Annotated in this window: 50 protein-coding genes and 2 tRNA genes (1 of these 52 running past the window's edge); 19 read left to right on the forward strand and 33 right to left on the reverse strand. The window is 64.8% G+C overall.

Features of this window, described 5'->3' with window-relative positions:
• The 6 genes from BBIA_RS06310 to BBIA_RS06340 form a co-directional block, all read right to left on the reverse strand.
• On the reverse strand, positions 1-859 hold an 859-nt coding region (locus tag BBIA_RS06310), incomplete at its 3' end, for a helix-turn-helix domain-containing protein (protein ID WP_162179165.1).
• 123 nt (positions 860-982) lie between these two features.
• Positions 983-1,315 (reverse strand): hypothetical protein, encoded by a 333-nt coding sequence (locus BBIA_RS06315; RefSeq protein WP_033496433.1) that lies wholly within the window; start codon positions 1,313-1,315, stop codon positions 983-985.
• The gene (locus BBIA_RS06320) at positions 1,312-1,488 is read right to left on the reverse strand and encodes a hypothetical protein (protein WP_156103679.1); all 177 of its coding nucleotides are present in this window, start codon (positions 1,486-1,488) and stop codon (positions 1,312-1,314) included. The genes BBIA_RS06315 and BBIA_RS06320 overlap by 4 nt, the downstream gene beginning before the upstream one ends.
• Before the next feature lie 32 nt (positions 1,489-1,520).
• Positions 1,521-1,898 (reverse strand): hypothetical protein, encoded by a 378-nt coding sequence (locus BBIA_RS13810; protein WP_052119656.1) that lies wholly within the window; start codon positions 1,896-1,898, stop codon positions 1,521-1,523.
• Between the two features lie 6 nt (positions 1,899-1,904).
• The gene (locus tag BBIA_RS06330) at positions 1,905-2,153 is read right to left on the reverse strand and encodes a hypothetical protein (RefSeq protein ID WP_033496430.1); all 249 of its coding nucleotides are present in this window, start codon (positions 2,151-2,153) and stop codon (positions 1,905-1,907) included.
• Between the two features lie 1,063 nt (positions 2,154-3,216).
• Complete coding sequence (locus BBIA_RS06340; RefSeq protein ID WP_033496426.1) at positions 3,217-3,459, reverse strand: hypothetical protein; 243 nt, start codon at positions 3,457-3,459, stop codon at positions 3,217-3,219.
• Positions 3,460-3,618: 159 nt separating this feature from the next.
• On the opposite strand from BBIA_RS06340, the gene BBIA_RS15225 reads away from it, so the two are divergent.
• A complete protein-coding gene (locus BBIA_RS15225) occupies positions 3,619-4,134 on the forward strand; it encodes a helix-turn-helix domain-containing protein (RefSeq protein ID WP_420796689.1) in 516 nt (171 codons plus the stop codon).
• On the opposite strand, the gene BBIA_RS06345 is transcribed toward BBIA_RS15225, so the two are convergent.
• Positions 4,094-4,167 (reverse strand) — tRNA-Leu (locus tag BBIA_RS06345). The genes BBIA_RS15225 and BBIA_RS06345 overlap by 41 nt on opposite strands.
• 213 nt (positions 4,168-4,380) lie before the next feature.
• Here BBIA_RS06345 and BBIA_RS06350 point away from each other — a divergent pair.
• A complete protein-coding gene (locus BBIA_RS06350) occupies positions 4,381-4,980 on the forward strand; it encodes an NUDIX domain-containing protein (protein ID WP_033494749.1) in 600 nt (199 codons plus the stop codon).
• Between the two features lie 210 nt (positions 4,981-5,190).
• Here BBIA_RS06350 and pyk read toward each other — a convergent pair whose 3' ends face one another.
• The 6 genes from pyk to BBIA_RS06380 form a co-directional block, all read right to left on the reverse strand.
• Complete coding sequence (gene pyk / locus BBIA_RS06355) at positions 5,191-6,630, reverse strand: pyruvate kinase (RefSeq protein WP_033494751.1); 1,440 nt, start codon at positions 6,628-6,630, stop codon at positions 5,191-5,193.
• A gap of 159 nt (positions 6,631-6,789) precedes the next feature.
• On the reverse strand, positions 6,790-7,794 hold the full coding sequence (locus tag BBIA_RS06360; RefSeq protein WP_033494757.1) for a TerC family protein: 1,005 nt from the start codon (positions 7,792-7,794) through the stop codon (positions 6,790-6,792).
• Positions 7,795-8,156: 362 nt separating this feature from the next.
• Entirely contained in the window at positions 8,157-10,268 is a 2,112-nt protein-coding gene (uvrB, locus tag BBIA_RS06365; RefSeq protein WP_033494753.1) for an excinuclease ABC subunit UvrB, read from the reverse strand.
• Between the two features lie 18 nt (positions 10,269-10,286).
• The gene (gene coaE, locus BBIA_RS06370; protein ID WP_033494755.1) at positions 10,287-10,919 is read right to left on the reverse strand and encodes a dephospho-CoA kinase; all 633 of its coding nucleotides are present in this window, start codon (positions 10,917-10,919) and stop codon (positions 10,287-10,289) included.
• 88 nt (positions 10,920-11,007) lie between these two features.
• A complete protein-coding gene (locus BBIA_RS06375; RefSeq protein WP_156103680.1) occupies positions 11,008-12,306 on the reverse strand; it encodes a sensor histidine kinase in 1,299 nt (432 codons plus the stop codon).
• Positions 12,282-12,956 (reverse strand): response regulator transcription factor, encoded by a 675-nt coding sequence (locus tag BBIA_RS06380; protein ID WP_033494763.1) that lies wholly within the window; start codon positions 12,954-12,956, stop codon positions 12,282-12,284. The genes BBIA_RS06375 and BBIA_RS06380 overlap by 25 nt, the downstream gene beginning before the upstream one ends.
• A 143-nt stretch (positions 12,957-13,099) precedes the next feature.
• Between BBIA_RS06380 and BBIA_RS06385 the strand changes: the two genes are divergently transcribed.
• Positions 13,100-14,740, forward strand: coding sequence for an ATP-binding cassette domain-containing protein (locus BBIA_RS06385; RefSeq protein WP_033494765.1), 1,641 nt, complete (start codon positions 13,100-13,102; stop codon positions 14,738-14,740).
• A 144-nt stretch (positions 14,741-14,884) separates the two neighbouring features.
• On the opposite strand, the gene rpsA is transcribed toward BBIA_RS06385, so the two are convergent.
• Entirely contained in the window at positions 14,885-16,366 is a 1,482-nt protein-coding gene (gene rpsA / locus BBIA_RS06390) for a 30S ribosomal protein S1 (protein WP_033494767.1), read from the reverse strand.
• 349 nt (positions 16,367-16,715) lie between these two features.
• Complete coding sequence (locus BBIA_RS06395) at positions 16,716-17,594, reverse strand: bifunctional methylenetetrahydrofolate dehydrogenase/methenyltetrahydrofolate cyclohydrolase (RefSeq protein WP_033494769.1); 879 nt, start codon at positions 17,592-17,594, stop codon at positions 16,716-16,718.
• Positions 17,595-17,700: 106 nt separating this feature from the next.
• Here BBIA_RS06395 and BBIA_RS06400 point away from each other — a divergent pair, with 106 nt between their 5' ends.
• The 3 genes from BBIA_RS06400 to BBIA_RS06410 all read left to right on the forward strand — a co-directional run bounded on the left by BBIA_RS06400 (position 17,701) and on the right by BBIA_RS06410 (position 20,769).
• A complete protein-coding gene (locus BBIA_RS06400; RefSeq protein ID WP_033494771.1) occupies positions 17,701-18,849 on the forward strand; it encodes a metal ABC transporter solute-binding protein, Zn/Mn family in 1,149 nt (382 codons plus the stop codon).
• Between the two features lie 199 nt (positions 18,850-19,048).
• Positions 19,049-19,942 (forward strand): ABC transporter ATP-binding protein, encoded by an 894-nt coding sequence (locus BBIA_RS06405; RefSeq protein ID WP_033494773.1) that lies wholly within the window; start codon positions 19,049-19,051, stop codon positions 19,940-19,942.
• Positions 19,939-20,769, forward strand: a complete 831-nt coding sequence (locus BBIA_RS06410) for a metal ABC transporter permease (protein ID WP_033494775.1) — start codon at positions 19,939-19,941, stop codon at positions 20,767-20,769. Before BBIA_RS06405 ends, BBIA_RS06410 begins: the two co-directional genes overlap by 4 nt.
• Here the strand turns inward: BBIA_RS06410 and ispF are convergent.
• On the reverse strand, positions 20,753-21,238 hold the full coding sequence (gene ispF / locus BBIA_RS06415; RefSeq protein ID WP_033494888.1) for a 2-C-methyl-D-erythritol 2,4-cyclodiphosphate synthase: 486 nt from the start codon (positions 21,236-21,238) through the stop codon (positions 20,753-20,755). The genes BBIA_RS06410 and ispF overlap by 17 nt on opposite strands.
• A gap of 129 nt (positions 21,239-21,367) precedes the next feature.
• Positions 21,368-21,964 (reverse strand): CarD family transcriptional regulator, encoded by a 597-nt coding sequence (locus BBIA_RS06420; RefSeq protein ID WP_033494777.1) that lies wholly within the window; start codon positions 21,962-21,964, stop codon positions 21,368-21,370.
• Positions 21,965-22,101: 137 nt separating this feature from the next.
• On the opposite strand from BBIA_RS06420, the gene glgB reads away from it, so the two are divergent.
• The 3 genes from glgB to BBIA_RS06435 are packed head-to-tail and all read left to right on the forward strand — an operon-like array spanning position 22,102 to position 26,185.
• Complete coding sequence (gene glgB, locus BBIA_RS06425; protein WP_033494779.1) at positions 22,102-24,357, forward strand: 1,4-alpha-glucan branching protein GlgB; 2,256 nt, start codon at positions 22,102-22,104, stop codon at positions 24,355-24,357.
• 14 nt (positions 24,358-24,371) lie between these two features.
• On the forward strand, positions 24,372-25,091 hold the full coding sequence (locus tag BBIA_RS06430; protein WP_033494781.1) for a response regulator transcription factor: 720 nt from the start codon (positions 24,372-24,374) through the stop codon (positions 25,089-25,091).
• 17 nt (positions 25,092-25,108) lie between these two features.
• Complete coding sequence (locus tag BBIA_RS06435) at positions 25,109-26,185, forward strand: sensor histidine kinase (RefSeq protein WP_051923856.1); 1,077 nt, start codon at positions 25,109-25,111, stop codon at positions 26,183-26,185.
• 39 nt (positions 26,186-26,224) lie between these two features.
• On the opposite strand, the gene BBIA_RS06440 is transcribed toward BBIA_RS06435, so the two are convergent.
• Complete coding sequence (locus tag BBIA_RS06440; protein ID WP_051923857.1) at positions 26,225-26,956, reverse strand: ComF family protein; 732 nt, start codon at positions 26,954-26,956, stop codon at positions 26,225-26,227.
• Between the two features lie 71 nt (positions 26,957-27,027).
• Positions 27,028-27,852, reverse strand: coding sequence for an HAD-IIB family hydrolase (locus BBIA_RS06445; RefSeq protein ID WP_033494893.1), 825 nt, complete (start codon positions 27,850-27,852; stop codon positions 27,028-27,030).
• Positions 27,853-27,982: 130 nt separating this feature from the next.
• Between BBIA_RS06445 and BBIA_RS06450 the strand changes: the two genes are divergently transcribed.
• A complete protein-coding gene (locus tag BBIA_RS06450) occupies positions 27,983-28,411 on the forward strand; it encodes a metallopeptidase family protein (protein ID WP_033494783.1) in 429 nt (142 codons plus the stop codon).
• Between the two features lie 48 nt (positions 28,412-28,459).
• Here the strand turns inward: BBIA_RS06450 and BBIA_RS06455 are convergent, their stop codons facing one another.
• From BBIA_RS06455 to BBIA_RS06465, 3 genes are read right to left on the reverse strand one after another with little or no spacing between them, the layout of a single operon-like run.
• Positions 28,460-29,986, reverse strand: coding sequence for a DUF5719 family protein (locus tag BBIA_RS06455; RefSeq protein ID WP_051923858.1), 1,527 nt, complete (start codon positions 29,984-29,986; stop codon positions 28,460-28,462).
• Positions 29,983-33,105: a glycosyltransferase family 2 protein gene (locus BBIA_RS06460; RefSeq protein WP_033494785.1), complete on the reverse strand. Its 3,123-nt coding sequence runs from the start codon at positions 33,103-33,105 to the stop codon at positions 29,983-29,985. Before BBIA_RS06460 ends, BBIA_RS06455 begins: the two co-directional genes overlap by 4 nt.
• 34 nt (positions 33,106-33,139) lie before the next feature.
• Positions 33,140-33,439, reverse strand: coding sequence for a WhiB family transcriptional regulator (locus BBIA_RS06465; RefSeq protein WP_033494787.1), 300 nt, complete (start codon positions 33,437-33,439; stop codon positions 33,140-33,142).
• 288 nt (positions 33,440-33,727) lie between these two features.
• Here BBIA_RS06465 and BBIA_RS06470 point away from each other — a divergent pair, with 288 nt between their 5' ends.
• The 3 genes from BBIA_RS06470 to BBIA_RS06480 all read left to right on the forward strand — a co-directional run bounded on the left by BBIA_RS06470 (position 33,728) and on the right by BBIA_RS06480 (position 37,510).
• Positions 33,728-35,179, forward strand: a complete 1,452-nt coding sequence (locus tag BBIA_RS06470) for an LCP family protein (RefSeq protein ID WP_033494790.1) — start codon at positions 33,728-33,730, stop codon at positions 35,177-35,179.
• Between the two features lie 101 nt (positions 35,180-35,280).
• Positions 35,281-37,146, forward strand: coding sequence for an FtsK/SpoIIIE domain-containing protein (locus BBIA_RS06475; RefSeq protein ID WP_238548456.1), 1,866 nt, complete (start codon positions 35,281-35,283; stop codon positions 37,144-37,146).
• An 88-nt stretch (positions 37,147-37,234) separates the two neighbouring features.
• Positions 37,235-37,510 carry a WhiB family transcriptional regulator gene (locus tag BBIA_RS06480; RefSeq protein WP_033494792.1) on the forward strand — a complete coding sequence of 92 codons (276 nt, stop codon included), beginning with the start codon at positions 37,235-37,237 and terminating at the stop codon, positions 37,508-37,510.
• A 139-nt stretch (positions 37,511-37,649) separates the two neighbouring features.
• On the opposite strand, the gene BBIA_RS06485 is transcribed toward BBIA_RS06480, so the two are convergent.
• Positions 37,650-39,137, reverse strand: coding sequence for a sensor histidine kinase (locus BBIA_RS06485; protein WP_033494899.1), 1,488 nt, complete (start codon positions 39,135-39,137; stop codon positions 37,650-37,652).
• 157 nt (positions 39,138-39,294) lie between these two features.
• On the opposite strand from BBIA_RS06485, the gene trhA reads away from it, so the two are divergent.
• Positions 39,295-40,200, forward strand: a complete 906-nt coding sequence (gene trhA / locus BBIA_RS06490; RefSeq protein ID WP_033494793.1) for a PAQR family membrane homeostasis protein TrhA — start codon at positions 39,295-39,297, stop codon at positions 40,198-40,200.
• Between the two features lie 157 nt (positions 40,201-40,357).
• On the opposite strand, the gene BBIA_RS06495 is transcribed toward trhA, so the two are convergent.
• From BBIA_RS06495 to BBIA_RS06515, 5 genes are all read right to left on the reverse strand, one after another.
• Positions 40,358-40,837 (reverse strand): GreA/GreB family elongation factor, encoded by a 480-nt coding sequence (locus tag BBIA_RS06495; protein ID WP_033494795.1) that lies wholly within the window; start codon positions 40,835-40,837, stop codon positions 40,358-40,360.
• A 96-nt stretch (positions 40,838-40,933) separates the two neighbouring features.
• Positions 40,934-41,338 (reverse strand): FKBP-type peptidyl-prolyl cis-trans isomerase, encoded by a 405-nt coding sequence (locus BBIA_RS06500; RefSeq protein ID WP_033494901.1) that lies wholly within the window; start codon positions 41,336-41,338, stop codon positions 40,934-40,936.
• A gap of 131 nt (positions 41,339-41,469) precedes the next feature.
• Positions 41,470-42,036 (reverse strand): hypothetical protein, encoded by a 567-nt coding sequence (locus BBIA_RS06505; RefSeq protein ID WP_033494797.1) that lies wholly within the window; start codon positions 42,034-42,036, stop codon positions 41,470-41,472.
• Between the two features lie 285 nt (positions 42,037-42,321).
• Positions 42,322-42,400, reverse strand: a tRNA-Leu gene (locus BBIA_RS06510).
• 96 nt (positions 42,401-42,496) lie between these two features.
• Positions 42,497-45,454, reverse strand: a complete 2,958-nt coding sequence (locus BBIA_RS06515) for a DNA translocase FtsK (RefSeq protein ID WP_033494799.1) — start codon at positions 45,452-45,454, stop codon at positions 42,497-42,499.
• Between the two features lie 83 nt (positions 45,455-45,537).
• On the opposite strand from BBIA_RS06515, the gene BBIA_RS06520 reads away from it, so the two are divergent.
• A complete protein-coding gene (locus BBIA_RS06520) occupies positions 45,538-46,326 on the forward strand; it encodes a Fic/DOC family protein (protein ID WP_081892128.1) in 789 nt (262 codons plus the stop codon).
• A gap of 62 nt (positions 46,327-46,388) precedes the next feature.
• Here BBIA_RS06520 and miaA read toward each other — a convergent pair whose 3' ends face one another.
• Complete coding sequence (miaA, locus tag BBIA_RS06525; protein WP_051923859.1) at positions 46,389-47,432, reverse strand: tRNA (adenosine(37)-N6)-dimethylallyltransferase MiaA; 1,044 nt, start codon at positions 47,430-47,432, stop codon at positions 46,389-46,391.
• Entirely contained in the window at positions 47,419-48,879 is a 1,461-nt protein-coding gene (gene miaB / locus BBIA_RS06530; RefSeq protein ID WP_033494803.1) for a tRNA (N6-isopentenyl adenosine(37)-C2)-methylthiotransferase MiaB, read from the reverse strand. Before miaB ends, miaA begins: the two co-directional genes overlap by 14 nt.
• A 122-nt stretch (positions 48,880-49,001) precedes the next feature.
• Between miaB and BBIA_RS06535 the strand changes: the two genes are divergently transcribed.
• Entirely contained in the window at positions 49,002-49,730 is a 729-nt protein-coding gene (locus BBIA_RS06535; protein ID WP_033494805.1) for a GTP pyrophosphokinase, read from the forward strand.
• A gap of 113 nt (positions 49,731-49,843) precedes the next feature.
• Here BBIA_RS06535 and BBIA_RS06540 read toward each other — a convergent pair whose 3' ends face one another.
• From BBIA_RS06540 to BBIA_RS06550, 3 genes are all read right to left on the reverse strand, one after another.
• Positions 49,844-50,806, reverse strand: a complete 963-nt coding sequence (locus BBIA_RS06540) for a DMT family transporter (protein WP_033494906.1) — start codon at positions 50,804-50,806, stop codon at positions 49,844-49,846.
• 155 nt (positions 50,807-50,961) lie between these two features.
• A complete protein-coding gene (locus BBIA_RS06545; protein WP_033494807.1) occupies positions 50,962-51,792 on the reverse strand; it encodes a Bax inhibitor-1/YccA family protein in 831 nt (276 codons plus the stop codon).
• A 94-nt stretch (positions 51,793-51,886) separates the two neighbouring features.
• Positions 51,887-52,642, reverse strand: a complete 756-nt coding sequence (locus tag BBIA_RS06550) for a DUF5067 domain-containing protein (protein ID WP_033494809.1) — start codon at positions 52,640-52,642, stop codon at positions 51,887-51,889.
• 279 nt (positions 52,643-52,921) lie between these two features.
• Here BBIA_RS06550 and BBIA_RS06555 point away from each other — a divergent pair, with 279 nt between their 5' ends.
• The 3 genes from BBIA_RS06555 to BBIA_RS06565 all read left to right on the forward strand — a co-directional run.
• Positions 52,922-54,310: a sensor histidine kinase gene (locus BBIA_RS06555; protein WP_152600599.1), complete on the forward strand. Its 1,389-nt coding sequence runs from the start codon at positions 52,922-52,924 to the stop codon at positions 54,308-54,310.
• A 110-nt stretch (positions 54,311-54,420) separates the two neighbouring features.
• Entirely contained in the window at positions 54,421-55,074 is a 654-nt protein-coding gene (locus tag BBIA_RS06560) for a response regulator transcription factor (RefSeq protein WP_033494909.1), read from the forward strand.
• Positions 55,075-55,237: 163 nt separating this feature from the next.
• Positions 55,238-57,233, forward strand: partial view of a GmrSD restriction endonuclease domain-containing protein gene (locus BBIA_RS06565; RefSeq protein WP_033494811.1) — the 5' portion only. It continues 119 nt past the right edge of the window; only the first 1,996 of its 2,115 coding nucleotides appear in the window; the start codon lies at positions 55,238-55,240; the stop codon falls past the right edge of the window.

Below are 57,233 nucleotides of genomic sequence, written 5' to 3' on the forward strand. Positions count from 1 at the left end.
CGACGGCGCGCGGCACCGGCATGCTCGGCGTCTTGGCCCAGCCCGCCTCCAGCGCGTCGAGCACGAAGCCGGCGCCACGAATGTCGGCGTCAAGGTCGTCGCCGGGCTCCGGGCCAGCATTCGGGTCGATCCACAGGCGGGCGTCGAGGAACGTCGACCCGTCCCCGTTCGGCAGCAAGACGTCAGGGACGGCGTCGCCGTGGTCCGGAACGTGGGCTTCGACCGGTTTCGTGTTTTCGTCCTCCGGGGGAGTCTCTCCGCTTGCGGGGAGATGCCCCGTAGGGGCAGAGGGGTTATTTGTTTCTTTATTTGTTTCTTTTATAGGGGTGTCACTGGTGCTACCTCTGGAGGTGTCACTGGTGCTACCTCTCCCCTCTTGGGAGACGGTCAGGGGTGTCATTTTGACACCGCTGGAAATCGGCGTGTTTTCAACGTTTTCGAGAGGTGTCATTTTGACACCGCTGTTTTCCCGGACATCAGGATCATCCGTTCCGAGACGCTGTTCACGTTCGGCGCGGGCCTGTCTGCCGGGCTTCTCGACGATGTGCTCCAACGTCACGTTCATGCAGCATTCCCACACGACCGGACGGTACGGTTCCGGCACCCACTGGCCATGCTCATCCCATTGGGCGAGTGACTGGTTGCCGCGACGGATCGCACCGCACTCCTCCAACGCCTTCAACGCCCGCTTCACGCTGGAAGGGCTGGTATGAGCCTCGGCGGCAAGGGTGTCCACGGTGGGCCATGCGCTGCGACCGTCGGGCTGGCAGCGGTCCGCGAGAGCGATCAGCACGAGACGTGCGGTCGACGTGGGGGCAGGAGCCTCCCTGAGAGCCCACGACGTGCATTGCCAGCTCATGATGCGCCTCCATTCACGTTCCGGTCGTCCGCCGTCGTTACAGCGGCGGACCGTGCTGATTCCATAAGACGGTCCAACGCCTCCGTGGTGGAGATGCGCCGTCCGAAACCGTTCCTGTCGTCGTCACTTGGCAGTCGCATGGGACGCCTCCTTCGTACGGTTCCGCACGGCCTGCGGGTTTCGCGCGGCCCATGACAGCCATTTCTTGTCCGGGGAACCATACAGGCTTGCGGCAGCCACAGTGGGTCGATACCCATGCCTGCACAGTTCCAGATACCGTTTGTCACTGTCCGTGCTCTTCATGCACGCCCGATACCCGTCGACCATGTAGAACCACGCGTTCGAGGCTCGAAAACCGGCCGACAAGGGCGGCGGGCACTGGCCAGCATGCAAGGTGCCAGACACGGCAGCCTCGTACTCCTCCATCGCATACAGCACGTTAGGCTCGACCCTCATTGCACTCCTCCCCTCGCCGCATGCGCGGCCACGAGAGAACCGTGTTCAGCCTCCAGACGACGCCCATATTCCACGCCGATCACAAACGAACGCGTCAGCACGTCGTTCGGCGCGTCCAAGCGGCTCAGCAGGCCCAACAGCTCCTGAGTGTCCAGCAAGTCGATTTCGTCCATAGGGTCCGAAGTCATCTTCGCGTGAGCGGCCATCATCCCACCATGCCCTTCGTCGTCAACGTGTCCTCCAACGAGGCCACACGAGCCTCCAACGAGTCCACACGCTGCGCCAACAGATCAAACGGAGACTGCTTCGCAAACGCGTTCTCAACGAACCGACCGCCCCGTAAATCCCAGTCGTGCCTCCAATGAGACACGGCACGCTCCACACGCTTCTCGCCGATAATCCTTGGATCCAAACCGGCAGTGCGAAACATTTCCGAGGGCCGGTAGCCAAGCGCAAGACCGGCAACTACATGCCGCTTAAACGCGTCGGCATAGGAAATCCTGCCCCGAGCGCAATCGACATCATCGACCGCCGGTAATGACTGCAAGTACGCGGCCATATCCGGGCTAAAACTCTTGCTCACGGCAAATCACCTCCCGCCGGCCGGATGCGCCGACGCATCCACCTCGCGCACCGCACGTACGAACGACCACGGGCCGCCATTACCAATAAACGGCATGAACCCTGCGTCGAACGCGAACGGGCATACGGGCTGTCCGGTCAAGTCGACGACGCGACCGGAGAAATATGCCGAGTCCGACAACTGCAGCCACACCACGTCACCGACCCGTACGTTGGACGGATCCCGGACGATCAAACTCAACTCCCTGCACTTCATTTCGTTGTTCCTTCCAAAAAATCAGAAGAATTTCATCGATCACGCCCGGAACTCCAAATAACCGGCCGTAGCATCGATAGACATAGGGAGCAGTCATCGCCACCTCGCGGTATCGTCTCATCTCGTCGATCCGTTGATCAACCGACATGTAGCCGGTATGATTACGAGGTGTGCGGTGACACTCCTGTAACTCAGGGAAACGTCAGAACCAAGATTCCAGACCCGATTCGACGTAACCCATAGCCATCGCACCACTCCCGGCGTCCGCTCCAACGAACGCCGGGCTTTTTTATTCCTGTCACCAATACGACACGACACTCCCCCACACCTAATCCGGGCCGTTCGAACCCAGACACGTTCCGGCAAGTTCCCCCCGCCGCGCAGGCGAATTCCCGGAGAGACTGTCCGACAATGATCGAACGGGAACACCGTCCACACGGACGGAGGGAAGCACGCTGCCGCGATCCACCCACTTCGTATCGGCACCAGTGCCGACACGCCGGTAGTTGTATCGCAGATTCGCTCGGATCGACGCGCATGTCAACCCGGTAGCCGCAGCCACATCTTCCATGGCACGGCCTTCGTTCAACAACACCACCGCCAACGGCATCACGCCGAACGAGTGATGGCACGATGGACACGTGAACATGCCCGCATACACGTCTTGGCCACGTTCGAGAAAACCGCGCGCACAATTCGGGCACGCGATCCTTGCCGCCGGAATGTCAGTCTCCGGAGTCCGCAGCGTCGCAACCGGAAGCACTGTGCGAGACATTGACTCGATCCGACTGAACGCCAAGCTCAGTCCCTCGCAGATTCCGCAATCCACGTAATCATGCGACAAGTCGCGTCGCTCGAAGCGATCCAAGTCCTTAGCTGCCTTTCGATCACCGACATACACGTACGCGGTCCACTCGCCAGCCAGTCCACCATCGGGATTCAAACGGTACGCTAAGCCCAAGTACGAGCCACCATCCCAGACTTCCTGCACGCGATCGATACGCATACCATCACCACCAATCCCCGCAGCAATACGGATCAAAGCACACAACAGCAGACGACGTCATGCCAGTACTCCTTCATGCTCCGCGGCCTGATGATCGAAGTACTCGTCATAGTCAATGAAGTCGTTCACGAAATCAGAGGAAAGACCGTACTTCTCGCGCAGCTGCACAAGATCCGCGTACTGCCAAGGCACGTATCCGTTCACCTTGTTGTTGATGCTGACGTCCGACAGATGAAGCGCGTTACCGAGACGCTTATAGGAGATTCCCCGCTCCCTGAGCCACCTCTTCATGTTAGACATCGCGCATCCTTTCCTTAGACTGCTTTTGTTTTCTAAGTAGAAGATATCACTAATAATGAATTAGCGCAAATCATTGCTATAATGGTTACTGCTGCCGTAGATGCAAGGCATCTCACAAATGGTGGCATGATCTACAAGGTAGGTATCGTTAACATGACAATGGTGGATCCGGTGCGTGTCGCAGCACCCGCAGAATCAGAAGAGGATCGCGCGGAGGAAGTCCTCCGTTACAACATCAGGAAATACCTGAGCGCCCTCGGAATCTCTCAGAATACTATGGCGAAAGCTCTCGGATGGACATCCGGGGGCTTCTCCCAGACCATGACCGGTCGCACTCAATTCAAATACAAACAAGTGATTGCGATCGCCAAGTATCTAGGGGTTACCTTGGATGACTTGGCCGACGATACCTACTATCGGCAAGATGAAGAGCTAATCAAGCGTATTCGCGAAAGCGACGCTGCCTTCGTCGCAATGATTAAAGAAAGGGGTCTAAACAAAGACGGTGCAACCTCCTCCGAAGAGGTGGTTTCTTCCAATGATGCGGACAACAAAAAAGGAACCGGGGCCGCTTCGCGACCGCGATTCCTGATTATGCCCGAAATGGTGCCCTCGGTGGGACACGGACTTTCAGTGCCCCTAGTGGGACTCGAACCCACACTACGCAGATTTTGAGGCTGCTTCCTCTACCAATTGGGATACAGGGGCGTTCTCAGCACTCATGGAAGAATACCATACTTTTCGGACGGAGACTGCATTGTCGGATTTCTGCGCGTCGCGGGCGCGCGCCCCGCCTTTCCTGGCGGGCCGGACCGGCCCATTTCCATGGCGACACGCACCCCTTATGCCAGGGGGCCAAACCCCGACCCCTCGATGTTAACGATATACAATGGAAACGATCATGCCACCAAGGAGGCAGTCATGAGCAACGAAACCTACCGCAGGTTCGATCCGTGGCGCACCTCTCCGCTCAAGGAGGAGTCGCGCAAGCAAATCGTCAAGAGCCACTACTTCAACGTCGATCAAGTGTCCCTTTCCTCGCCGCAGGCCGGCACATTCGAACGTTACGTGCTGCAGGGCAACAACGGCGACGCCGTCGGCGTGCTGGCCATGACCGATGATGGGCTTATCCCGCTCGTCGAGCAGTACCGCATCCCCACCCATCGCTGGACGCTGGAAATCCCCGGCGGACACGCAGCCGAACAAGGCGAAAAGCCGCTGGACATCGCCGTACGCAAGCTGCGCGAGGAAGCAGGCTATACGGCCGACCATCTCGTCCAGTTCGCCCGGTTCATCGATACGCCGAGTTTTTCCGCGCAGCACACGGCGCTGTTCTTCGCCACCGGACTGCACCCTGCGGACCGCAGCGATTTCGGCCCGGAGACGCCGCGTCCGGACGTGCGCCTGTACACGCTGGATCAGGCGTACGAGATGGCCGTCAACGGCACGATCGTCGACGCGAAGACACTGATCGCGATCCTGCGTCTGCACAGCGCGCCGGATCATCAGCTCGACCAGTGATGCGGGATCGTCGCCACCGGCCGCGCCGCACGCCACAGTGACGGACGTTCGTGGGCGGGCCGGCCGTGACACTGCATGCTGTCCGCAGTCGCGCAATGTCAGCAGTCGCCCGAGCGGATATACAAGAAGCCCCTGCCGGAATCTCTCAGGATTCCGACAGGGGCTTCTCCGCACTATTGGCCGACCGATCGGCCTACGCGGTTACGCCGATCAGTTGTTGCCGACGGTGTGCACGTAGATGGAGTCGGTGGAGCCGGCGGCGTGCTCGCCCTGAGCGGAGCTCAGCACGACGATCTTGTCGCCGTCAGAAACCTTGCCAGCCTTCTTGAGGATGGTGTCGGTGTAGGCCATGAGATCCTTGCGGGACTTGTCGTGGTAGTCCTCCGGGACGTAGAACGCCTCGGTGCCCCAGGACAGGGCCAGCCAGTGGTAGGTGTGCTCGTTGTTGGTGATGCCGTAGATCGGGGCGGCCGGGCGCTCGCGGGAGACGCGGTGCACGGTGTTGCCGGTCTGGGTGTAGGCGACGATGGCCTTGGCGTTGAGCTTGTCGGCCAGGTCGACGGCGGCGGAGGAGACGGCGCCGGTGGAGGACATGTCGAGGTTCTTCAGCTCCGGGATGCGGTCGAAGCCGTGCTCGGTGGCGAAGCCGGAGATGCGAGACATGGTGGCGACGGTCTCGGTCGGATACTCGCCGACGGCGGTCTCGTTGGAGGTCATGGTCGCGTCGGCGCCGTCGAGGACGGCGTTGGCGCAGTCGGAGGCCTCAGCGCGGGACGGGACCGGGGAGTGGACCATGGAGCCGAGGACTTCAGTGGCCACGATGACCGGCTTGGCGTACTGGCGGGCCAGCTCGATGATGCGCTTGGTGGCCAGCGGGACCTCTTCGAGCGGGCACTCAACGGCCATGTCGCCACGGGCGGCCATGACGCCGTCAAAGGTCTTGATGATCTCTTCGAGGTTCTCGAGGGCCTGCGGCTTCTCGATCTTGGCGACGATCGGGATGCGGCGGCCTTCCTCGTCCATGATCTCGTGAGCGCGGTCGATGTCGGTCGCGAAGCGCACGAAGGACATGGCGATGATGTCAGCGCCAGTGCGGATGGCCCAGCGCAGGTCGGCCTCGTCCTTCTCGGTCAGCGCCGGCAGGGAGACGGCGACGCCCGGCAGGTTGATGCCCTTGTGGGAGGACACCGGACCGGCCACGACGACCTTGGTGTACACGTTGTTGCCCTCGACCTTGGTGACCTCGAGGCGGACCTTGCCGTCGTCGATCAGGATCGGGTCGCCCGGATGGCAATCGCCCGGCAGGCCCTTGAAGGTGGTGGAGGTGATGTGCTCGTCACCCTCGACGTCGTCGGTGGTGATGATGAACTCCTGGCCAAGCTGAAGCTGAACCTTGTCCTCGCCTTCGGCGTTCTTCTTGAACCAGCCGCAGCGGATCTTCGGGCCCTGCAGATCAACCAGGGCGGCCACGTTGCGTCCGGTGGCCTCGCTGGCCTTGCGCACGTTATTGTAGACGCGAAGGTGATCCTCGGGGGTGCCGTGGGAGCGGTTCAGACGAGCGACGTCCATACCGGCTTCGACGAGCTTGAGCAGGTTGTCGTAATCCTCGGTGGCGGGACCGATGGTATCAACGATCTTGGCTTTACGCATGAATGCCTATCCTATCCTTGATTATGGCCGGGCCTTCTGGCCCAGCCGCCGACAGCCAGTCTACTAGCAAAAATCGATTCGAGCCACCTTTTCCATGGGTGTGTTGTGAGCGCTCACACCTCATGTTCCGCAAAGGTTTACCGGCGATACGCCAACGCTTCACTCGGCCTTGGTGGAACCTTGCCCGGAAGCCGCGTCCAGAGCACGCATCTTGAGCACACTGGCGAGCGCCGCGCCGCCAATGGACAGCACGATCACCGCAAGCGAGAGCCACGTCGGCACTTCGGGAACCCACTCAATCGGCTGCCCGCCGTTAAGGAACGGCAGCGAGTTGCCGTGCAGCGCCTCCATGATGAGCTTGACGCCGATGAAGCCGAGCACGACGGACAGGCCGAGCGGCAGGTAGACGAGCTTGTCGAGCAGGGCGCCGAGCAGGAAGTAGAGCTGCTGGAGGCCGAGCAGGGCGAACACGTTGGACGTGAACACGATGAACGGATCCTTGGTCAGGCCAAAGATCGCGGGGATCGAATCGAAGGCGAACATGACGTCGGTGGTGCCGATGGCAAGGAAGACGACGAGCATCGGGGTGAAGTACTTGACGCCGTTCTTGACGGTGCGCAGCTTTTCGCCGTCGTATTCGTCGGAGATCTTCATGATCTTGCGCAGGGCCTTGATGATGCCGTTCTCGTGGTATTCCTCATCGTCGTCGCCGCCGGTGACGAGCTTGAGCGCGGTGACGATCAGGAACGCGCCGAAGATGAAGAAGATCCAAGTGAAGCGTTCGATGAGCGCGGCGCCGATGAGGATGAAGATGCCGCGCAGGATGAGCGCGACGGTGATGCCGACGGACAGCACGTACTTCTGCAGCACCTTCGGCACGGCGAAGTTGGACATGATGATGACGAACACGAACAAGTTGTCGACGCTCAGCGAGTATTCGGTGAGCCAGCCGGAGTAGAATTCGATGGCCGGTTTGGACCCTGCGACGGCCCACATGATGCCGCCGAAGATGAGCGCCGCGACGACGAAGAACGCGATGTGCTGCAGGCATTCCTTGGTGGAGGGCACGTGCGGCTTGCGGCCGATGACGAACAGGTCCACGACGAAGAACGCGGCCAGCACCACGAACGTGGCGATCATAAATGCAATGGGGGTTTCAGACATGCCTTCCAGCATATGTACAGGCGCTGACTCGCCCACGCACGCTCACTTGTTCGCTTCCGCGTTATATGCGACGCTCGCGACGCTACCGCTGCTCGCGTCCCGCAATCACGGACGCGCTACGCGCGACAACACATAGCTCACTGTCGCTCGCCCTCACCTACAAACGCCTCCGGCGTTTGCTTCACGGCTCGGCCACGGAAGCTCACTTATTCGCTTCCGCAACACATGCGACGCTCGCGACGCTACCGCTGCTCGCGTCCTGCAAATACGGACGCGCTACGCGCGACAACACATAGCTCACTGTCGCTCGCCCTCACCTACAAACGCCTCCGGCGTTTGCTTCACGGCTCGGCCACGGAAGCTCACTTATTCGCTTCCGTCATTCCTCTGAGTTCCTTTTTGAGGTCGCGTATCTCGTCGCGCAGGCGGGCGGCGAGCTCGAACTGGAGCTGTTCGGCGGCGGTGTGCATCTGCTCGCTCATCTGGCGGATCAGATCGGCGAGATCCTGCGCGGGCAGCCCGGCCTTGAGGATCTCCTCGTGGCGCTTGTCCGCCTCCTCCTTGCCGATGGCGGGCACGCCCAGATGCGAGTTGCCGGCCTTGTTCGCGTTGCGGTAACCGCCGGCGAGCAGGGTCTGGGTGTCCACGTCCTCTTTGGCGAGCATGTCGTTGACGTCGCTGATCTTTTTGATCAGCGGCTTGGGGTCGATATGGTGCTCCTTGTTGTAGGCGATCTGCTTGGCGCGGCGGCGTTCGGTCTCGTCGATGGCCTTGTGCATCGCGTCGGTGGTTTCGTCGGCGTACATGATGACGGTGCCGGACACGTTTCTGGCCGCGCGGCCGATGGTCTGGATGAGCGAGCGGTACGAGCGCAGGAAGCCTTCCTTGTCGGCGTCGAGGATGGCCACGAGCGAGACTTCGGGCAGGTCGAGGCCCTCGCGCAGCAGGTTGATGCCGACGATCACGTCGATCTTGCCTTCGCGCAGCTCTCGCAGCAGTTCGACGCGGCGCAGCGTGTCCACGTCGGAGTGCAAGTATTCGACCTTGATGCCCCGTTCGATCAGATAATCGGTCAGGTCCTCGGCCATCTTCTTGGTGAGCGTAGTGACGAGCGTACGCTCGTTCTTGGCCACGCGATCCTTGATTTCGGCGAGCAGGTCGTCGATCTGCCCCTTGGTGGGGCGCACTTCGACCTTCGGGTCCAGCAGGCCGGTCGGGCGGATGATCTGCTCGACCACCCCGTCGGACAGTCCCAGCTCATAGTCGCCGGGGGTTGCAGACAGGTAGACGGTCTGGCCGACGCGTTCGAGGAACTCCGGCCATTTGAGCGGCCGGTTGTCCATCGCGGACGGCAGGCGGAAGCCGAAGTCGACGAGCGTGCGCTTGCGCGCGGCGTCGCCTTCGTACATCGCGCCGATCTGCGGCACGGTCACGTGAGATTCGTCGATGACGAGCAGGAAGTCGTCGGGGAAAAAGTCGAGCAGCGTGTGCGGCGGCGTGCCGGGCGCGCGCCCGTCGAAGTGCCGCGAATAGTTCTCCACGCCGGAGCACACGCCCACCTGCGAAAGCATTTCCAGATCATAGGTGGTGCGCATGGTCAGACGCTGCGCCTCGAGCTCCTTGCCCTGCTTGCGCAGTTCGGCGGTGCGCTTGTCAAGCTCTTGCTGGATGGTTTTGAGCGCGCGTTCCATGCGCTCGGGGCCGGCCACATAGTGCGAGGCGGGGAAGATGTGCACTTCCGTCTCGTGGTCGATCACGTCGCCGGTGAGCGGGTGGAGCGTGGAAATGCGGTCGATTTCGTCGCCGAAGAATTCGATGCGGATCGCGAGCTCCTCGTAGACGGGGATGATTTCAACCGTGTCGCCGCGCACGCGGAACGTGCCGCGCGTGAACGCGATGTCGTTGCGCTTGTACTGCATGGCGACGAACTGGCGCAGCAGGTCGTCGCGGTTGATCTCCTGCCCCTCCTTGAGGAAGAGCATGCGGCCCGCGTATTCCTCGGGCGTGCCGAGGCCGTAGATGCACGAGACGGTGGCGACGACCACGCAGTCGCGCCGGGTGAGCAGGTTCGCGGTGGCGGCGTGGCGCAGGCGCTCCACGTCGTCGTTGATGTTGGAGTCCTTTTCGATATAGGTGTCGGTTTGCGGGATGTACGCCTCGGGTTGGTAGTAGTCGTAGTAGCTCACGAAGTAGCTGACCGCGTTGTCGGGCATGAGTTCGCGGAATTCGGCGCACAGTTGCGCGGCGAGCGTCTTGTTCGGTTCGATGATGAGCGTGGGCCGTTGGAGCCGTTCGATCAGCCACGCGGTGGTGGCGGTCTTGCCGGTGCCGGTGGCGCCCATGAGCACGACGTCGTTCTCGCCGTTTTCGATGCGCCGGGCCAGTTCGTCGATGGCCTGCGGCTGGTCGCCGGACGGCTGGTACGGCGATTTGACGACGAACGGCTTGTTCGACCGCTGGATGTTGAAGCCCATCATTGCCCCTTTCGGCGTTTATTCCCGACCGGTCCAATCCGCATACAGTCTATCAACAACATCGAACATTTGTTCTATGGGTTGTGTCGAATCGATGACGGTATCGGCGATTTCTCGGCGCGTCGCCTCGGCGCTTTGATGCCGGATGCGCCCCTCGGCCTGCTCGCGGCTCATGCCCCGCTCCCCCATCATGCGCGCAATGCGCACCGGCTCCGGCGCCTCGACCGTGACGATATGGTCGAAGCAGAACGGGATCGTGCCGATCACTTCAGCCAACAACGGCACGTCGTGCACGACGACGAGCCGCACGTCATCATCAACGACGCGCGTAACGGCTTCACGGTCAAGCCGCGCCGCTTCGGCATAGATGAGCGGATGCTCGATCGTGTCGAGCCGTTCGCGCGCACCGTCCGGCGCATTCGGCCCGAACACGTGGTCGGCCATCCACACCCGATCCAGCCCGCCGTCATGGCCGATCGCGGCCGGACCGAACTCGTCGACGATCCGGCTCAGCCCGACGCTGCCGGGCGCCACGACGCGACGGGCCAGTAGATCGTAGTCGATCACGGTCGCGCCAAGCTCCGCCAGCCGGCGCGACACCGTGCTTTTGCCCGCGGCGATGCCGCCCGTCAATCCGATGCGAGTAAACACGCCGCCCCTTTCGTCGCACGTTCGTCGCGTTCCAGCTTACCCACAACGCGCCGGAGCCCCCCCCCCCCCCCCCAACGCCGCGCACGGGCTATGGCTGCAACACTGCGGCCGGTGGCGAGGCGGCGCGCCACGGTATGTCGGCGGACACGAACCATGACCCGTCCATCACGCTGTGCCGCAGGGAGCCGCCGAGCCGGGCGATTATCGCGGCATGCGCACGCAGGCCCGTGCCGCCGGACCACGACCGCCCGCCGTCGCCGATTTCGTTGGTTTGCGTGACATGCACCGCATCGCGCCCCACTCGAATCTCCATATACCACTCGCCGCCGGGACGCTTGCCGTGGCGGACGATGTTCGACAGCAGCTCTTCCGCCAGCGACGCCGCTTCGATCGCCCCGGCCGAACGCAGTAGTCCGTCCGGCACCATGCCGTCGATGCGCGCGGCGCCACGGAAGCCGAGTGAATCGAGCATGCCGCTCCCCCGGTCGACGACCGACCGCAGCGACGCCGCGTCACGATCCAGACTCGCCGCATCGTCGTTCCGCCGGCCATGAACGTCCGCGGAATCAGCCGACCCGGCTCCGGAACCGTGTCCGGCGTCACGTCCGTCGTCACGCATCATGCGAATGATGCGATGCACGTCGTCAAGACCGTGCATGGCCTGCCCGCGTATGTCGGCGAGCGCCGCGTCAGCGTCATCCGCGCATTCCGCCCGCAGGGCAATGTAGGAGAGCGCGCCGCTGAGCGAATCGTGGATGCGACGCGACAGTTCGAACTGTTGGCGGAGCCGTTCGGTTTCCGCCTGCCGGGCGCGCAGCGCGGACACCTCGCGTTCCGCGCGCAGTGCGCGTTCCTTCGTGCGCAGCGCGTAGGCGACGAACAGCGGAATCGCGTACATGACCGACTGGTTGGTCAGCATCGCCACGCCGCCCCCGCCGGCAGCGCGCATCGCCTCGAACGAGCTGCCGGCCACGGCCAGCGCATAGCAGCCCCATCGCCACCGCCGGCCGGACGTGACGGCCGCATTGAACACGGCGGCCATCACGCTTAAGTGAAACATGCCGGCGTTCAGCCACGGCGCGGCCGCCGTCAGCGCAAACAGCAGGCATACCGCCAGTGATCCGATCCTTGGCGACGCGGCCGAACCGAGCAGCGCGACCGTCATCGCGGTGCACAGCCACCATGGCACCGCATCGGCGCCGTAGACCGCCATGCCGGCGGGCCATTCCGCCACGACGAACACCGCCGCGGCCACGCACAGCAGCGCCGGTATCGGGCGGGTCAGACAAGCCGGCGATTGCCGTTTTACGTCGCGCAGCCATTCGGACCATCGGCGCCGCATGCGCCGCAGCCCGGCATTGCTCACACCGTTTTGATCTGCATCCATCGCACCGCTGCCTGACTGAGGTTCGAGGCGTCCAGTTTCTTCTTGGCATGGGCCACATGGGTGCGCACCGTCGCCGAGGCGATGCCCAGCAGGCCGGCGATCTGCTCCGACGTGTATCCGCCGATACACAGGTCCATGACCGTGGCTTCCTGAAACGACAATGGGCCGTAATGCGGGCCGTTCCCCGATGACAGTCGGCCGTACGCCGCGGCCGGCGCGTCGAACCGGACGGATCCGACCGGCGCCATCACGCCACCGTTCGCGACCAGTTCGACGGCCTGTTCGATGGCGGTCAGATCCGATTTGCCGACCAGGCACTGCGCCCCGGCCTCGGCGGCCGCGGCGAGATACGTTCCCGGTTCGAACGAGGTGATCGCGAGGATCGGCATGGTGGCGTTGCGTGAGCGGATCACGGCGCATGCCTGCACGCCGCCGATGCCTTCGAGCGACATGTCCATGATGAGCAGGTCCGGGCAGTCGTCGCCTCTGCCGCAGCGCCCGATGGCCTGCTCCCCCTGCGCGGCGCACCAGATCACGCGATAGCCGGGCACGTTCCGTTCGATGACCTGGCGCAGGAACGCGCGCGTCATCGCATCGTTGTCGACGATGCCGATGCGCCGCCCCGGCGCCGCTTCGATTCCGCGCCCCATAGGTTCGCCTCCCGTCATCAACAAATGATTATGATACTGCGACCGTTCCGGGAGTGTCCTCCCGATAGTCGCGAGCATGAGGAGAAACATACCAAGCATCCGCATCCGCAATGTGATGACAGACGTATCGCAAGGAGCATCTCATGACCATGACGAAACACGCACCATCGAAGACGCGGGAACGGTCGACGTCGCCGCGCCGCACTCGACCGGCACTGCTGATTGCGCTGTTCGCATTGTTGACGGCGGTCGGCGGGTTCGACGGCGTGGTGCTCGCGCAGGCGATCTCCACGCTGCCCCGGTTCGCCGCGGACTCGTCCGTCCGATCCATGGTCATGTTCGGCGCAGGCTATCTGCTGGCGTTCTGCGGGATCTGGTCGTGCGAGCAGCTGGCGGTCATGGTGGAGAACGTGATCGTCCGTGATCTGCTGATCGACCGCAAGCGGCGCTACATCGAGGCGAAGCTGCGGTACGTGTCCCCGGACAAGGCGTCGCAGGTCGTCTCGAACATCAACAACGATTTCGCGCTGTACCGGGACAACTATCTCAAGGCCGTGTTCACGGTGGCCGTGGACCTGACCATGGGCACGGTTTCCATGGCATATATGCTGTGGCTCAACGCGCCGCTGGCCGTACTGTTCATCCTGTTCTCGCTGCTGCCGATGGCCGCGCCGAAACTGTTCGCGTCCGCGCTGCGCAAAGCGAGCGAGGCCTGGTCCGAAGACGCCGAACGGTTCAACCAGTCGCTGTCCGACGCGTTCGATGCGCGGCACGGCCTGTACACGAACGGCGCGTTCTCCACGGTGCTCGCCTATGTGGAACGCCGGCTGCGCAGGTCGGAGTCGTCGATGTGCACGATGAGCAATCGGCAGGGACTGGCCGGCGTCGCGATGGTGGTGCTGTCGGCGTTGGCGTATCTGGTGCCGATCACGATCGGCCTGCTGATGATGCATGCCGGATGGCCGATCACCGGCGCCTCGCTGGTCGCCATGTTCATGGCGAGCGACCGCGTGTCGGGCCCGTTCCGCGCCGCGGCGGAACACTGCAACGAGATCGCCACCACGAAGACGATCCGCGAGCGGATCCGTCGTGCGCTGCACGGCGAAACGCCGAACGCGCCCGCAGTGACGCGTGTGGAACTGCACGCCAACGACACTGACGGCTGGGCCGCCGTCGCGTTCGACGTGCCGGCCGTGCGCCACGGCAAGACGACACTACTGCCCGCACAGCGCATCGATGCACGGACCGGAGAGAAGATCGCGCTGACGGGACCGTCCGGCGTCGGCAAATCCTCGCTGCTCGACACGATCCAAGGCTACGTGGACGGGCGCGACATCAGCATCGACGACGATCTGTCCCGTCAGGTGGGATTCATCGAACAGCGTCCGTTCGTCTTCGACGACGACGTGCGATTCAATCTCACGCTCGGCGAACCGTTCGACGACAAGCGGCTGCTCGACGCGCTCGACAAAGTGGGCCTCGCCGGCGAACTCGGCGACGATCCGCTGTCCCACGAGTGCGGAGAGCACGGCTCGAAGCTGTCCGGCGGGCAGATCCAGCGTCTTGAAATAGCGCGCGCCCTGCTGCGCGGCAAAAACATTCTGCTTGCGGACGAGCCGACCGCCTCCCTCGATCCGGGCAACGCCGAACGTATCGTCGCACTGCTGCTGTCGCTGCCGGTCACGCTGATCATGGCCACGCACGACGAGCGGTGCACGGACCGATTCGACCGCGTGCTCGAGATCACGGCCGATCATCGGCTGGTCGTGCGTCACGCACGCTGACGGATGCTCATCGGGCATGTCCGTTCGTCGTCGAGCATGACGACCATCGGACGCGACGACGAACGGGCATGAAACACAAAAAGCCCGCCAACCATTGCGGTTGGCGGGCTTTCCGCTATTCGCTATACGGCGAATTCAGCAAACTCACTTGCCGAGCAGCTGGTCGCGCAGGGCGGCAAGCTGATCGGAGTCGGCGAGGGTGCCGTTGGAGGTGGACTCGGAAGAGTAGTTGGAGGAAACTTCCTCGCGCTCGCGCTTCTCTTCCTTCGGAGCCTGGCCATCCTCGGCGGCCGAGGCGGCGGCGTTCTCCAGCTCCTTGGCGACGAACGCCTTGTGCTGCTCCCACAGGTCGTGGGCGGCAGCGTACTGGGCTTCCCACTCCTCGCGCTGCTTCTCGAAGCCCGAGATCCACTCGTTGGTGTTCGGGTCGAAGCCCTCCGGGTACTTGTAGTTGCCTTCCTCGTCGTACTCGGCCGGCATGCCGTACAGCGCCGGATCGAAGTCCTCGGAGTTCGGGTCGACGGAGTCGTTGGCCTGCTTGAGGGACAGGGAGATGCGGCGACGATCGAGATCGACGTCGATGACCTTGACGAACACCTCTTCGCCCGGCTTGACGACGGTCTCCGGGTTCTCCACGTGGCGGTTGGCCAGCTCGGAGATGTGCACGAGACCCTCGATGCCGTCCTCGACGGAGATGAACACGCCGAACTGGACGATCTTGGTGACCTTGCCCTTGACGATCTGGCCGGGGACGTGGGTGCGGGCGAAGCGCTGCCACGGATCCTCCTGAGTCGCCTTCAGGGACAGGGAGATACGCTCGCGGTCGAGATCGACGTCGAGCACCTCGACGGTGACCTTGTCGCCGACCTTGACAACCTCGGACGGGTGGTCGATGTGCTTCCAGGACAGCTCGGAGACGTGGATCAGGCCGTCAACGCCACCGAGATCGACGAACGCGCCGAAGTTGACGATGGAGGACACGACACCCTCACGGATCTGGCCCTTCTTGAGCTGCGAGAGGAAGGTCTCGCGCACTTCGGACTGGGTCTCCTCGAGGTACTGGCGGCGGGACAGGACCACGTTGTTGCGGTTCTTGTCGAGCTCCAGGATCTTGGCCTTGATCTTCTGGCCGATGTACGGGGAGAGATCACGGACGCGGCGCATTTCGACCAGCGACGCCGGCAGGAAGCCGCGCAGGCCGATGTCCACGATGAGGCCGCCCTTGACGGCTTCGATGACGGTGCCCTCAACAACGCCGTCAGCTTCCTTGATCTTCTCGATGTCGCCCCAGGCGCGCTCGTACTGGGCACGCTTCTTGGACAGGATCAGACGGCCTTCCTTGTCTTCCTTGGTGACGACAAGAGCCTCGATCGGATCGCCGACCTCGACGACCTCGTCCGGATCGACGTCCTTCTTGATGGAAAGTTCGCGGGAGGGGATCACACCCTCGGTCTTGTAGCCGATGTCGACCAGGACCTCGTCGTGATCGACCTTGACGACGGTACCCTCGACCAGATCACCATCATCGAAGTTCTTGATGGTGGAATCGACTGCCTTGATGAAGTCCTCTTCGGTGCCGATGTCGTTGATGGCGACCTTGGCGACTTCGTTATTGTTCTCTGCCATTAATGTGGTTTCTTAATAACTAGTAGATGGATAATATCGTTCTTCAGTTATCCGCGCGCGCTTCCGCACACGCAAGTCTCAACCATACCGCCAGCCCTGCACATATATTTCGGGCGTGTCGCGAATGTTCCGTTTTTTGCTTCCGGCACTGGCCGCGTGGGGTTGGGATGTTCTATTCCCGACACGCTCCGGGCCGCTCGGCCAAGTCATACGGTCGAAAACGGCACATCCCAACCCCACGCTCGTTAGTGCAAGACACGTTACGCAATACAGGTTCGAGTTACGCCCGCATGACGTAACAGCTGTGCGCAAGAGAGCGTGGGGCGGCGCTGGAACTATCAACAAACTCTCAGCCGAGCTGGCGTTCGGCCATTTCGACGACGTTGGCGAGGAGCATGGCGCGGGTCATCGGGCCGACGCCGCCCGGGTTCGGCGAGTAGGCGTACGCCTTGTCGTAGCAGGCCTTGTCCACGTCGCCCTTGACGCGCCAGCGGCCGGCCTCCTCGTCGAAGACGCGCGAGACGCCGACGTCGAGCAGAATCGCTCCGTCCTTGATCATGTCGGGCTTGACGAATCCGGCGGAGCCCATCGCGGCGACGATTACGTCGGCGCGGCGCATGTGGTCGGCGACGTCCTTCGTGCCGGTGTGGCACAGCGTGACGGTCGCGTTGACGGCGCGGCGGGTGAGCATGAGACCGATGGTGCGGCCGATGGTGATGCCGCGGCCGAGCACGCACACCTCCTTGCCGTTGAGGTCGATGTCGTACGCGCCGAGCAGTTCGATGACGCCGCGCGGCGTGCACGGCAGCGGCGTGGTGATGTCACCCTTGACGTGCAGCACGAGTTCGCCGAGATTGTACGGGTGCATGCCGTCGGCGTCCTTGGCCGGGTCGATCAGGTCGATGATTGCGTTCTCGTCGATGCCCTTGGGCAGCGGCAGCTGCACGATATAGCCGGTGCAGGCCGGGTCGGCGTTCATGTCGCGCACGACGGCGGCGATGTCGTCGAACGTCACGTCTTCGGGCAGTTCGTGCTTGATGGAGCGGATGCCGATTTCGGCGCAGTCGGCGTGCTTGCCGGCCACGTACTTGACCGAGCCGGCGTCGTGGCCGACCAGCAGCGTGCCGAGGCCCGGTTCGATGCCTTGTTCCTTGAGCCGTGCGACGCGTTCGGCCAGATGCGCCTTAATATCCGCCGCCGTCTGCTTGCCGTCGAGTTTGATGGTCATGTGTCGTCTCCCCTGTGTGTCGGTTCGTTGCCTTCGCATCAGGGTATCGTGGAGACAGTTAAAGGATTGTTTCGACATGTTCGGACGCGTACGAGGGAGCAGGGCAATGAACATTCGCAGATCGCGCATAGGCAGGGCTGTTGCGGGCGCATTGGCCGCGCTGATGCTGGTAGCCGCGGCCGGCTGCGGCACGTCGAACGCTGCCACGACGCCGACGCAGACGCCGCAGCAGGAGGAGCCGACCGGCCCGATCGAAGTGGTCGCCTCGATCAACCAGTGGGGTTCACTGGCCGAGCAGATCGGCGGCGACGACGTGTCGGTCACGTCGATTCTGAGTTCGACGGGCGTGGACGCGCATGATTTCGAGCCGAAAACCTCGGATGTGGCGAAGCTGTCCAAGGCGACGATCGTGGTGGCGAACGGCGCCGGCTACGACTCTTGGGCCACCAAAAGTGTCGGCAAGAACACCGTCATCGTTTCCGCCGCCCAGACTGTAGGCGCGATGGAGGGCGACAACCCGCATCTGTGGTTCTCGAAGGACGCACGCAACGGCATGGCGCAGGAGCTGGTGAACGCGTTCTCAAAGGCGCTGCCGAGCAAGAAGAAAGATTTCACCAAGCGCTACAAGGAATGGCAGGAGCAGGAGAAGACAGTTGAAGAGAAGATGAAGGAATTCTCCTCCGCGAACGCCGACGCCACGTATGCAGCCACCGAGGCGGTCGCCTACTATCTGATGAGCGACATGGGCTTTGAAGACAAGACACCAAAGGGTTATGCGTCGTCGGCGGCCGCCGAGGGCGAAGCCGCCCCGGCCGATCTGCAGGAATTCCAGAAGCTGCTGGAATCGCACGGCGTGGATCTGCTGGTGAATAACACGCAGGAGGCTTCTGACGCGACGAACATGATCACCGGCACGGCCGGGCGCGCGGACGTGCCGATCGTCGACGTGAGTGAGCAAATGCCGTCCGACGCCGCGTCGCTGACCGATTGGATCGACTCGCTGGTCGATGCGATCGCCGCCCATTTCACGACCGACTGCTCCGATTCGTCGACCGGTTCATCCGATGGCAAGGATAGCAATTCGGATGATGTCGCCTCGTGCCCGGCAACGACCGATGATACGGACAAGGACGGCGACAGCACCGATTCGTCGTCCGATGATGCCTCGAACGATTCGTCGAACGGCACGACAGACAGTTCCTCCGACGACGATTCCACCCCGTCCAACGCGGGGCAGACTGATCCCGGCAAGTAACGGCGGGAATCAAGCAACAGACGTCGCAGTGCATTGCAGCGCAGTACGCACAGGGCGGGCGATTCCGGAAACGGAACACCCGCCCTCTGTGTACTGCAGCCGACAGCAACACGCATTATTGAGAATGATTGTCAACGTCATTTGTCATAATCCGGCTGGATGCGCCGCATATTGCCGGCGCGCAAGGACAGGAAGACACATGATCACCAATCATTCGCAGGACGACTGCATCGTGTTCCGCGACGCCGCGGTAGCGCGCGGCGGACGCATCATCTGGCAGCACGGCGACTTCGCCATTCCCGCCGGATCCGTCACCGCCATCGTCGGCACGAACGGAGCCGGCAAAACCACCATGATGAAGGCCGAGCTCGGGCTCATCCCCCTCGCCTCCGGATCGCTCACCGTGCTCGGCAAACCCGCCGGCGAGGCCAACAACCGCATCGGCTACGTGCCGCAAAGCTACGCTTCGGACATCGACTCCAACCTGACCGCCGAACAGTCGGTACTGCTGGGCCTGACCGGCACCCGATTCGGCATCCACCCGGTCACACGCGCGCAGAAGGCCAAGGTGCACGAGGCGATGGCGTTCACCGGCATCGCGGACAAGGCGAAGATGCGCCTGTCGGAGCTGTCGGGCGGTCTGCGCCAACGTGTCGCCATTGCGCAGGCGCTCGTCTCCGACCCGAAGCTGCTCATGCTCGACGAACCGCTCGCCAACCTCGACCTGGCCAGCCAGCGCGCGGTCGTGCACGTGCTCGCCCGGCTCAATCAGGAGCTCGGCATGACCATTCAGGTCGTCGCGCACGACCTCAACATGCTGCTGCCGATTCTGACCGGAGCGGTCTACCTGCTTGACGGGCATCCGCATTACGCGGCCATGAACCAGGTGCTCGACTCGGATCTGCTCACGCACCTGTACGGCACGCGCGTACAAGTCATCACCACGCCGCAGGGGGACATGTTCGTCACGCCCAGCGCCGACGAGCCCGAAGGCGTCGAGCAGGACACGCACGCGCCGAACGAGGTCGCGCAATTCCATCACCATCATGCGGACGCGTCCGGCGCAACGAACACCATGGGAGGCGCACGATGATCGACTTTTCCTTCGACCCGGAATGGATGTACACGCTCACTGCGCCGTTCATGGCGAACGCGTTCCTCGCCGGCCTGTGCATCGCGGTGGCCGCCGGCGTGATGGGATATTTCACGATCGCACGGCATTCAACGTTCGCCGCGCACGCGCTTGCGCACATCGGCCTGCCGGGCGCAACCGGCGCGGTGCTGCTCGGCCTGCCCGTCTCGCTGGGACTCGGCACGTTTGCATTGGGCGGCGCGCTGGTGATCGGTGCGCTCGGCAAGCGCGCGTCGCAGCGCGAGATCGCGACCGGCACGGTGCTCGCGTTCGCCACCGGTCTCGGCCTGTTCTTCGCGCGACTGTCCAGTTCGGCCTCGCAGCAGATGCAGTCGATCCTGTTCGGCTCGATCCTGACGATCACGACCGGCCAGATCGTCGGCTTCGCCATATTCGACGTGATCCTGCTGGCCGTGCTCGCGGTGATCTATCGACCGCTGCTGTTCAGTTCGGTCGACGAGCAGGTCGCGCAGGCCAAGGGCGTGCCGATCGGCGCGATGAACGTCGCGTTCATGGCGATCATGGCCGGCGTGATCACGATCGCGGTGCCGGCCGTGGGCACGCTGCTTATCTTCGCGCTGGTGATCACGCCGGCGGCCACCGCGAACATTCTTGCCGGCACGCCGCTGCGCGCGATGTTGCTGGCGAGCGCACTGTGCCTGGCGGCGATCTGGGGCGGGCTGGTGCTGGCGGCCATGTTCCCCGCTCCCCCGAGCTTCATCATCGTGACCCTGTCCACCCTGTTCTGGGCGGCGGCCAAAGGCTGGGACGCTATGCGGCGTCGGTGACGGCGGTCACTAAGGCCGTGGCGATGGCGGCGATGCCTTCGCCGCGGCCGGTGAAGCCCATACCGTCGGTGGTAGTGGCGGTCAGGGAGACTTGGCAACCGACGGCTCGCGATAGCGCACTCTCCGCTTCGGTTCGCCGTGGGCCGATTTTCGGCCGGTTGCCGACGAGCGCGACACTGGCGGAGGACGGCGCGAACCCGTGCGCATGCAGATATTCGACGGTTTCGCGCAGCATGTCGGCGCCGTGCCGGCCCGCGCCGGCCGACGACTTGCCCACGCCGAACAAGGTGCCGATATCGCCCAGATGCGCGGCCGACAACAACGCATCGATCAGCGCATGGGCAGCCACGTCGCCGTCCGAATCGCCCTCGATACCGTTGCCGTCCCATTCGAGGCACGCCAGCCACAACGGACGATTTCTTGCGGGATCGGCGAACCGGTGCGCATCGAATCCTTGTCCTATTAGCATCGTCATCGACGTTTCCTTTCCGGCCGGCCCGTCACGCGGCGGTACGGAGCTTGCCTGAGCATGATACGGACAAATAAACAAAAAAACGGTCCGCGGCATGTCGACCGCAGACCGTCATCATACGCGAGTTCAGCGCTTCTTGGACTTCTTGCCCTCGGCCTCGAGACGGGCCAGCGTATCCGCCGCAGGTTCCTCGGGAGCCTTGGTGTGATGCTTGTCGTCGCCGGGGCGGGGCTCCTCGTAGCCGAGGTTCACGTCGAGCAGGCGCTGCGCGTCCGCATCGTCGAGCTTCTCGCTCAGCGCGATCTCAGACGTGAGGATGGAACGGGCCTTGGTGAGCATGCGCTTTTCGCCGGCGGACAGGCCGTGGTCGTCCACGTCGCGCTGCGCGAGGTCACGCACGACCTCGGCAATCTTGTTCACGTCGCCAGTGGCGATCTTTTCGACGTTCAGCTTGTAGCGGCGGGACCAGTTCATTTCCTTTTCGATGATCGGAGTGCGCAGGATCTCGAAGACCTTGGCCACCTCGTTCGCGTCGACGATGTCGCGCACGCCGACCTTCTTGGCGTTCTCCACCGGCACGTTGATGACCAGTCCGTCCGAAGACAGCACGGACAGCTGAAGATACTCCCTCGTCACGCCCTTCACCGTCCGCTCGGTGATGGCCTCCACCTTAGCCGCGCCGTGACGCGGATAGACAACCATATCGCCGACCTTGTAACCCATGAATCCTCCGTACGAGCCTAAGACAAACCCGAACAATTGTGGCATGTGGCGTGGACCTTGCCCAAAACGCCCGAAAATGACAAGCGACGCGCCAATAATACCCGTTTTTCGGCGAACCGGTTCTACACTTTGTTCTTATGGCTACACACTCTCACATCAACGACGATATCCGTGCCGTGCCCGTGAACCAGGCTGACCTGGACGCGGTGAGCAACGCGGCGTTCTACAACCCCCACGAGGTGCTCGGCGGGCATCTCGGCGAGGGACCGCAGGAGGGCACCGCGACAATCCGTGTGCTGCGCCCCCTAGCTAAGACGGTGACCATCATCACGCAGGACGGCGAGACCAACGCCCCGCACGAGTACAACGGCATCTTCACCGCCGTCGTGCCGGCGTCGAAGAACGAGCACGGCTGGACCGTGCCGGACTACCGCGTGCGCACCGTCTACGGCAGTGGTGTGACCGTCGTGGAGGACGACCCGTATCGGTACCTGCCCACCATCGGCGAAATGGACACCTATCTGTTCGGCGAAGGCCGCCACGAGCGTCTGTGGGACGCGCTGGGCGCGCACGTCATGCGCTTCGACGATCCGATGGGCGGCGCGGACGGCGCCGCCGGCGAGCAGGTCGTCGGCACGGCGTTCTCCGTGTGGGCGCCGAACGCGCATGCGGTGCGCGTGGTCGGCAACTTCAATTCGTGGGACGGCCGCCGCCATGCCATGCGCGAGCTCGGCTCCTCCGGCGTGTGGGAAATCTTCATCCCGGGCGTGCAGGCCGGCGAAGTGTACAAGTATGAGATTCTCAACGCCAACTACGAGTGGCAGATGAAGGCCGATCCGATGGAACGCTCGCACGAGATCCCGCCGGCCACCGGCTCGATCGTCGTCGATTCCGTCCACCACTGGGACGACGCGGCATGGATGGACAAGCGCGCCAAGACGAACCCGCACGACGGCCCGGTGAGCATCTACGAGGTGCATGCCGGCAGCTGGCGCAAGGACGTGCACGACTACCGCGACCTCGCCGACAAGCTCGTGCCGTACGTCGAGGAAGAGGGCTTCACCCACGTCGAGTTCATGCCGCTGGCGGAACACCCGTTCTCCGGCTCGTGGGGCTATCAGGTCACCGGCTACTACGCGGTCGACTCCCGACTCGGCTCTCCCGATGACTTCAAGTATCTTGTGGACCGCCTGCATCAGGCCGGCATCGGCGTGATCATGGACTGGGTGCCCGCGCACTTCCCGAAGGACGCGTTCGCGCTCGGCCGATTCGATGGCACGCCACTGTACGAGGATCCGGACCCGCTACGCGGCGAGCACCCGGATTGGGGCACCTACGTGTTCAACTTCGGCCGCCGCGAGGTGCGCAACTTCCTAGTGGCCAACGCGAGCTTCTGGCTCAAGGAGTACCACGTCGACGCGCTGCGCGTGGACGCCGTCTCCTCGATGCTCTACCTCGACTACAGCCGCCAGCCCGGTCAGTGGCGCCCGAACATCTACGGCGGCCGCGAGAACCTCGAGGCGATCGACTTCCTCAAGGAAGCCAACGCCACCGCGTACAAGAACAATCCGGGCATCATGATGATCGCCGAGGAGTCCACCGCGTACCCGGGCATCACCGCGCCGACCGACGAGGGCGGCCTCGGCTTCGGCCTCAAGTGGAACATGGGCTGGATGCACGACACGCTCCAGTACCTGCACGAGACGCCGATCAACCGCAAGTGGCACCACGGCGAGATCACGTTCTCCATGGTCTACGCGTACTCCGAGCACTACGTGCTGCCGATCAGCCACGACGAGGTCGTGTACGGCAAGGGTTCGCTGTACGGCAAGATGCCGGGCGACGACTGGCAGAAGTACGCGGGCGTGCGCGCCCTGTTCGCCTACCAGTGGGCGCACCCGGGCAAGAACCTGACATTCATGGGCAACGAGGTCGCCCAGTGGGGCGAGTGGAACCACGAAAACTCCGTCGACTGGGCGGCGCTCGACTGGCCGGATCACCGCGGCGTGCAGAAGCTCGTCGCCGACCTGAACGCGCTGTACAAGGCGTCCCCCGCGCTGTGGAGCCAGGACTTCGATCCGAAGGGCTTCCAGTGGCTGACCAGCGACGACGCCGACCACAACACGCTCAGCTTCGTGCGTATCGGCAAGGACGGCCAGCAGATGGTCGTCGTGGTCAACTTCTCCGGCGAGGCGTGGAGCGACTATCAGGTCGCGCTGCCCAAGGGCGGCAAGTGGCGTGAGGTGCTCACCACTGACGACGCGATCTACGGCGGCTCCGACATCCACAACGGCACGTTCGAGGCCGACCCGATCGAGTACCATTCGCGCGAATGGTCGGCGAAACTCACCATTCCGGCGCTGGGAGCTGTATTCTTGGAACCGACAGACTGAAAGGCGGTTTCCACATGCTGAACACTTCCACCCGCTCCACCACGCCGCGCACCGTGCTGGTGGTCGAGGATGAACCCACCCTCGCCACCGCGGTCGCGCAGCGCATCACGGCCGAAGGCTGGACGGCTCGCGTCGCCTCGGACGGCGCGAGCGCGGTGCAGGCGGCGAAGCAACTCAAGCCCGATCTGGTGATCATGGACATCATGCTGCCGGTGATGGACGGCCTCGAGGCGACCAAGCGCATCGTGGCCGAACGCCCGGTGCCGGTGCTGATCCTGACCGCCCGCGACGACGAGGCCGACAAGGTGATCGGCCTCGGAGCCGGCGCGGACGACTACATGACCAAGCCGTTCTCGATGCGCGAGCTGATCGCCCGCTGCAAGGCACTGCTGCGCCGTGTGGAGCGCGCGAAGGTCATCGCCAAGAACTCCGAAAACGAGAAGCTGCTCGATTTCGGTTCTCTGGTGATCGACCCGGCGCAGCGCATCGTGACGCTCAACGGCAATCAGGTGCACCTAACCCCCACCGAATTCGATCTGCTGGCCACGCTGGCCCGTAAGCCGCGTTCCGTGCTCACGCGCGAAAAGCTGCTCGAAGAGGTGTGGGACTGGGTCGATGCCTCCGGCACGCGCACCGTGGATTCGCATGTCAAGGCCCTGCGCCACAAGCTCGGTTCGGAAACGATCCGCACTGTGCACGGCGTCGGGTACGCGTTCGAGCCGCCGGCCCAGTGAGCGGCAGGATACACGCGATGACTGCAAAGTCGAATCGTCCGTCGGGCGCACGCCGCAAGGTGGTGCGCCCGATCGGTTTCTTCTCCTCGCTCAAGGTCGAATTGAGCGTGCTTATCGTCATCGCGACGCTCATCGTGTTCGTGATGGCGTGGATTCTGCAGAAGATCGGTTGGAGCGGATGGATGGCCATGCCGCTCACCCTGATCGTCGCGCTCGGCATCACCTACCTGTTCTCGCACGGGCTGACCGCTCCCCTGCGTCAGCTGCGCGACGCGGCGAATGCGATGGCCGACGGCGACTACACGGTGCGCGTGCACATGGGCACCGACAGCAACGACGAGATCGGCCAGCTGACGCGCGCGTTCAACGACATGGCCGAGGAGCTGCAGCACGCCGACCAGATGCGTCTCGACATGATCGCCAACGTGAGCCACGAATTGCGCACGCCGGTCTCCGCCTTGCAGGCGATGGTCGAGAACATGGCCGACGGCGTGGTCGAGCCCACACCCGCCAATCTGGAAGGCCTGCTCAACCAGACGCACCGGCTGAGCGACCTGATCGCGTTCCTGCTCGACCTGTCGCGCATGGAGGCCGGCGCGGCCAGCCTCAACATCGAGGAATTCGATTTCCGCGACTTTCTGGACGAAACGATCGAACCCTTGGAGATCGCGGACGCGGGCCACGCGCACGAGATCCTGCTGCGCGTGGACGACACCATCCGCATGGAGGGCGACCAGGACCGTCTGCGGCAGCTGTTCACCAACATCATCGCCAACGCGCTCAAACATTCGGCGGACGGCACCACCGTGCTCGTCGAGGCGCACGAGGACGACACGGACGGCATGGTCGTGACGAACGTGGTCAATTTCGGCTCGCAGATTCCGGAAGCGGAGCGCGCGGTCATCTTCCGCCGTTTCGTCAAGGGCAAGACCGGACCGGGCACGGAGTCGGGCGGCACCGGCCTTGGCCTGTCCATCGCCCGGTGGGCGGCCCAGCTGCATGGCGGCACGGTGCGCGTCGTGGACGACAGGCGCGGCGCGGACTTCGAAATCCGACTGCCCAAACGTCACGAGACGAAACCGGCTCGTTCCTGATCACGGGACGTCTTCGCACCCGGCGCATCCGATCGACCGTCATTCGCGGGCGGCGAGCAGGTTTTCGGCATTGCCGTCCAGCCTGCTCGCCGCCCGTTCCGGTACATGGCCGAGCGTCAGGGCGGCGCGCACGGTGCCGCCCGCGTCATTGAGTTCGGCAACGCACCGGCGCAGCGTCGAGCCGGTGGTCATAATGTCGTCGATGATGATCAGCTCTCGTCGTCTGCATGCCATGGCGTCAACGACCACGATGCTGTTGCGAATGCGTTCCGCGCGCTGGGCTGCGCTCGTGGTTTCCACCGATTTTGACGACAATCGCGCGGAACGGAGCACTGGCAGGCATGTCGCGTCGATGCCCCGGGCGGACAGCAGACGGGCCGTGCGCGCCGCCAGATCGCGCATATGCCAGCGTCCGCGCGTCCGCATTGATGCAGCAGAGGATGGGGCCGGCACCAGCGCGACGCGCTCCCCCGGCCGGGCCACGTCGCCGCGGCATGCCAGATCGGCGAACAACCCAGCGAACCGCCCGTCGCATTCCTCGTCGCCGTGGTCCTTCCACGACAGAATCGCGCGTCTGACCGCGCCTTCGTATTCACCACAGCCGTAGCACAATCCGGTTGTCGTACCGGGTACGGGGCGAGCGAGCGTACGGCCGAACAGGATGCAGCAATCATCACACAGGACATCGTCCGGCCGGTCGCACCCCGCACAGCCGCGCGGCAACAGCACGCCGAGCGCACTGCCATATACGGAGGCCATCAGCCCGCGCATGCCGCCGTCTTCCGCTCGATGCCGTCCGTTGCGGTCATGATGATGTGCTCGTCGCATATCGGTCACGTCCGTCAATCATCCGTCATGCCTGCGGCCGACCGTTCGCGCAGGCACGGCAGCAGCCTGTCCAGAAAACGAACCGTATCGGCCGGGCCGGTCACGCTGATCGCCTCGGCACCGGCTTGCGCGGCGGGATAGTCGTTGCCGCCCGGCGCCATGCGGTCGCCGACGAATACGATGTCAGGCGGGGCCACGCCGAGCGATTCGGCAAGACGACGCACCGCGTACGACTTGTCCATGCCGGGCAGGGAGATATCGATGCTCGTATAGCCGCCAGGCCGCACCTTAAGCTGCGGCAGATCGGCCGCGACGGCGTCGGCAAGCCGTCGCTTGCGGCTGTCGTCTGGATCCCACGCGCGCTTGGCGGCCTCCGGCGCGCCCTGTCCGAGCGCGGAAAAGGTGATCTGGCTGCCGCGGTTTTCGATGCGCTCCCCCCACACGTGTTCCTCCCACAGGCCGAGTTCGCGCGCGCGGCGTTCGAGCGAAGTGACCGCGGCGGCGAAGTCGCCGTCGCTCAGGTCGTGGGCGTATTTGAGATGCCATAACCCGTCCCGCCAACGGTAGTACCGCGTGCCGCTGGTAGGCATCAGGTGCAGATTGTTCAGGTCGGCGTCTGCACCCAGCACGTCGAGTATCTGGCTGACGACGAGGCCGTATCGTCCGCCGGTGACGACGGCGACGGGCAGCAGCCTCGTGAGCTCGGTGAACCGGGCGGCCATGTCCGGTTTCATGGGTTGTCTGGACGAAGCCAGCGTGTTGTCGAGGTCGAACGCGATCGCTTTCATTCGACGGCACATCGACGCGTGGTCGGCGTCAGTCCATGCGCGTATCCCCATCATGCTCGTCCGCCTTTCCGTTCACGCCCGTTCATGCCAGATCCGTGTCTGCCGGTTCCAATGACAGTATCGTAGCTCACGCCGCGGTTCGCGACCCGCGATGCCGCCGCCTTGGCCTATGGTGGAGTGCATGATTGAAGCTCCCTGGAACGCCCGCGTGTACCGCAACCGTCACGGACGCGGCACGCGCACGCCAATGTTCGGCACCCGACTGCCCCGATACCGGACGAAAAGCGGCATGTTTGACGATATGGTGGCCGCGCAGATCCGCCGTTTGAACGGGGCTTGGCCGCAGATGGTCAAATCCGTGCAGTTCGCGGTGGAGGACGTGCCGCCGTCGCAGCCGGCGCCGTGGGAGCCGGAACCGAATTTCAACTCGCAGTGTTTTCCCGCCTCGCACGGCGTGCCTGCGAGGATCGTGTTGTATCGCATGCCGATTCAGGCCGTGGCGCGCGGCCGCGTGGACATGCAGCTGATCATCCGCGATGAGGTGGTGTCCCGCCTTGCCGAGTTGTTCGGCCGTCGCCCGGAGGAAATCGACCCGGATTGGGGTCTGTGACAGGATCTGCGCTCGGGGCAATCCCGACCCATGGCGGCGTGATCGGCGTCAGCGCACCACGGTCGGGTTCTGGTTGGCCCAAATCCGCTCGGTAAGCTCGGCGAGCGGGGACGCTGACAGATAGGCGACGCCGGCCGCCTTCGCCTTGTCGACGGCGGCCGATGCGAGCCGTGCGCCCCATGCGAGGTCGCCGTCGGTCACATCGAGGCGAATAATCGCCGCAGTCTTGCCGATATCCGACATGGTGACGGCCTGCGCCGAGTCGGCTTGCAGTTCGATGGACCGCTCGCCGACGAGGGAGCCGTTCGCGTCGTACGCGCGCAGCGTGCCCGCGGCCGCCGACGTGGTCGGGTTCGCGACGGTGAGCGTCGCCGTCATGTCTCCGGGAACGGCGATGGCCGATGATTTGTCGGCGGCCTCACTGCGGATGAGCGCGAAATCGGCCTGGCCGTCACCGGCCGCCTTGGCCGTCTGCGCCGCGATCATGATGCGGGTATCGGCCGTCGCGAGCACGCCGAGCGCGTCCTTGGGCGCGGCATCCAGGTCGAACATGGCCGTCCGTCCGCCTTGCAGCTCCTGCTTGCCGATCGTGGACAGCCCGTGTTCGGTGATCCACGACAGGTTCACCGACGCATCGTGGCCGCTGTATGCGATCACGTGCACATGCTCCCCCGCTTCGATGCCGGGCATGACCGACGTGGCGCGAGCGGCGTTCGCCGGCACGGCATAGTCGGATCCCTGCGGTGTCAGACCGTCGATCGACACGACGCGCACCACGGCCGCGACCGGGGTCTGCTCGCTGGACACCGTCACGTACAGGGCATCCTGGCCTCCGGCCGCCGCGGACAGGTCGGTGACCGTCTCGCCCTTGGCCTTGATGGTGACACTTTCCGCAGTGGACAGGCTCAGTTTGCCGTCGGTCCCCCACGCCCGCACCTGTACGGTGGTCGACTTGGCCGACGGATTGGCGAGCACCAGCTGCTGCGTGGTGCCGGTGCCGGTGGACGGCAGCAGAAAACCGTGGCTCAGCGCCGGGGTGACGCAGGACGCCGCAGACACGCCGCGCAGATCGCCCTTCGTAGCCCACGAGGCGACGGACGCCGCGGCGCCGGTGCCGGTTTTCGACTCGAGCAGTCTTGTCGAGAGCAGCGTAGACATATCGTCGACGTTCCCCTCGCCGGCCAGCACGGTTTCGTCCTTAGAGGAGCCTTTGAGCGCGGTGCCGGAGCCGCTGTCGGCCAACGTACCGATCGAGGCGCGATACACCGATCCGAATGCCGCGTACCGCGCCGAAGACGCGATGTCCCCGGCCGTCGCCTGATAGGCGCTGTCGCCGTACGTGCCGTTGTCGGCCAGGCTCATCCGCGCCGGGCAATACGACTGCAACTGCAATTGACTGACGGTCTGCGACGACGATCCGCCGTTCGCACCGGTGCCGTCCGCCAGTCCGGGCAGGGGGCGGATGATCGTCATCGCGGCGAACAGCGAGACAACGACGAGCATGGCGAGCGTGCCGAACGCGACGCCCAGCCCCCTGCGCGCGGCGTGTCGGCGGACGGTCCGTTGCTTCGTCATGACTCCTCCTCACGGTAGCGGTATGTACGGTGCGGCAGCGCGACCAGACAGTACACGGCCACAATCGCACCCATGATCCACAGCCACATGTAGCGCCATCGGCTGGCCTGGGTGCGCAGCTGCCACGACGTGTCGATGTTCTGGCTGTCGGCACTGTTGATGGTCAGACGATAATACGTGCCGTTGTCCGCGGCCACCACCGACTGCGTACCTTCGGACGCGGTGATGTTGCTCGCCAGCCGTTGCGCGGCCTCGTCCGCTCCGTCCGTATTGCCGGACGAGACGAACACGCCACCGAAGCCGAGACGGCTGATCGCGGCGATCGCGTCGGCGTCGCTGCCGGCCATGAGCTTGGCCGCGGATTCGGCGATGATCGCGTCGGCCTGGTCGGTATCCGCGAATGCGGCACGGACGCGCTGCGCGGGCGAACTGTCGATCAGGTCACCGCGCGCGGTGCGCATGACGGCATATTCGACGCTGTTGTTCGACACTGCGCGCAATGCGAGAATACGGTGATCGTCGCCCTGCCGCAGATAGTCGGAGGCGACCATCGGCAGCCCGGACGAGGAAACGCCGACGCCGCTGTGATCGTTGCGCAGCAGTCCCATCCACGAGGCGGCGGCCAGTCCGGCGGAAAGGACGACGACGAGCATCAGGCGCGCCGCGTGAACGACGGCGGTACGCGCGATGCTGCGCGACGACGACCGGCCACGGGCCGCATCCCCCGCGGCGCTGGTGCGCAACGGCACGAATCGCTTGACCGCGGCGCCGGACACAAGGCAGGCACACGACATGAATCCAAGCAACATGAGCGCGAAACCAGGCTGTACGGAGGCGGCGACGTCACCGTCCTCGCCGGTAGCGACGACGATGCGGGCACATGCCAGCGACAGCAGGCCACCGCATGTCGCCACGGACCACATCATCAGCGAGAACCGCAACGCCATCGGAGCGAACAGGGCGCCCACGGCAAGCACGAACAGCACCGCGAGCACGGCCGCGACGACGATCGAGGCAGGATCCACACCGAGCAGCGTGTGCAAACCGAACCCCGATTCCAAGCCGAACGCACGCGCGACGACGCCCTGCAGGTCAACGGATGCGGGAGTCCCGTTGGCCGCGGCGGACGGCACCATCGCGTCGCCGAACAGCTGTCGCCATGCGCCTTCGGAGGCGTAGCGGACCGAATTCGCCAACGTGGGGGCCACCACAAATGCGGCGGGCACGGGCATGAGCAGCAGCATCAGCCGGTGGCGCCGCACCAGGATCAGGAACAGCAGGAAGATCACGACCAACGGCAGCAGCAGCTGCGGTTCGGCGGCAACCACGGGAATGAAGCACAGGGAGGCGAGGGCCGCGGACTGGACCGACTGGTGGACGCGGATCTGGTCTTCGGTGCGATACATGGCCACCGCGCGGAACGCGAACGCGAACGCGGCGGGCAGGAACACCATGACGGTGAGCATCGGCAGATTGGCCGCGTCGAACAGGCCCATGGCCATAGCCAGCGCCGTCCACAGCAGGCCGGAGACGACGCGCACCGCGTCCGAGCGGGTGAACACGCCCGCCAGCGCCCAGAACGAGAGTGCCATCAGCGGAGCCGAGAAGAAGAACATCATCGACAGAGCCAACGCGGGATGCCCCACCGTGCACACGGAGGCGAGCAGCCACACCAGCAGCCACGGGGTGGGAGGCGCCGGAATGCCTGTGCCGGATCCGAACACCCACGGGGTGGTGGCCGACTGCGCGAGCTGCCGCATCGTGGCCGCGGTGGGCAGCAATCCGTCCGCGTACAGCGATCCTCCGGAGAACGCGGGAACCAGCGCATGGCGGTAGGTTACCGCAACCGCGATCAGCGCGACGAGCGCCATCGCGAGCGCCAAACCCCAACGCCGGATGCGGCGGCGACGAAGATGCGCCTTGGCGAGAGGGCTGAGCAGAATCGTGTGGCGCTGGTCTTCAAGCGCCTGCGCCCGATCGCGCCACTGGGCGAGCTGCTGTCGGTTCACGCTCAGCGCGCCCAGACGGCTCAGCGGCACCCTGCTGTGCCGGGCCACAAGGGAACGCGCGGCCAGCGCGCGCGGCAGGCCAATCAGGCCAAGCCACGGCAGGCACAGTTCGCATCCCGCCTCGTAGGGGCGTTTGGACACCAGCTGACGGACCGCCATGACAAACGCGCGCACGAGACGGAACACCCAGATCAGCGGCCACATGGCGACCGGCATATCCGTATACAGGTACTTCTGCTCCGCGCGCATCACCGCCATCGACGGGTTGCGGCCGTCCTCGACCGGCTCCCCGCCGCGGGTGCGAATGCCTTCGAATCGCGCGCGCCGATGGGCGATGCGCGCCGCGGACACGACCACCACCCTGCCGCCGTCAAGGCAGACGCGCCGGCAAAAATCATTGGATTCGCCGAAGGTGGAGAACCACGGATTGACGCCCTCCTGTTCGGCGAGCGTGCGCACCGGCAGCAGCGCGCCCGCCAGGGAGACGGCGAACACGTCCTGTCGCGAATCGTACTGCTCCTGGTCCTCCTCGCCGTCGACGACCAGCGATTCGACGCGATGATGGCCGGCGTATCGGCCGACGTCATGCAAATCGCGGGCCTGCCAGTCAAGCTGCTTGGCACCCAGCAGACTTGCGGAAGAATTGTTGCGCCATGCGTCGAGCAGGTGCGCCAAGCAATCCTCGTCCGCCGGGCGCGAATCGTCGTGCAGCGTCCACCATGCGTGGATGCCGTCGGGCAGCCGTGCGGCGGACATGCCCTTTGACACGGCGTCGGCGAACGAGACGGCACCGGTGACGCGCACCAGCCGTATTTCCACGGTTTTCGCATCGGGCACGCTCGAAACGGGACCAGAAGGCGAGGGGATCACGTCAAAGCTCGCCGTCTTTGCCGGCTGTCCGGCACCGTCGCAGTCGATGACGACGATCATGCCGGGCAATACGCTCTGGGCCAGCACGGCGCGGAACGTTTCCGGGAAGAATCGCAGATCGTCCTCGACGGTGATCGCCGCGGCCACCGAATGGTCGACGTCCTGACGGTGGGAATAGGGACGATCCGCCAATGCGGCGGCGATGGCCTGCTCGATTTCGCTGCTGCCCGTGGAATTCATGTTCTCCAGTGTACGCGCGCGCCCTTGCAAGGCGTCACGCCTGCTCCTTGTGCTCTTTCTTGTAGCGTCGGCGTTCGCGTTCGCTCATGCCGCCCCAAATGCCGAAGCGCTCATCATGGTCGAGCGCCCATTTGAGGCACTGCTCCCGCACTTCGCAGCCAGCGCACACGCGCTTGGCATCGCGGGTGGAACCGCCCTTCTCCGGGAAGAACGCCTCCGGATCGGTTTGCGAGCACAATGCCTTGTGCTGCCATGACAGGTCTTCGCCCGGGGAAAACAGTCCCCATAGCTCAGCGAACGGTTCATCGGAGGAATCCTCGACGACACCCCACATGCGTCTCCTCCTTGCCGATGGTTTTCTTGTGCGCCGGCCGTGCGGTCGGCTGTTAAATTACACACACGCCATCCGGCGTTTGTCAAGTCACTGCCGTGTCAATACCGCGTTTTCGGAACGGGTATGATAGACCGGTCGTCTTGTCCCGCGGGATTACGACGGCCCCGCCCCATGCGATCCGCCGTTATGTGCCGTTCCTGCGCAGGTATGGCGACGTTCGGCCGCGGTTTCGCGCACGCTGTGCCAAAGTGACATGAGAACACAACCGGCTATGGAGGAACACAGGATATGGCTGACGGCAACGAAGGCATGGACTCGGCGACCCCGCCCAGCTTCATACCCTCCGGATCCCGCAAACGCTCGACGCGTACGACCGGAGAAGCCCGACGGCCGCAATCGGATCCGTCCGAGCCGCCGTCCTTCTCCCCCGCCGCCGCCAAACGATCGCAGCGCGCACAGGGACTATCGGGCGAAACCTCCCACGCCACGTTCCCGGCGTCTTCCGCATCATCGTCGCAGCCGCAGAGCTTTGCGCCCGTCGCGCCACGGTCCGTCCGCAGGTCAACCGGCTCGTCGGGCAACGTCGCCCGCCCGGCCGCTCCGGCAACCGAACTGCGGCCGCAGGGCATGCCGACGCATCATCGCGACGTCGGACACGAACGTCACGCCGCACGCCGCGGCGGCGCGGCAACGAACCCGGGCATGAACGCCACGGCGAACGGAACGATGCCGACGACGCACGGCAATGCGGGCGGCACACGCGTCCGCCGACGCAGGCATCATCCCGCACACATCATGTTCGGAGTACTCGCCACGCTTGTCGTGCTGCTCGTCCTCGCCGTATTCGGCATGTGGAACTGGGTCGACGGCAACCTCGACCGGACGACCTGGCTGACCAGCAAACAGGACACGTCGGGAGCCACCAGCTGGCTGCTGATCGGCTCGGACAAACGCGACGGCACGGCCGGCGTGAACGGTTCGGACGATTCGACGATCGAAGGCTTCCGCACCGACACAATCCTCGTGCTCACCAAACCGAAAAGCGGCCCGAGCTCGCTCATCTCCATCCCGCGCGATTCGCTGGTCGAAGTGGACGGCCAATACATGAAGATCAATTCGGTCGACCAGGCGTACGGCAACAAGGCGCTGGTCGGCGAGATCGAACAAATCACCGGGCAGAAGATCGACCATGTGGCCGAAATCCAATTCGGCGGCCTGAAAAACGTGGTCGATGCGATCGGCGGCGTCAAACTGTGCTACGACCAGGACGTTAGCGACGCCTATTCCGGCCTGGAATGGAAGTCCGGCTGCCATCAGGCGGACGGCACCACCGCACTCGCGTTCTCGCGCATGCGCTACGCCGATCCGCAGGGCGACTTCGGCCGTGCGGCCCGCCAGCGGCAGGTCATCGCCGCAGTCATGAAGAAAGCGATGGGAGCCTCCACGCTCGCCAATCCGGCCAAACTCGCCAAACTGGCCTCCGCCGCACTGGGCTCGATCACTGTGGACGAAAACACGAACCCGTATACGCTGGCCGCAATGGCGCTCGCATTCCGATCCGCCACCGGCAGCAACGGCGTGAACGGCAGCGTGTACTGGTCTGATCCCGACTATTACGTGGACGGCGTCGGTTCGAGCGTACTGCTCGACGACTCCGCAAACACGGAACTGTTCTCGCAGCTAGCGGCGGGCACGCACAAAAGCGGCACCGTGGGCACGCTGGCGGAATCCGCCGGCTGACCGCGCTGCCGTGCCGCACATGCGACACGCCGAAGCCGACCTTTCGACCACAGACCCCGTTCTGGCTTGCGCTCGCCGGCGGAGCCCGGCAGACTCGGCATATGAACGACACGACGAACACTCGGCGACGGCATGGCGGCCGCGACGGCACACGCGTGCTGTCCGCCGTCACGGCGGTTGCTCCGATCGGCGCGCAGCTGGTCATGCTCGTCGTCATGCTGGTCGAACGCCGGTGGATGTTCGCGATGATGGTGGTGCCCGGACTGATCGGATGCGGCGCGTCCGCACTGCTCGCCCTAGCCCGCCTGTCCGGCGAGCGGCGGGGAAAAGCGGCCGAACCGGGTCATTCCGCTACCGGCGATGGCACGCCGTCCGCTGCCGAATGCGCCGAGGATGATCCTCGCGCCGTGTTCGCGTCCATCGAACCGCGGTCGTGGGAGTCGCTCGCGCTGCCGAATCCTCGCGACGAGCCGCTGCCGTGGCGTTACGTGGTGCGCCGGTGGCTGGAACCGCCCTGCATGGAAGCGACACTTGGCATGGGGCAGGACGGCCCGTTCCGGCTCGATCTGGCCCGGCAGGGACCGCACGCGCTGGTTGCCGGCACGACCGGTTCGGGCAAATCGGTGCTGCTGCAGACGTGGTGCCTGTCGTTGGCATGCCGCAATCCGCCGGATCGGCTGCATTTCGTCTTCCTTGACTTCAAGGGCGGTTCCGCGTTCGGCGCGTTGGCGCGCATGCCCCATGTGGCCGGTAACGTGTGCGATCTTGACCTGGCGCACGCCACGCGCGCATTGGAGGCGATCGAGGGCGAGCTTCGCCGGCGCGAACGACTGGTGGCCGACCAACATGTGGCGGACGTGAACCGCATGGCCGAGCCGCCTCCCCGGCTCATGATCGTGGTCGACGAATTCCACGCGTTACGCAGTCAGCTGCCCGATTACGTCGACCGTCTGGTGCGCATCGCAGCGCTCGGGCGGTCGCTCGGCATGCATCTGATCGCCTGCACGCAGAATCCGCAAGGTCAGGTCGGCGCGGACATGAAGGCGAACATTGCGGTCAATATCTGCCTGCGCGTGCGCGACCCGATGCAGTCAAGGGAGCTGCTCGGTTCGTCCCGCGCCGCGGCCATCAGCCCGTCGCTGCCCGGCGCGGCCTACTGCGCGGATGGCGAGTCGATCGAGGCGCTGCGTTGCTGCGAGGCGCGCGACATCGACGCGGCGGTCGACGCGGTGCTGTCCGCCCAGCGTTTCTGCGAGCTGCCGTCGGCGGAACCGCTGTTCAGCGCGCCATTGCCTCGCGTCGCCGACGCCGAAACGGCGTCCCGTACTGTCACGGCCGCGTCGGACGCGGTGCCGTTCGCCGTGTCCGACAACGGTGTGCGGCTAGGCACGGCCATGCTGCCCGTCATGTCGGGCAATGTCGCGATCATCGGACAGCACGGCCGCGGCAAGTCGACCGTGCTGTCGGTGGTCGCATCAATGCTGCGCGACATGCCGACCGTCCAACTGCGCACCAGCCGACGTTCCGCGCGCGGCACGGCATCGTCCATCGTGCGCGGAGCGTCGCACGCACACCCTGCCGGCGAATTCGGCACGGCTGCACCGGGCGCGCCCCCTCCGCCGCACCCGCGCATGGTATGGCTTGCCGACGACGCGGACCCGCTGCTTGACCCGCTGGGCGACGATCCGCTGTGCACGGAATTCCGGGCGGCGCTGCACGATCCCACAGTCACGGTGATCTTCGCGGCCCGCACCATGCGTCACGTGCGCGTGCCGGAGCATTGCACAACGCGCGTCATCTTCCCCACCGGGGACCGGCCGACGGATCTGACAAGCGGCATTCCACCGGATCTGCTGGCCCGCTTCACGCACGAGGATTTGGACACGCCGGGCCGCGCCGTGCTGGTTGACAAGGGGCGCGCGATGCCGGTGCAATGCTTTCGGGCGGGCGCGCCGGCAATTCCGTAAGCGTAACCTCTTGAAAAGTCGGTGGTTTCGTGGTTATCTGTGTAGTGGTTACAAGACATGAGTCCTGTGGAATGAGGAAGGCGATACGATGAGCAGTGCTTTTGACTGGCGTGCCAAGGCCGCGTGCCGCGACAAGGATCCGGAACTGTTCTTCCCGGTCGGCAACACCGGAGCGGCATATCAGCAGATTGAAGAGGCCAAGGCCGTCTGCCGCACCTGCAAGGTCATTGATGCGTGCCTGAAGTGCGCGTTGGACACCAACCAGGACTACGGCGTGTGGGGCGGTCTGAGCGAGGATGAGCGCCGTGCGCTCAAGCGTCGCGCGATGCGCGCCCGCCGTTCCCAGGCGCTGCAGCAGATCTGACCCCCGTCCGGATGCGACTGCATCCGGACAATCGGACCGGCGGCGGACGGATATAGCGGATATAGCGTCATATACGAGAAGTGGCCCATGGGATTCCTGCCCATGGGCCACTTCTCGTATTCGCATACGCCGTCGCGAGCTACTCCTCCTGGGCCGCGCGCAGCTTCATGTCGAGCACCACTCGCGTGCCGCCCTCGCGGCGCGGCTCCCAGTGCACGCTGCCGCCGAAGTCATTGGTCACGAACGTGTTGATGATCTGCGTGCCAAGGCCGGAACCGCTCGAACGGGCCATGCCGTTCTTCTCCTCGTGGTCGAGACCGGAACCATCGTCTTCGACCACCACGTTGAGGTTCGCCCCGGAACGACCCACGGAAATGACGATATGCCCCTCCTTGCGGCCCTCGAAACCGTGTTCAACCGCATTGGTGATCAGCTCGGTGAGCACGAGGGACAGCGGCGTGGCGTCCTGCGCAGGCATCATGCCGAACTGGCCGACGTATTCGATACTGATATGCTGGTCGCGCATCGTGGCCAGATCCACGCTCATCTTGAGCAGGTTAGAGATCACCTTATCGAAGTCGACGATCTCGTCGGCGGTCTGGCTCAGACCCTCGTGCACCATCGCGATGGTCTGCACGCGGCGCTGCGCCTCCTCGAGTTCCTTCTTGACCTCCTCGGACTTGGTCTTGCGCGCCTGCAGGCGCAGCAGCGCGGAAACGGCCTGCAGATTGTTCTTAACGCGATGGTGGATTTCGGAGATCGTCGCGTCCTTGGTCTGCAGCTCCTCCTCGCGGCGGCGCAACTCGGTCACGTCGCGGCACAGGATGATCGCGCCGGTACGGCCGTTCGTGCCGTACAGCGGCATGGAGCGCATGGAGACGGCAGAACGGTTCGCGTTGAGTTCGGAATCAACGGCCGCCTTGCCGCTCAGCACCAGCGGCAGAGACTCGGGCAGCGGGTCGTTCTCGTGCAGTAGCTGCGTGCCAACTTCGCTCAGCAGCTTGCCCTGCATGGTGACGAGCGACCCGAGACGGCGGAAGCAGCTGATCGCATTGGGCGAGGCGTAGCGGACCATGCCGTCCTCGGCGAGCACGATGAAGCCGTCGGAGACGCGCGCGATGTGACGCTGGCTCATCACCGAATCAGTGTAGGGGAACTGGCCGCGCGGGATCATCTCGTACAATTGCTTGCCCGCGTTAATGCTTTCGGACTCATTGCGGCCGTTGGATTCGCGCGTGGCCATGTTGGTCTCGCGCACCACCAGCCCGAGCGTTTTGCCGTTGTGGCGCACCGGCGCGTACACGTTACACACGGTGGACTTGCCGACGTTGCGCAGCACGGTGGAGCGGAACACCACCTCGGAGCTCATCGCCGCGTCGAGTTCGCCGATCATGTCTTCGGGGGCGCGATCGCCGACCACGTCCTCGGTGCGCAACGTGGAAACGGTGGACGGACGGCACTGCTCGGCCACCACGTAGTGTCCGTCGCCGTCCTGTACGATGAGCAGCAGGTCGGCGAAGCTCAGGTCCGCGATGACCTGCCAGTCGCCCACCAGATGGTGCAGCCATTCGCGGTCTTCGGCATCGAAATCGGGTCGTGTAGCGAGTACTTGTGTGAAATCTGCCATGCCAACCATCATACGCAACCGTGCGTGCCATATGGACATACCCGCGCCGGACGTGGTCTTGACAATCACGGCGGTTACGTTATCGTAGGTTACGGTAGCGTAGGTTATCGCCTGCGCCGATCGCCGATATCGACAGCAATCGTCGATGGGAGGAACGATGGCAGTCTCCGAAGAAGAGGTCGCGCGCAAGCGCGCGGCCATACAGGCGGCACGCGACGCCGCGACCAAGGCGCGCGAGGCGGCACTGCAGGCCAAGGCGGACGCTGTGCGCGTCAAGGCGCAGGCCAAGGCCGAACGCATCCGCCGGCACGGCGAGGAAAAAGCCCTGTCGGTCATCGCCAAGGCGGAGACTCGAGCGGCCCGACTCGAAGGCATCTCCCCCGCCGAGGTCGAACGCAAGATCCGGCTCGACGTGCACGGCCGCCCCAAGCCGCTGCTGCGCGGCTGGATCCACGCCGTCGCCACGCCGCTCGCGCTCGCCGCCGGCATCGTGCTGATCTGCCTGGCGCAGGGAGCCGGACTCAAATGGGCGTGCGCCGTGTTCATGACCTGCTCGCTGGTCCTGTTCGGCAACTCGGCCGCCTATCATCTGGGCGACTGGTCGCCGCGCGTCACCGACGTGCTGCGCCGCATCGACCACATGAACATCTTCCTGCTCATCGCCGGCACGTACACACCCGTCTCATTCGCGCTCACGCCACACTGGCGCGACGCGATCATCGCCGGCATGTGGGCGTGCACGCTGGTCGCGCTCGTCATCCACGTGATCTGGATCGGCGCGCCCCGCTGGCTGTACGTAATCGTCTACATCATCTTCGGCGTGTCCGGCGTCGCGTTCATGAGCCTGTTCTGGACATCCCCGTACGCAGGACCGACCGTCGTGATCCTGCTCGGCGCCGGCGGCGCATGCTACATCGCCGGCGCAATCGTGTACGGGCTGCGCAAGCCCGACCCGTGGCCGCGCGTGTTCGGCTTCCACGAGATCTTCCACACCGGCACCGTCGCCGGATATGCGTGCCACATGGTCGCGATCTACATGGTGATCGTCTCGCTCTGGCACTAGCGGCCCGTCGGCACGACGACCGGGCATGAATCACGGCGCCGACAAATGCGTGAAGGGGCTTCCCGCACGGAAACTCGGGCGGGAAGCCCCTTCACGCATCGATGACCGGATGCCGCAACGGAATGCCACGCAGCCGGAACCAGCCGCGGGAGCCGCGTCACTCGACCGGCTTGGCCTCCTTGATGGTCACGCTGATCGTGCGGCCATTCGGAGCCTGATAGCTGACCGTGTCGCCCTGCTTGGCGCCCATGATGGCCTTGCCGATCGGCGAATCCTCGCTCAGCACGTCGTACTTGGTGACGGACGCCATGTCGCGCGCGCCGAGCACGTACGTCATCTCGTTGCCGGCCAGTTCGATGGTCACCAGCGAGCCGTTGCCGACCGTGCCGGCCTTCGGGGCCTCGACGATGACCGCGTTGCGCAGCTTGACGATGAGCTCGTTGATGCGGCCCTCGTTCTTGCTCTGCTCCTCGCGCGCGGCCTGATAACCGCCGTTCTCGGACAGATCGCCCTCGGCGCGGGCAGCGGCGATGCGCTTGGTGATCTCGTCGCGGTACTGGCCCTCGCGGTAGGCGAGTTCGTCCTTCAGCTTGTCGTACGCATCCTGCGTGAGCGGGACGGCCTTTTCTTCACCCATGATGTTCCTCCCTTGGTTGGGTCTGTTGGTCAGTGTACGAAAAAAGCGCCGACTTGCGCCGGCGCGTCCGCTTGCTGGACGGGAACGTCCCGTCGCTCAGCGAGTGGAGATGATGTCGATGACGAACACGAGCGTGTCACCGCCGCCGATGCCGGCCTGCGGAACGCCACGCGAGCCGTAGCCATACTCCGGCGGGATGGAGACGACCAGACGGGAGCCGACGTTGTGGCCCGGCACGGTCTGATCCCAGCCCTTGATGACCTGGCCGACGCCGATGCCGAAGCTGGCCGGCTGGTGGCGAGCGAAGCTCGAATCGAACGGCTCGCTCTTACCCCACACCACGCCGTGATAGTTGACGGTCACCGTGTCGCCGCGGCGCACGATCGGGCCGTCGCCCTCGACGAGCTCGACGGCCTTGAGACCGGCCGGAGCCTCGCCCTCGAATTCGATGGTCGGCGTGGCGCCGAATTCGGCGTTGACCTTGGGCATGTTCGCTGCCATGTGTTCCTCCTTGTCGATACGCGCGACATCGCCGCGCACAATGTGCCTTAGCATACCCATCCTCGCCGCACCGCGCAAGCGTTCCGCCGGCCGACGCAACCACGCCGCAGCCAAGACCGGAAGCGGCGCGGTCAGGACAATGCCGACATGGTCATGGCGAACACGACGCCGCCCAGCACGGCGATCGCAAGCGCGGCGACGCCGGCCGCGATCACCGTGGCGCGGCGGTCGGCCAGACGCGGGACGAGAATCGAGCCGAAGAAGAACGAGACGAATCCGGCGGCCGCGCAGTTGACGCCGATGCCGAGCTTGGCACTCGCAGCGAGCGCCGTGCCGCCGACCGGCACGATGATCGAGTCGATGACGGCCGGATAGACGGCGTAGCCCCATGCGGCGAAGCCGATAAGCCCGGCGAGCGCGTAGACGAACGGCAGAATCTTGGGCAGGCTGTGCCGTGCGGTGAGCGATTCGACGACCCACAACAGAATGAACCCGACCGTGCAGGTGAAGGCGACGGCGAACAACGAGGCGACGAGGAACCACGGCAGGATGTTGAATGCGTTTCCGGACATCGTCACGTAGATGGGCGCGCTGACCAGTTCGCACACGCACATCGCGACGGCAATCACGACCGCCTGCACGAGCATCGTGGGCAGTCCGTCTTCCGTCTCGCGGCTCACATCCAACCAACCGGCCATAGTCATCCCTCCCCGGCCGCATCCGGCCGTTCGCGTGTCAATTCGCGGGTCAGTCTATAGGCATGAGGAAAACCGAATGTTTCCGTCTTGTCTCGGGGACGACAATTTACCGAATAACGCTCTTGCGCCTGCCGCAATCCGTCACCGCCTGGGCGTTCTTTGGGCACTTTTTACCAGAATCGGGCATGATTCAGCATGATTAGTCGTGATGGAAGCGGGTTACTCATTGGACGTTAGCCCTACTGCCGTAAGGCTTTTCGGCCATATACCAGCTTTTGCGAAAAGTGCCCCCGGCGGGACTCGAACCCGCAAGCCGAAGCGATCGATTTTAAGTCGACTGCGTATACCATTTCGCCACGAGGGCGTCGGCCGCGAACGGCCAACCGTTATATTGTACGCCATGCGCGCGGGAGGGGCGCACGGCATTGCGTCCCGACGTCATCATGTCATGCCGGCCATGTTATGCCAGCGCTCCCGATTCTCCCTGCGCTGCGCCGGCGTCGCCGGACGATTGCAGCGAGCTGGTTTCGCCGCGGATGAACGCGAGCACGGCGGGCAGGTCCTGCGGCTGGACGAGCACCTGACGCGCCTTGGAGCCTTCGGACGGGCCGACCACGCCGCGCGATTCGAGCAGGTCCATGAGACGGCCGGCCTTGGCGAAGCCGACGCGCAGCTTGCGCTGGAGCATGGACGTGGAGCCGAACTGCGTGGTGACGACCAGTTCGGCGGCCTGCAGCAGCACGTCCATGTCGTCGCCGATCTCCTCGTCCGGCTCGGCGGCGGACTTTTCCGCTTCCTTGGCCATCTGTTCGATGTCCTCGCGATAGCTGGGTTTGCGCTGGGTGCGCACGAATTCGACGGCCTTGCGGATTTCGGATTCGCTCACCCACGAGCCCTGCACGCGCAGCGGCTTGGCGAGGCCCATCGGCAGGAACAGCGCGTCGCCCTGGCCGATGAGCGCTTCGGCGCCGGTGGTGTCGAGGATGACGCGCGAATCGGTGGCCGAGGACGTCGCGAACGCGAGTCGCGACGGAATGTTCGCCTTGATGAGGCCGGTGACCACGTCGACGGACGGTCGCTGCGTGGCGAGCACGAGGTGCACGCCTGCCGCTCGTGCGAGCTGCGTGATGCGCTGGATGGAGCTTTCCACGTCGTTTTTGGCAACCATCATGAGGTCGGCCATCTCGTCGACGACCACGAGGATGTACGGGTAGGGGGCCACCTTGCGCTGCGAGCCGGCGGGAGCGTGCACCTTGCCTTCGCGCACGGCCTTGTTGAAGTCCTTGATGTGGCGGAACCCGAAGAATTCGAGGTCGGAGTAGCGCGCGTCCATCTCCTTGACGACCCATTCGAGTGCCTGCGCGGCCTTCTTCGGGTCAGTGATGATCGGCGTGAGCAAGTGCGGGATGCCCGCGTACGCGGAGAGCTCCACGCGCTTGGGGTCGACCATGATCATGCGCACCTGTTCTGGCGTGGCCCGCATGATGATCGACGTAAGCATCGAGTTGATGAAGCTTGACTTGCCGGAGCCGGTCGCGCCGGCCACCAGCAGGTGCGGCATCTTGGTCAGGTCGGCGGTCACGAAGTGGCCTTCGACGTCCTTGCCGACGCCGGTGAGCATCGGGGCCGGATCGTTGACGGCCTTGTCGGAACGCAGCACGTCGCCCAAATGCACGATTTCGCGATCAACGTTCGGGATTTCGATGCCAATGGCGGACTTGCCGGGGATCGGCGAGAGGATGCGCACGTCGGAACTGGCCACCGCGTACGCGATATTCTTCTGCAGGTTGGTGACCTTCTCGACCTTGACGCCGGGGCCGAGCTCGACCTCGTACTGGGTGACGGAGGGGCCTCGCAGGAAGCCAACGACCTTCGCGTCGACGTTGAACTGCTGGAACGTGTTCGTCAATGCGGCGATGACGTGATCGTTGGCCGGAGTGCGCGCCGCGTGCGGCTGACCCTTGGTCAGAATCGCGAGACTGGGCAGCTGGTACGGCAGGTTCTGGTCGGGTTGGGCCATTTCCCCCGCCGCACTGTTCGTCGCGTCCGCGGATGCGACAGCACCAGTCGACGATGCGGACATTGTGGAAGGCCCGGCAGCCGACACGTCGGGCACGGACGACGCGGATGGTACAGTCTCCCCGGCGTATCCCGCTGCACCACCGGCCGGTTCGTCGTCCAACAGTTCGCCGGTATGCGGATCGACTCGCTCGCCGCTCGGTGCAACCACGGGATTAGCGGCGCCGGACGGCATGACGGTCGTGCCGTCCACGCCGATGCCGGCCCACGGGTCCACGCCGGGAGCGCCTACTCCCGGAACGCCAGCAGATGCCATGCCCGTCACGGAACGCGGGGTCCCGGACGGTACGGCGTGCGGCAGTCCGCCGGAAACCGGCATGCCGGAGCCCATGCCATATCCCCCGTTCGAGGACACCGTGCGCGGATGAGTGGCACCCGAACCCGCGTCCAGATGCGTTTCCGCGGCCTGGCCGTGGCGTTCGGCGGCATGGTCGAACGCCTCGTCGCCGGCATAGCGGTCAAGCGCATGGTCCGTGTCGCCCTTGCGGCGGCGAGAGAACAGGCGAGCGAAGAAGCCTTCGCGTACGGGCTTGCCGCCACGTCCGGCATCCGCGTCATCGTCGGTACCGTCGTGCGCGGGCACGCCGTCGGCGAACGCGAGCGTGCCGTCGCCGACGCGCACTTCGTTCGGGAATTGGGATTGCGCGTCGTCGGACGCACTGTTCTTTTTGACGGAGCCTGCGCGGGCATCGGTCAGATGCAGCCGATCGGCGAGCGCGCGGGCGTTGCCAGGCAAGTCGGTCACATGCGTGCGCGTGATCAGCAGCAGCGAGAACAGCGCAACGACGACGAACACGACAATCGCGAACGCATTCGACAGGCCCCATGCCAGCGGCGAGCCGAGCGCGAATCCGAGCAGGCCGCCGGCCCGCTGCAATACCGTGATGTCGAAGCCGGGCGTGTCCGCGGCGACGGCCACGTCGATGATCGAGCAGACGGCCCACAGCAGCAGCACCCAGCCGGTCACGACGCGCGGATTGTCGGACCCCTTGCCGGAGTTGCGCATCAGCCGCACGGCGACGATCGCGAGCAATACGGGCACGATCACGCTCATCACGCCGAACAGGCCGGCGGCGATCGCGTGCAGGAAACGGCCGAGCACGCCGTTGACGCGGAACCATTCGGACGCGCAGAAGCAGATGGCGAGCACCAGCATCAGGAAGCACAGTCCGTCGCGCCGATACGCGGGGTCGAATTCGCCCACGCCGGACACCGACCGGACCGCCGCGCCGAGTCCTCGCGGAACGGCCAGCAGGATCGTCTTCCAAACCGGCTCGTCTTCCGGAGCCGTGCCGGCGGGTTCCCTGTTCTTCTTCTGAGATGATGATGTTCGTGCCATAGCGGTTCACGATTCTACCCAAACCACGTCATTTCGCGCCGTTCCTGCCGGCATCCGCACGGATTATCCGCTAGGATGGCCGTATGACTCCAGCTGAACGTGCGAGCGCAGTCGCATTTGCACTGAAAAACTGCGCGTTGGAAGCGATGAGGCCGGGCGACGCGACGATGCGAGCCCTGGCCGGATACGAGCGCGGCGACATCGACGTGTCCGCGCTGATCGACGCTGCGGACGCCGAAACGTCGGGGCTTGCAGCGGCGCGCCTGGCGGACGGGAGCCTTGACGACCATGCGGCCGACCATGCGAGCGGCATCGTGGCGCGTACTGTGCTGCTGGTGGAACGCGGATGGCCGGCGGAAGGCGATCTGAACGAACTTGAGGCGATCCACCGCGGCCTGTTCGAGGGTGTGTTCGCCGACGCTGGCCGGCTGCGCACGGCCAATACGACGCGCGAGGTCACGTCGGACCGTGCGATCGCGCGCAACCCGGACACGTTCTTTCCCGCCGCGCTGATCGAAACGGGCGCGCTGAATATTGCGACCGAGCTGGCCGACAAGCGCAATCTGGTCGCATTGGACCGCGACGTGTTCGTGCGCGAGCTGGCGCATGTGTACGACGAGCTCGGCTATCTGCATCCGTTCAAGGGCGGCAACGCGATGACCTTGCGCATCTTCGCCTCGAGGCTTGCGCACGACGCGGGCTGGGACCTCGACTGGGGTCCGGTGACGCGCGACGGGTACAAGGCAGCCAAACATGCGGCGTACCGCGGCGACACCTCCGGCTTCGAGCAGCTGTTCAGTGCGATCGTGCGCCCAGCGAATCCGACGCGCACGTTCCTGATCGCCGGCTGGGAGCAGGGTCCAGCGCACTGACCGTCCCCGCTCCCCTGCCGGCCCGCGGCGGCACGTGCGGGCCGGCGTATCGGGTCCGTGCGTCAGGCCTGGCCGATGTCGCCCAGATGATGCTGCGTGTATTCGTCGGCGCGCGCGTCGATCGCGTCGTAGTCGCCGGCGTCCGCGTGCTCGATGATCGCGAGCGCGTTGCCGAGCAGCTTCGGGTTGAGCGCCTGCAGCCAGTGGATGCGCGGGTCGCGGCCGAACCAGCCCATCTGTTTGCGGGCGAGCCGCTTGGTTTTCTGCGCAATGTCCATGAACGTGTCGTCGAGGTCGGCGAGGCCGTCGAGATAGTCGACGACCTGCTGGTAGCCGAGCGCGCGGCTGGCGGTGACGCCGAGCCTCGGGCGCAGGCGTTCGACTTCTTCGATGAACCCGCCGTCGAGCATCCGCTTGGTGCGGATATCGATGCGCCGGTCGAGTTCCTCGCGCGGCAGGTCGAGGCCGATCTGCACGGTGGGGATCACGTACCGGTAGTGCGGCAGGCTTGCCGAATACGGTTTGCCGGTCACTTCGATGACTTCGAGCGCGCGGATGGTGCGCCGCGGGTTGTGCGGGTCCATGCGAGCGGCCGCAACCGGATCCTTGGCCTTGAGTTCGGCGAACAGCGCGCCCGCACCTTCGGTTTTTTCGCGTTCCTCGAGCCGTTTGCGCACGTCCGGGTCGGTGCCGGGGAAGGAGATGTCGTCGATAGCGGCGCGCGCGTACAGGCCGGAGCCGCCGACTAGGATCGGCCGGATGCCCCGCGCCTGCAGGTCGCGGATGCACTCGCGCGCGAGCTGCTGGAACCGCGCAACGGACATCGCGTCGTCGGGTTCGATGACGTCGATGAGATGATGCGGCACGGCCGACTGCTCTTCAGCCGTGGCCTTGGCCGTGCCGATGTCCATGCCGCGGTACATCTGGTACGCGTCCGCGTTCACGATTTCGGCCCGCTGGCCACGCGCCTGCAATGCTTTGGCGATGGCGATGCCGAGTCCCGTCTTGCCCGACGCGGTCGGGCCGACGATCGACACGACGCGCGGCGCGACGGTCGGCCCGTCATCCGACCTTACGGTACGTTCGGCGTGCTCAGTGACGCACATGATACGTCTGCCCCTTGGCTGGATCCGGATCGGCGATGAGATTGTGCTTGGCCGCGTGCGTGACGGTCGCGGTGACGAAATCGCCAACCTCGGGCATCGGTTCGCCCTCGGGTACGCCGATGTGGACCAGCACGCCGGTGCGTTCGCGTCCGGTCACGCGGTGCGTGGCCGCATCCTTCTTGCCCGCGACGCCGGTGATCATCACCTCGACGTCACGACCCTCAAACGAGGCGAGGTTTTCGGCCGTGATCTGCTCCTGCAGGGCAACGAGACGCTCGAAACGCTCCTGCACCACCTCGTGCGGCACCTGTTCCATCGCGGCGGCCGGCGTGCCGGGGCGCGGCGAATACTCGAACGTGAACGCGGACGAGAACCGGGCCTCGCGCACCACGCGCATGGTCTCCTCGAAGTCCTCGTCGGTCTCGCCCGGGAAGCCGACGATGATGTCGGTGGAGATCTGCGCGTCCGGCATGGCCTCGCGGATTTTGCCGAGAATGTCAAGGAACTTCGCGGAACGGTACGAGCGCCGCATCGCGCGCAGGATGCGGTCGGAGCCGGACTGCAGCGGGAAGTGCAGCTGATGCATGACGTTCGGCGTCTCGGCCATCGCAGCGATCACGTCGTCGGTGAACGCGGCCGGATGCGGTGACGTGAAGCGCACGCGCTCCAATCCGTCGATCTCGCCGCACGCGCGCAGCAGTTTGCTGAACGCGTACCGGTCGCCGATGCCGTAGCCAAACGAGTTCACGTTCTGGCCGAGTAGCGTGACCTCCTTCGCACCATTGTCGACGCACTGGCGGATCTCGGCAAGAATGTCGCCAGGACGACGGTCGTGCTCCTTGCCGCGCGTGGTCGGCACGATGCAGAACGTGCATGTGTTGTTGCAGCCGATCGAAATCGACACCCAGCTCGAGACGCGCGACGCGCGCGCGGTCGGCAGCTGGCTCGGGAAATAGTCGAGCTTGTCGACCACGTCGACCTGTGCCTCACCGGCGACGCGTGCCTGATCGAGCAGACGCGGCAGCGAGCCGATGTTCTTCGTGCCGAACACAGCGTCCACCCACGGGGCCTTCTTCGCGATCTTCTGGCGGTCGAGCTGCGCCATGCAGCCGCCCACCGCGATCTGCAGGTTCGGACGTTCGCGTTTCATCCGCGCCCACAGGCCGATCGTGCCGTACATGCGCTCGGCCGCGTTCTCACGCACCGCGCACGTGTTCATGACGATCAGATCGATGTCCTTGTCGATCACCTGATCCTCGCTGGCCGGCACGTAGCCGTCGGCCTCGAGCACGCCGGCGATGCGTTCGGAATCGTGCACGTTCATCTGGCAGCCGAGCGTGTGCACGTAGTACACGCCCTTGCCGCGGGACACCGCGTCGCCGACGCCGGCGGCCGTCTCGTACCGTTTCGAGGCACGCTCCGCCTCGGTCATCATGTCTTCGTTCATAGCATTCCATCGTAACGATTGGGCCGGCCAGCATCCTCGCCGGCGCGTGCGGCGCGTCGGCGGAACACCGCACCCAGCGAATTTTCAGGTCCTCCGCATTCGCCCGATTACAATGGACAACCGTGATACTTGACCGACAAAGCCGCATCAATACCAGCGAACTGAAAGCGCGTCTCAAGGCCATCCAATTCGACGACGGACGGTTTCCCACCGACGAGATCACCGAATTCGTCGATCTCATGCAGGTGTACGAGGGCGCGATGTACGAAATCAGCACCAAGCTCGAAATCCTCGACTCCGAGTTTCAGGTGCGGTTCGCGCACGACCCGATCCATCACATGGAGCGCCGGCTCAAGTCCGTCAATTCGATTCTGGGCAAGCTTGAGCGCAAGGGCCTGCCGCTCGAGGTCAACTCGATCCGCGACAACCTGTTCGACGTGGCCGGCGTGCGCGTGATCTGCAACTACCGCGACGACGTGTATTCCGTGTCGAACTATCTGTCGGCGCAAAACGATATCTCGGTGCTGCGCGTCAAGGACTACATCAAGAACCCGAAGCAGAACGGCTACCGTTCGCTGCATGTGATCTACGCGGTACCGGTGTTCCTGTCGTCGGGCGCGCACTACACGCCGGTCGAAGTGCAGTTCCGTACGATCGCGATGGATTACTGGGCGAGTCTCGAGCATGCGCTGCGCTACAAGACGGATCTGCCCGACGCGAAGCTCAGCGAGCATTCGCAGACGCTGCTTGACTGCGCTCGATCGTTGCAGAACATCGAAACGCAGATGCAGAACATCCACCGCGACATCAACGGCGCCCCGCAGGTCGGTGAGGCCCCGAAAGCAGACTGAGTGTGTCGGAGGGACGGCGATGCATGACACCCGACACGCTCCGGGCCGCTCGGCCAAGTCATACGGTCGGGCATCATGCATCGCCGTCCCTCCTCGCCCGCACGATCGACGATCTATACGGCTTCTCTCTTGAACGGATTGGCGGGCAGCTGGGCGAGCATGGTTCCAGCGAAGATGAGCGCGCAGCCGAGGTAGCCGCGCGGCGTCATGACCTCGCCGAGCAGCAATGCGCCGCCGACGACGGAGAAGAACGATTCAAGTGACATGATGAGGCTGGCGCGGGTCGGCGGCACCCACTGCTGGCCGACCACCTGCAGCGTGTACGCGATGCCCACCGAACCGATGCCGGCGTAGAGCACGGCTTCCCAACCCTGCAGGGCGCCCGTCCAGTTCACCGAGCCTTCGATGAGCGAGCCGATCCAGCTGAGCGCGGCCGTGGTGACGAACTGGCCGAACGAGAGCACGAGCGGATCCACGCGCGAGCCGAGCGTGTCGATCACGAGAATGTGCGCGGCGAACAGCACGGCCGTGAACAACAGCAGCAGGTCGGCCAGCGTGAGCGAGCCGAATCCGTCGGTGACACACAGGAAGTAGAAGCCGGTCACAGCGACCACGACGGCAATCACGGTCATCAGATGCACGCGGCGATGCAGGAACACGAATGCGAGCAGCGGCACCATCACGATGTACAACGCGGTGATGAAGCCGGCGCGGCCAGCCGACCGGCCATACAGAATGCCGTATTGCTGCAGCGTGCTTGCGGTGAACAGGAACGCACCGCACACTGCGCCGACGATCGCCGGATTGGAGAGCAGCCGTGCGACTGCGGAAGCCGCGCCGGCGTTGCCGGTGGCTCCCTCCCCCACCGCGGCCGCATGGACGTCATCACTGCCGTCATCGGAGCCGCCGGCAGCGCGCCGCTTCGCGCGTCTCCACAGCAGCAGCGGCACGAGCGACAACGCACCGAGCGTGAACCGGGCCGCATTGAAAAACAGCGGGGTCATGGAATCCATGCCCTGCACCTGCGAGACGAACGCGAATCCCCAAATCAGCGCGGTCAATACGAGGCATGCCATGCCGACGAGTTCCTGCTTCTTCATGGGGCACCACGCTACCGCCGCGCGCCGACGGCATGCAACGGGAAAGCCCCGCCCATGAACGAATCATGGACGGGGCTTTCGCGAGAGACGCATGAACGCGTGCGCCACAACCGGCGCGACGGCTGCAAGCGCTAGTCGCGGCTGCCGAGCAGCTGCAGCACGTACAGGAACATGTTCACGAAGTCGAGATACAGGTTGAGCGCGCAGACGATCGACACCTTCCTGATCATCTCCGGGCCCTGTGCCTCGTAGGCGGAGAGCAGGGCGCGCGTCTGCTGCGCGTCGTACATGGTCATGCCGGCGAAGATGATCAGGCCGATCGCGCACACGAGCTGCGTCATGCCGCTCACCGGCAGGAACGAGAGAACGAGCTGCGAGACGATGAGCACGATGAGCGCGACCATGAGGATCGGGCCGGCCTTGAGCATGTTCATCTTCGTGGTGAGCGAGAACATGGTGAGCACCAGGAAGAACAGAGCCGTCATGCCGAGCGCGACGCCGATCGAACCGAGGTCGTAGACCATGAAGATCGAGCTCAGGGTGAAGCCCATGAGCGCCGCATACACGTAGAACATGACGCGCGCGGTGGACGCCTTGATGCTCATGATGCGGGCGCCGAGATACACCGCCATGCCGACCTGGATGACGGCGAACAGGATGACGCCGATCAGCCCGGTGGCCTGCAGGAACGCGATGTACGCGCCGCTGACCTGCGCGAACACGGCGACGGCCGCGGTGATGAGCAGGCCGATCGTCATTTCGGCGTACGCCTTGGTGACGGACGCACGCTTGGCCGACTGCACCTCCTCATAGGAGTATGCGGTCTGCGCGTTCATCGCAGCCGTGCCGTTGGGCGCGTACGCGTACTGCTGATACTGCTGCCCGTACTGGGACTGTCCATATTGCGGCTGGCCGTACGGATACTGGTTGTTGCCGTCTTGCGGCTGCTGGCCGAATGCCATGATTGCTCCTTAGCTGGTAAACCTGCCCCCATACTACGGGGCCCCACCTTGGAATCAGCTGGGATTCAGCCGCAAGCAAGGCGAATTCACACGATCATTGCAACTCGAACGTGTACGTCACCTTCGTCGCGTCGTCCAGCGAGATCAGATCGGTGACGTCGACGGTGATCGCGGAGTCGTCCTTGAGCACGTAGCCGATCGTGGCGGTGCCGGTCGCGTTCGGCTGGACTTCGGCCATGTACGAGTTGGCGTCGTAGCTTTCCGGCGTTTCCGCGTACACGGCAGTGTCGAGCGCCTGTCCGTTCTGGAACACCTGCGGGTGGGCGAGCACGGCGAACGAGTTGTTCTTGTCGGTCTTGTTCGTCCACTCGTACGTGACCAGCACGGTGGGCTTGCCCTCATAGTCGTTGTCGCTCTTGGCGGCGGACACGATCTTCACGTGCAGGTCCTTGAGATCGCCTTCCATGTCCTGTTCGCCCTTGGTCTCGGTCTTGGTCTCGCTCTTGCCGGAGGACGACGAGGACTGGCCCTGCGACGTGGCGCCGTTCACCGCATCGTCGATGGCCTTGCTCGTGGCGGACTGCATGGCCAGCGTGATCACGATGGCCAGCACGGACAGCACGGCGGCGATGACGGCGAGCGCCTTGCCGCTTTTCTTGCCGCGGAACGTGCCGACGAGGGCGACGAGGGCGAGCAGCACGCCGATGAAGCCGAGGATCGCGGCGAGGTTGTTGACGATCGGGATGAAGCTGAGCAGCAGGCCGAGCGCGCCGAATACGGTGCCGATGACGCCGCAGACGGTCAGGTGCGCCGGCTGGGCCGGCGTCTGGGAATCGGGATGCTTGGACATTATTCCTTCTTTCTCTTGCGTGGAATCGCGTGATTATGACGCTACCGGCGAGGCGCATACGACGTAAGTGGACGAATGGGCGGAGTTCGGCGCCCATTCGGGCAATCGGAGCGACGCAACGCCGCCCGCATGTCCAATGGCGGCGGAGCGGACGTGCCAATACAGTGGGAAGGCATGAGAGTACGGAGAGATGCGTCCGGCCGTATACCCGGACAGGCAGCCACGCGGATGGCGGACGACGAAGTGCCAGTGCGCACCCGGTTCTGGTGCGTGTGCCTGATGATTCCGTGCGCGATCGCCATGTGCGTGGTGCAGTCGTCGATGGCGGCCCAGATCTATTCGCACGGAACGTATGACGGACGCTACCTGTGGATCATTCTAGGTCTGCTGTTGTCGGGCGTCTGGCCGTTCGCGCTGGTGGCCCGATCGAAGTATCCCGAGCCGGTGTTCTGGATATGTCTGGCCGTCACCGTCCTGTTCCCGTACGACCCGCTGCTGATGCTCATGGCGTTGTGCTCGCTGATCGCACGCCGGTCCGGCATCGTGCGCACCGTGCGCGCGGTGGCCGCGGCGACGCCGGTCGCCGTGTGGGCGCAGCTGCGCGACGCGCTGCAGCCGGCGGACGCGTCGTTGTGGCATATCGTGTTCGCCAAACCGTATACGGGCGGCGCGTACGGCGGCGACATGGTCATGCTGGTCGGCGAATCGACGATCATCACCACGGCCGTCGTCGTCGCGCTGACCGGCGTGGCCGTCTCCGTACTGTCAGGGCTGCATATCCGCTCTCGTGCGCGGCTGCACGAGGCAGACGCGAAAACGCGCGCTGCGCAGCATCATGCGGCGAATCTGCAAAGCGATCTCGACAGCCAGCAGCTGGCGGACGCGATCGCGGCCGAAGCGCACGACACGCTCGCCCATTCGCTCTCGCTCATCGCGTTGAACGCGAGCGCGCTGCAGGCCGAGGCGAACCGGCTCGCGCATGACGTCGTATCCGGCGACGGGCGCGCGGCCGACCCGGACGCGGCCCGGCGCGCGGCCGAAACGGTTGCCTCCAAGGCAGACGAGATCCGACGGCAGGCGGCGGGCGCGTTGGACGAGGCGCATTCGGTTATCGACATGCTGCGTCATCCGCAGCAGGCGTGGGAGCGTCTTGCGCCCACCGACGACACGGCGTTGACGCGCGAATCGCTGGAATCGTTGCTGGACGACGTGCGGCAGGCCGGCACGCGCGTCGATACGTGGATCGACATTCGCCAGTTGGGCGATTTGGACGAGAACGTCGGCAAGGTCGCGTACCGGGCCGTGCAGGAAAGCCTGACGAACGCGCGCCGGCATGCGCCGGATGCCCCGGTGTCGCTGGAGGTCACCGCGGGACCGGATACCGGCGTGCACGTGCATGCGAGCAATCCGACCATTCGGACGATGCGCGCCGACGACGAATCTTCCGTTGTCGGCGAAGGTGCCGCCGAGCACGGTCCGCACGGCGGCGCCGGTTTGCCGGGACTGGCTGCGCGCGTGCAGTCGGCCGGCGGAACGTGCCGGTACGGGGTCGACGATCGTCGCGTGTTCCATGTGGACGTGACGCTGCCGTGGACGACGACCGGCGACCGGCCGGACGGACGCGCCGGCGGCGATCGGGCGGACGCGCCCGCCGCATCGGTACAATGAACCCCGTGAACAGCACAGCGCAGCCCGCAGCACAGCCGATCCCGTCAGCCGGCAACGAGACGCCGGACGAACGCGCGGCGGAATCGTCCGCAACGCCCCGCACGGTCACGGTGAGCGTGATCGACGACGATCCGATGGTCTGTCAGGCGATGAGTCTGATCCTTACCGACTATTCGAACGGGCGCATTCGCGTCGTCTCCACGTCGACCGACGGAACCGGCGCGGTGGAACGGGCCGCGGCCGAACGACCGGACGTGGTGCTCATGGACATCGCGATGCCGGGCATGGATGGCATTGAAGCGACACGGCGGCTGCGCGCGCTTCCCCATGCGCCGCACGTGCTCATGCTCACGTCGCTCAACCCGTCGAACACGGTGGAACGTTCCGTAGAGGCGGGCGCGGAAGGATTCGTGTCGAAAACGGATGCGCCGGGCGACATCATCCGCCGCGTGCTCAACGTGTGCGAGGGCGCACCGCAGTTCAACACGGCCAGCCAACGCCAGCTGATCGGCGACCTGCACGCGCAGCGTCCGGTCGCCCGGCGCGACGAGGCCCGCCGTCTGCTCGACGCTCTGCCCGCCCGCGAACGCGAAACAGTGCTGCTCGCGGCGGAGGGGCTCTCGAATGCCGAGATCGCGGCCCGCATGTTCGTCTCGGAACGCACGGCGAAGGCGCACCTGTCGAGCGCGGCCGACAAGCTGAGCATGAATCGCGTGCAGTTGGCACGGCTAGTCGAACGCGCGGACCTGCCGCCCGTCGGCTGATCGTGCATCCCGATGTGTGCCGGGGCAGGCCCGTAGCGTCGTGGCAGGCCGTGCCAACATATGCAGACGGCGCCGTCGACACGCCCGCCGCCGCTCGAACGGCACATAGACGGCCGCTGGTAGGCTTGGCCGTGCAGATCAACGACGGACGAGGGGGCAAATCATGGCGATCAACGCGAAGGAACTGCCGCTGGGCAAGGTGTTCACCCCGGACTTCAGGTTCGAAATCCCCTCGTTCCAGCGCGCCTACATTTGGAAGGCTTCCAACGTGCTGCAGCTCGTCTCCGATCTGCATGAGGCATGCAAGACCCCGGACACCCCGTATTTTCTCGGCTCGCTGATCCTCGTGCGCGCCGGCGGCACCAAGTTCGAGGTGATCGACGGCCAGCAGCGGCTGGTGTCCCTGTCGATCGTCATCGCCGCGCTGCGCGATCTGGAGAAGGATCCGGAGTGGATGCGCCTGCTGGACGCGCTTATCGTCGAACCGGGCGACAAGCTGCGCGGCATCCGCAACGAGCCGCGGCTCACCTTGCGCGAGCGGGACGCCGCGTTCTTCCGCGAATACGTGCAGGAAGGCAATCTGGAGGCGCTGTTCGACCTCACGGACGAGGATCTGTCGAGCACGGCGCAACGCAACATCATGGTGAACACGAAGGCCGCGTACGATGCGCTGGAACGGTTCAGCGACGACGAGCGGCACACGTTCGCATCCTATCTGGTCAACGGGGTGACGCTGGTGATCGTCACCACCGACGATCTGGACGGCGCGCACCGCATTTTCGACGTGATGAACATGCGCGGACTGCCGCTCACCCCGTCCGACGTGTTCAAGGCGCGCGCCACGTCCGGACTCAAGCCGGCCGAAATCGACGCCTACGCGACGCGCTGGGACGACGTCATGGATCCGCTCGGCGACGATCCGCGCGAAACGGAGGAATTCTTCTCCTTCCTGCACATGGCGATCACGCACAAGCCGGCCACGGGCAAACTCATCGAAGATTTTCTCGCGGACGTGGTCCAGCCGCACGTGGCAAACGGCACGGTTCCCTCGTTCGTGGATCGCGTGCTCGCACCCTATGCGACGGCATGGCGCATCATCGGGCATCCGAACGACACGGTGCTGTCGGCCGCGGTGCGCGACCGGCTGGAGGCGCTCGGCGACTATCCCGGCCATGAGTGGAAGCCCGTGGCCATGTGGGCTTTGGTCAACTCGTTCCGCAAGCTCGGTCAGCCCGAACTGTCCCCGTTCGCGCAGCGCGGATCGCATTCGCGTCGTGAAGCGGTCACCGAATCGTCGCTCGGCCTGCACGACCGGCAGCGGCTTGAGGAGCTGCTCGCCGCGCTCGAACGGGTGACCGGCGTGGATACGCTGAACCGCACGCCGTCCATCGATCGTCGCGGCCACGCCGCCGCGGCAATTCGCGATCTTGACAAGGGGTATCCGGTGCGGCTCGTGCGTGGGCTGGCCGTGACTCCCGACGATCGCGCTGGCGCGCTCGTGCGATTGCACGGCGAAATGCAGGGCGACGAAGAGCTGGTTCGTCTGTTGCTGATCCGTGCGAACGAGCAGCGTGCCGAGAGCAGGATCGCCCGCCCCCGCAGGTTGAGCGCGCTGCCGATCATGCCGTTGGACGCGAACGACGACGCTTCATGGTCGGCTTGGTCTCAAGAGGACCACGATTATTGGATGTACCGGCTGGGCAACATGGCGCTCGTGCAGGGCAGCGCCGATCAGCTGGACGGCATCGAAGCGTACGATCGCCGCCGCGACCGCATGCTGCTGCGCGCCGACTCGCGCCGGTATCCGCTGACCCGCCAGTTGACGGACTTCGCCGAATGCACGCCGGCGATGATTCGGCACCGGCAGGAGGAGACGATCCGGCTGATCGCCGACTATTGGGAGATTCGGTACGACGAAAGCCATGCCGATCTGACCCGGCAGGATGTCGAACAACTGGCCAAGGACGCCGGCGCGACCGTCGGCAAGACCGGGCGCGGCTCTCAGCGCGTCACCATCGCGCAGGTGGTGAAGGCCGGGCTGCTGATTCCCGGCGAAACGCTGGTGTGGGAACGTCCGCGCAAGGGCGAACGGTGGATGGTGACCGTGACCGACCACGGCAAGTTCCGGCTCGAGGACGGTTCGGAATACTCCTCCCCCA

The sequence above is a fragment of the Bifidobacterium biavatii DSM 23969 genome, assembly GCF_000741165.1.
Lineage (GTDB): Bacteria > Actinomycetota > Actinomycetes > Actinomycetales > Bifidobacteriaceae > Bifidobacterium > Bifidobacterium biavatii.

Bases quoted from the DNA above. Each gene is read 5' to 3' on its own strand.
- BBIA_RS06315 (WP_033496433.1), bottom strand. From the start codon at position 1,315: ATGAGGGTCGAGCCTAACGTGCTGTATGCGATGGAGGAGTACGAGGCT.
- BBIA_RS06320 (WP_156103679.1), bottom strand. From the start codon at position 1,488: ATGGACGAAATCGACTTGCTGGACACTCAGGAGCTGTTGGGCCTGCTG.
- BBIA_RS06330 (WP_033496430.1), bottom strand. From the start codon at position 2,153: ATGAAGTGCAGGGAGTTGAGTTTGATCGTCCGGGATCCGTCCAACGTA.
- BBIA_RS06340 (WP_033496426.1), bottom strand. From the start codon at position 3,459: ATGTCTAACATGAAGAGGTGGCTCAGGGAGCGGGGAATCTCCTATAAG.
- BBIA_RS15225 (WP_420796689.1), top strand. From the start codon at position 3,619: ATGGTGGATCCGGTGCGTGTCGCAGCACCCGCAGAATCAGAAGAGGAT.
- BBIA_RS06350 (WP_033494749.1), top strand. From the start codon at position 4,381: ATGAGCAACGAAACCTACCGCAGGTTCGATCCGTGGCGCACCTCTCCG.
- pyk (WP_033494751.1), bottom strand. From the start codon at position 6,630: ATGCGTAAAGCCAAGATCGTTGATACCATCGGTCCCGCCACCGAGGAT.
- BBIA_RS06360 (WP_033494757.1), bottom strand. From the start codon at position 7,794: ATGTCTGAAACCCCCATTGCATTTATGATCGCCACGTTCGTGGTGCTG.
- uvrB (WP_033494753.1), bottom strand. From the start codon at position 10,268: ATGGGCTTCAACATCCAGCGGTCGAACAAGCCGTTCGTCGTCAAATCG.
- BBIA_RS06375 (WP_156103680.1), bottom strand. From the start codon at position 12,306: ATGGATGCAGATCAAAACGGTGTGAGCAATGCCGGGCTGCGGCGCATG.
- BBIA_RS06380 (WP_033494763.1), bottom strand. From the start codon at position 12,956: ATGGGGCGCGGAATCGAAGCGGCGCCGGGGCGGCGCATCGGCATCGTC.
- BBIA_RS06385 (WP_033494765.1), top strand. From the start codon at position 13,100: ATGACCATGACGAAACACGCACCATCGAAGACGCGGGAACGGTCGACG.
- rpsA (WP_033494767.1), bottom strand. From the start codon at position 16,366: ATGGCAGAGAACAATAACGAAGTCGCCAAGGTCGCCATCAACGACATC.
- BBIA_RS06395 (WP_033494769.1), bottom strand. From the start codon at position 17,594: ATGACCATCAAACTCGACGGCAAGCAGACGGCGGCGGATATTAAGGCG.
- BBIA_RS06400 (WP_033494771.1), top strand. From the start codon at position 17,701: ATGAACATTCGCAGATCGCGCATAGGCAGGGCTGTTGCGGGCGCATTG.
- BBIA_RS06405 (WP_033494773.1), top strand. From the start codon at position 19,049: ATGATCACCAATCATTCGCAGGACGACTGCATCGTGTTCCGCGACGCC.
- BBIA_RS06410 (WP_033494775.1), top strand. From the start codon at position 19,939: ATGATCGACTTTTCCTTCGACCCGGAATGGATGTACACGCTCACTGCG.
- ispF (WP_033494888.1), bottom strand. From the start codon at position 21,238: ATGCTAATAGGACAAGGATTCGATGCGCACCGGTTCGCCGATCCCGCA.
- BBIA_RS06420 (WP_033494777.1), bottom strand. From the start codon at position 21,964: ATGGGTTACAAGGTCGGCGATATGGTTGTCTATCCGCGTCACGGCGCG.
- glgB (WP_033494779.1), top strand. From the start codon at position 22,102: ATGGCTACACACTCTCACATCAACGACGATATCCGTGCCGTGCCCGTG.
- BBIA_RS06430 (WP_033494781.1), top strand. From the start codon at position 24,372: ATGCTGAACACTTCCACCCGCTCCACCACGCCGCGCACCGTGCTGGTG.
- BBIA_RS06435 (WP_051923856.1), top strand. From the start codon at position 25,109: ATGACTGCAAAGTCGAATCGTCCGTCGGGCGCACGCCGCAAGGTGGTG.
- BBIA_RS06440 (WP_051923857.1), bottom strand. From the start codon at position 26,956: ATGCGCGGGCTGATGGCCTCCGTATATGGCAGTGCGCTCGGCGTGCTG.
- BBIA_RS06445 (WP_033494893.1), bottom strand. From the start codon at position 27,852: ATGGGGATACGCGCATGGACTGACGCCGACCACGCGTCGATGTGCCGT.
- BBIA_RS06450 (WP_033494783.1), top strand. From the start codon at position 27,983: ATGATTGAAGCTCCCTGGAACGCCCGCGTGTACCGCAACCGTCACGGA.
- BBIA_RS06455 (WP_051923858.1), bottom strand. From the start codon at position 29,986: ATGACGAAGCAACGGACCGTCCGCCGACACGCCGCGCGCAGGGGGCTG.
- BBIA_RS06460 (WP_033494785.1), bottom strand. From the start codon at position 33,105: ATGAATTCCACGGGCAGCAGCGAAATCGAGCAGGCCATCGCCGCCGCA.
- BBIA_RS06465 (WP_033494787.1), bottom strand. From the start codon at position 33,439: ATGTGGGGTGTCGTCGAGGATTCCTCCGATGAACCGTTCGCTGAGCTA.
- BBIA_RS06470 (WP_033494790.1), top strand. From the start codon at position 33,728: ATGGCTGACGGCAACGAAGGCATGGACTCGGCGACCCCGCCCAGCTTC.
- BBIA_RS06475 (WP_238548456.1), top strand. From the start codon at position 35,281: ATGAACGACACGACGAACACTCGGCGACGGCATGGCGGCCGCGACGGC.
- BBIA_RS06480 (WP_033494792.1), top strand. From the start codon at position 37,235: ATGAGCAGTGCTTTTGACTGGCGTGCCAAGGCCGCGTGCCGCGACAAG.
- BBIA_RS06485 (WP_033494899.1), bottom strand. From the start codon at position 39,137: ATGGCAGATTTCACACAAGTACTCGCTACACGACCCGATTTCGATGCC.
- trhA (WP_033494793.1), top strand. From the start codon at position 39,295: ATGGCAGTCTCCGAAGAAGAGGTCGCGCGCAAGCGCGCGGCCATACAG.
- BBIA_RS06495 (WP_033494795.1), bottom strand. From the start codon at position 40,837: ATGGGTGAAGAAAAGGCCGTCCCGCTCACGCAGGATGCGTACGACAAG.
- BBIA_RS06500 (WP_033494901.1), bottom strand. From the start codon at position 41,338: ATGGCAGCGAACATGCCCAAGGTCAACGCCGAATTCGGCGCCACGCCG.
- BBIA_RS06505 (WP_033494797.1), bottom strand. From the start codon at position 42,036: ATGGCCGGTTGGTTGGATGTGAGCCGCGAGACGGAAGACGGACTGCCC.
- BBIA_RS06515 (WP_033494799.1), bottom strand. From the start codon at position 45,454: ATGGCACGAACATCATCATCTCAGAAGAAGAACAGGGAACCCGCCGGC.
- BBIA_RS06520 (WP_081892128.1), top strand. From the start codon at position 45,538: ATGACTCCAGCTGAACGTGCGAGCGCAGTCGCATTTGCACTGAAAAAC.
- miaA (WP_051923859.1), bottom strand. From the start codon at position 47,432: ATGTGCGTCACTGAGCACGCCGAACGTACCGTAAGGTCGGATGACGGG.
- miaB (WP_033494803.1), bottom strand. From the start codon at position 48,879: ATGAACGAAGACATGATGACCGAGGCGGAGCGTGCCTCGAAACGGTAC.
- BBIA_RS06540 (WP_033494906.1), bottom strand. From the start codon at position 50,806: ATGGCATGCCTCGTATTGACCGCGCTGATTTGGGGATTCGCGTTCGTC.
- BBIA_RS06545 (WP_033494807.1), bottom strand. From the start codon at position 51,792: ATGGCATTCGGCCAGCAGCCGCAAGACGGCAACAACCAGTATCCGTAC.
- BBIA_RS06550 (WP_033494809.1), bottom strand. From the start codon at position 52,642: ATGTCCAAGCATCCCGATTCCCAGACGCCGGCCCAGCCGGCGCACCTG.
- BBIA_RS06555 (WP_152600599.1), top strand. From the start codon at position 52,922: ATGATTCCGTGCGCGATCGCCATGTGCGTGGTGCAGTCGTCGATGGCG.